Raw genomic sequence first — 57,260 nt, forward strand, 5'->3', positions numbered from 1 at the left:
AAGGCCACGACAAACCTTAGGCTTCGAGACTCCAGCAGATACACTGGCTCGCAGTGTTGCATCGACCGTTTGACTCCGGTAAAGCCGGACCCACAAGTAGAATCCGCACCCCTGCTCCGCTCTCTAGTCTCGCTCACCGCTTCCCAGCTTCTCCCTCGTCTGCCTCGCCAGCGCCGCTCCCTCTCCCTGCGTCGTGACCAGCGCCTGATAGTTCTCGCGCAGCAATGGCATCCCCTCGTCCCTTCGTCCTTCCGCAATGAGCGCATGACCCAGCACAGTCTTCGCCACCACGATGGGTGCGCTGTCGGGCTGCAGTGATTTCTCAGCCATCGCGATGGCGCGGCGAAGCGTTTGCTCAGCGTCTGAAGGGTTGCCCTGACCCAGTTGAGCGCGGCCCAGCGCCGCCAGAGCGGATGCCACGTAGGGGTGATCGGCAGGCAGTGCTTCTCGATAGATCTCCAATGCTGCTCGAATGTCCTGTTCGGCTGCCTTCGCGTTACCGCGGTCCAGTCGCACGTTCGCGAGACTGACGAGATCGTGGCCGACGAACGGATGTGTGGCGCCTCGCGCGAGGCGGTCATTCGCCAGCACATCCGCCAGCACTTGTTCCGCTCGCTCGAGATCGCCGGTCCGACGCAGGTAGCGGCCGTAGTTCGCCATCGCATCGAGCGTGTTGGGATGGGTGGGGCCGAGAATCCGGCGCAGCATCTGCGTCGATTCCGCGTACATGGGCTCGGCCTCGGGCAGCTTTCCCTGCATCTGCAGCGCGACCGCGATGTCGTGAACGTGCATGGCCACCTGCGGATGATCCTGGCCGAGGGCCTGGCGATCGATGTCGAGCGCGGCGCGGTACAGGGTCTCGGCCTTCGCGAAGTCACCGCGATACGTGTAGAGACCGGCCAGCTCATTCATTGCGGACGCGGCAGCAGTGGTGCGCTCCTGGCCGTGTCGGCGATACAGCGCCAGAGACTCGTTGAAGTAGCGTTCGGCCACATCGAGCGTGCCGCGACGCTGTGCGAGCTTTGCCTGTGCCAGCAGCGTCGGTGCGATCTCGATCGACTCCGGGCCTTCGAGCTTGCGCTGCATGTCGATCGCCGCGTTCAGGCGCTTGTCGCACTCGTCCAGCTTGCCCTGTTCGCAGAGGACATTGCCGAGCTCGACCAGTGCGTTCGCGACTTCGGCGTGTTCCGGGCCGTGAATGGCGATGCGGGACGCGAGCGCCTCTTCCAGTAGTCCGACCGAATCCGGGTAGAGGCCGAGGCTGCTGTACACGCGGCCGATCGTGCCGAGCAGTGTCGCTCGTGTTTCCGGCTGATCGGTGAGGCCGACATTGACCCGCCGGGCGCCGATATCGAGCAGCTCACGGGCGGTAACCTGGTTGCCACGGCTGCGCGACGGATCGGAGAGCTCGAACAACTCCACGAGGAACGACGACACCTGTTCGGCGCGGGCGCGCTCGGCGGCGACGACGTCACGTTCTCGGGCTATGTGCCGCGCCTGGATATAAGTGATCGTGGCGAAAATGATCAGCGTGACGATCGCCGCGGCGGACAGGGAAACAGCGACCGTATGCCGCGCCACGAACTTCCGGGTGCGGTAGATCCAGCGATCGCTCGTGGCGATGACCGGTTCGCCGTCCAGATGGCGCTGCAGGTCGGCGGACAGCTGTTCCGCCGAGTTGTAGCGGCGCGAAGGGTTCTTGCGCATCGCCATCATGACGATGTTGTCGAGGTCGCCCCGCAATTCCTTGCGCAACCGGGTCGGCGTCGTCGACCGCGTGGCGACGATGCTCGCCAGGGTCTGCTGCGACTCGGAGGCGGTGCGATCCACCATCGCGCTGGGCAGCGCGGCCTCCTGTTCGCAGATGATGCGTTCCATGTCGGTCAGGCGGCTGCCGACCAGGTGGAACGGCTTGCGGCCGCAAAGCAGCTCGTAAAGGAGCACACCGAGCACGTACACATCGCTCGCGGTCGTGATCGTGTCGCCGCGCACCTGCTCCGGGCTGGCATGCGCCGGCGTCATGACCCGATAGTCGATGTGGGTCATCGCGAGCGTGTGCGCCGAGTGCCGGGTATCGAGAAGCTTGGCGATCCCGAAGTCCAGCAGTTTCACCTCGCCCGATGCGGTGATCAGAATGTTGTTCGGCTTCAGGTCGCGGTGAACGATCAGGTTCTGGTGGGCGTAGTGCACGGCCGAACAGACTGTTCGCACCAGCGCGATCCGCTCGGCGAGGGTGAGGCGGCGCCGGTCGCAGTACGCGTCGATCGGCTCCCCGTCGATGTATTCCATGACGAGGTAGGGCGTACCGTCCGGCGCGCGCCCCCCGTCGAGCAGCCGGGCTATGTTCGGGTGCTGCAGCCTTGCCAGGATCTGGCGCTCGGTGCGCAGCCGGCCCTGGACCTGCGGGGTGAACGCGCCCGCCCGGACGAGCTTGATGGCGACGACCTGGTTGTATTCCTCGTCCGCCCGCTCGGCCAGGTAGACATCGCCCATGCCGCCGGAGCCCAGCTTGCGCACGATCCGGTACGGGCCGAGACGCTGACCTTCGACAGGTTCGACCGCGACACCGGCGGTCTCCTCGGCTTCGATGTCGTGCCAGTCCGCGGAGCCCTCGTCCTGGAGCACCATCATCACTCGCGACAGCAAGGTCTCGTCGGCACCGCATGCCTTGCGCACGAAATCGGCGCGTTCGCGCGGCCCGAGTGCCTGCGCCTGCAGCACGATGCTTTCGAATTTCGGGTCGTTCTCGTTCATTCAAGTTTCGTGTGCGAGCCGACCCGCTTCGATCGGCGCGATGACGCCGCACGCATCATGCACCAGCGGCTTGCGGGCGTGTAATATCGAAAGCGCGGATAACGCCGCAAATTGTGCAACATGGATCGGAATCGGGGACTGACCCGGAGGTGACTCATGGCGACGAAGAAGAAGGCGGGCAAGAAGAAGGCCGCCAAGAAGAAGGGCAAGAAGAAGGTCAAGGCGAGCATCGTTCGCACGCCGCAGAAGAAGGCCAAGACCAAGAAGAAGGCGAAGGTAAAAGCGAAGGCAAAGCCCAAGGCCGCTGCGAAGGTCGTAAAGGCGAAGCCCCGCAAGAAGGCGGCGAGAAGGAAAGCAGCTCCGGTCGCGGTAGCGGCGCCGGCTCCAGCCCCCGCGCCGGAAGCGCCTCCGGCCGAAGACTCGGTGGGAACGCTCGCCAGCATCGTTCGCATTCCAGAGTGATCGGGATACGGGGCGCCATGTCCGCCGTGGCTGGCGCCCTTCCTTTCGTTTCCGATGAGCTACACCGCCCGACGCATTGCGCAACCCGACACCCTCCGGTTGCGCGGGCTCGATTTCCAGCTCTATCGCTGGCCGGGCGAAGATCCGGATCCGATCGTCCTCCTGCATGGCTGGGGCGACAGCGCGGAGACGTGGCAGTTCGTTGTCGATGAGCTGTCGCCACGCCGCACGCTGATCGCTTTCGATGCGCGAGGCTTCGGCCGCACCCAATGGCCGGATGACGGCTATTGGTTTCCTGACTACCTCGCCGATCTCGAGGCGATCCTGAACATCGTCGCTCCCGGCCGTCCGATCGACCTGGTCGGTCACAGCATGGGTGGCAACGTCGCGATGATCTACGCCGGCGTGCGGCCGGACCGGATTCGCCGGTTGATCAACCTCGAGGGCGTCGGACTGACGCCGACGAGCGCCGATCAGGCGCCGGCGCGTTATCGGCAGTGGCTCGATGAAGTTGCCGACGGCAGCCGATTCGCAACGTATGACACTTTCGAACAGTTCGAGTCGGTACTGGCGCGGCGCAATCCGCGTACCTCGCCGGATCACATCGCCTTCATCGCCCGATCGTGGGCGCGCACCCGGGACGACGGCCGGATTGAACTTCGATCGGATCCGCGGCACAAACGAATCAATCCCGTGCTGTATCAGCGCGACCAGGCCGAAGCCTGCTGGAACGCGATCGCCGCGCCCACGCTGCTGGTCATGGGAGCGAAGTCGGAATTTGCAGAGCGTCTGAAGCCGCAGATCGCTGAAGAGAAAATCGGCGCATTGCTACGCCATGTCAGGCTCGCAACGATCGAAGAGGCCGGGCACATGATGCATCACGAGCGGCCGGCGGCCGTGGCGGAACTGATCGAGACGTTTTTTCGTTGAGGGAAGACCTGTCGTAAGTTGACGAGCGTCATTGCGGGTCGAAATCGTGACGACATTCCTGCGCATTACCTACAAGTGGGCGCGACGTTGCGCCATCGCACTGGTGGGCGGGACTGTGGTCCTGATCGGGATCCTGATGATCGTCTTCCCAGGGCCCGCGATCGTGGTCATTCCCGCCGGCCTCGCCATCCTCAGTCTCGAATTCGCGTGGGCGAAGGACTGGTTGCGTCGCGTCAAGGCGGGCGGCAACTACATGATGAACTCGGCGGCGGGGTATTGGTCGCGCAGGAAGAAGACGGACCGCGACGTCTGACGCCCTGTCAGACAGCGATTTCCCGCCTCGTCACTCCCGCGAAAGCGGGAGTCCATGCCCTTCACGACCTGGAGATGGATTCCCGCTTTCGCGGGAATGACGAGCGCTGCGGATCGAGCGCTGCGGATGACGACAACGGCTCACAACCAGTACGACAGCAAACTGCTCGCCGCCTCCTTGATCTTGTCCGACAGCGGCCGCTCGCGCCATTTCTCCAGATCGAGTTCGCGCGTGTCTTTCAGATCGCGTTCGAAAACAGCCTCGAGGCGCTGCGCGAACCCGCTCCCCACGACCACGGCGTTCACTTCGTTGTTGTGCAGAAAGCTGCGCATGTCCAGGTTGGCTGATCCGACCATCGAGAGTGCACTGTCGATCACCGCGGTCTTCGCGTGCAGCAGCGCGTATCGCTGTTCGTAGATGCGCACGCCGCCTTCGAGCAGCTCCTCGAAGGTGCTGCGTGACGCGTGGAGGATCAGGCCGGAGTCGGTGAAGCTCGGGACGATGAGTCTCACGTCGACGCCGCGTTTCGCTGCGGCGATCAGTGCCTGACGGAATTCCTTGTTCGGCGCGAAGTAGGCGTTCGTCAGCCAGAGGCGCTGCGTCGAGTGTTCGACCACCGCCAGGTAGGTTGCATAGATGCGGGTTTCCGTCTTGTCGTCCGCATCGGTGGCGACGGCGGCAACGAGCTCGCCGCCGGCAGGTTCCGGAGCAGGGAAATACAGGGGATTCGCGTTGTCGATCTTGCCGCCCGCGCGCGTCCACGTTGCGAGGAACAATGCCTGGAACTGCGTCGCGACCGGTCCTGCCATCTCGACGTGCGTGTCGCGCCAGGCCTCGTCGCGGCCGGTTTCGGGGCCGGGTCGAGTCGTCGACGAGCTTTCATACGTGCTGCTGATGTTGATGCCGCCGGTGAAGGCGATCCGCCCATCGACGACGACGATCTTGCGGTGATCGCGGTTGTTGATCTTCCAGGGCAGCGGCGTGCGAACGGGATCGAGCGGGCGGAACTCGCGTACTTCGACGCCTGCTTCGCGCATGCGATCGAAGAACGCCCCCGGCGTGGTCACGCTGCCGATCGCGTCGTAGATCACGCGCACTTCGAGGCCCGCACGCCGACGCGCGATCAACAGGTCGCTGAATTCGTGACCGACTTCGTCGTCCGCGAAAATGTACGTTTCGACGTGGACATGATGCTTGGCGGATTCGATGGACTTGCGGATCGCGGCGAGTGTCTGCGGACCGTCGATCAGCAGTGAGACCCGGTTGCCCGCGACCAGCGGCGCGTCCGCTTGCGCGCGAAAGGCGTCGATCAGTTCGCGGACGTGCTCATCGTCCTGTGCGGGCGCGAGACGTCTATCGACGAGTTGCTCGGCTTTCGCTTCGCTGAGCGCACCGCTCGCGGTCACGATGGCGGGCGCCACCGTTTCGCCCGGTACGACCGGGCGCGCCTTGGGTGTCGCGCAGCCGGTGCAAAGCAGCGCGACGATCAGCGTCGCGAATCGAAAGGGAATCCTGGAAGGAGAGAACACGTCGCGCATGGGAAGGCGTTCTCGTGGCGACGTGTTCTGCCCGTACTGCAAGACAGCGTGAGAGTAGGGACTAATCCTTCTTCAGCTCGTCGGCGGCGTCCTTTGCACCTTCGCGAACGTCATCGACGGCATCGTCGAGCTTGTTCGAGGTCGATTCCTGGCCGTTCTTCATCGTGTCGATCGCCTCGTCGATTTCTTCACCGGCCTGTTCGACGGGCCCTTTGTTGTCGCACGCCGCGAGGCCGAGCATCGTTGTGCAGGCAAAGGCGGCGAGAAGTAGGGATCTGCTGCTCATGAATATCCTCCGCTGAGGGGCTGTGAACTCGGTTGTGAACTCAATAGAGCTCAACGGACAGATTGCTGAGCTCACCCGTCGGCGAAACGTCCACGCGCTTACCGAAGTTCCGGCGCGATGCATCGCTGTCGGTGATCTTCAGATCGCTGCTCGAGTTTTCGTCGCTTGACGCCGACCCGGTGCTGGAACCAAGGCGATCTTCGGACGTTCCGTCGCAGAGCGGTTCATTCGCAGTTCATTGCCGGAGGTTGTCATGTTGTCGTGGGCACTTACGTTCTTCATCGTCGCGATCATCGCGGCCGTGCTGGGTTTCAGCAGCATTGCTGGCGCTGCAGCAGGCATAGCGAAGATCCTGTTCTTCATCTTCCTGGTGCTGACTCTGGTCGCACTGGTGGCGGGCGCGATGCGCGGAAGACCACCGGTTTGACGAGAAGGCAGCTAGCTAGAAGTCAGCTAGCCGGCTAGCCATTAGCTGGTAGCCAGATGAAGAGAAGGGGCCGAATGGCCCCTTCTTTTTTTGCGTCCAGTGTTGACGCTGCGTCGGCGCAAAAAAGAGCGGGGCATTTGCCCCGCTCTTAGTTCTGAGCTAGTTGCTAGCCGGCTAGTGGCTAGCTGGCTTTCTACGCGAAGAGCAGCGCCTGGCTAATGGCGACTCTCACCGTCTCCGGCACGAACGGCTTCGTCACCAGGAACGTCGGTTCCGGTCGCTCACCCGTCAGCAGTCGTTCCGGGTAAGCGGTGATGAAGACGATCGGGACGTCGACTTCGCTCAGGATCTGGCGCACCGCGTCGATGCCGGAGCTGCCGTCGGCGAGTTTGATGTCGGCGAGGACGAGCTCAGGGCTCGTGCGGCGGGCTTCGCGCACTGCTTCATCGCGCGTCGTTGCTGTCGCGATCACCTTGTGACCCATCTCTCGCACGATGCTCTGCAGGTCGAGGGAAATGATCGGTTCGTCCTCGATGATGAGGACCTTCATGCTCGGCTGGCTCGAAATTTCTCGCACTGCCTGGCCGGTCATGCTCTTCACGTCGTCTTCGGACACCCCGAGGATCTTCGCGGCGTCGCTCGTGCCGAAGCCTTCCATCGCTGTGAGCAGCAAAGCCTGGCGATGAGCGGGCGTGAGTTCTTTCAGCCGCTTCTCGACGTTATCGGCGGCGACGGGGCCGGACCCGGCGACAGGACGCAGGTCGAGATTCGTGGTGTCCCACAGGCGGTGGAACAGTCGATAGAGCGCAACGCGCGGCGAGGCATCGGCGCCGAGGACCGAGGTGTCAGCCACGATCGCTTCGAGGCACGCTCTCACATAGGCGTCCCCGCTTTGCTGGGTACCGGTGAGCGCCCGGGCATACCGGCGCAGGTAGGGTAGGTGCTCGGCAATCGCATGAGCTAGAGCCATGATTACTCCATCGTTCTTTGTCGCTGAGAAATGCATGTCACTTTACCGTGCGCATGCACCCGCGCCCCGCGGACGTGACGCTAGTATGTATGAGGGGTCGGGAATGTTCCCTGACCGTGGAACTTTTTCCTGGTCGCCGGCGTTGACTGGCGATTCCCACAACTAAGTCAGTGCGTCGTCGGCCGTAAGCCGGCATTTCAGCAGCCATTCCATCCATGAGCGAAAAAATCAGGCCAGATCAGGCGACTCCCGCTTCGGGTGACCCTCCTGCCGAGCAGGTGCCCGATTGGCTGGGCAATCGTCTGCGCCGCATGTTCTCCGACGTGATGGAAGAACCCGTTCCGGACGAGTTCAAGGCATTGCTGAAGCAGCTCGAAGACAAGGAGCGCGGGTCCTGACCGGGCCGGTACGAAACATGGCCGCCCAAGACCCTTTTCTCGACCAAGTCACTGCCTTGCTGCCGGCGCTGCGTGCGTTCGGCCGCTCCTTGTGCGGCGATCCGGCGCGCGCTGACGATCTCGTGCAGGACACTGTGCTCAAGGCATGGACCAACCGCGAACAATTTCAGTCCGGCAGCAACCTGAAGGCCTGGCTGTTCACGATCCTGCGCAATTGTTACTACTCGGAACTGCGCCATCGCAAATTCGAAGTCGAAGACCCTGAGGGTGTCTGCGCGGCGCAGTTGTCCGTCGCTCCCATCCACGATGCCCGGCTGCATCTGCGCGATCTCAACCGGGCGCTGCAGGAGTTGCCGAACGATCAGCGCGAAGCGCTCGTTCTGGTCTGCGCGACGGGACTCTCTTATGAAGAGGCGGCCGACGTCTGCCAGGTGGCGGTCGGTACGATCAAGAGCCGTATCGCGCGGGCGCGCGACCGGCTGATCGAGCTCCTGGGCGAGGATGCGGCCTATGTGACGGATCCCGCTTCGGCCACGGAACTTCGCAACGACGGTGTTACGATTTCTGCAGGTCGCGCCAAGGCATCCTGAACACCGTGCGCTGACTAATATCCTGCGTCAGCCATGAAGTATCAAAAGCCTGATGCCGCGCCGCGCCGCTGGTGGGGGCGCAACGCCGGTCTGCGTCCGCGACTGGTGCTGATCGTCGGTATCGCCATGCTGGCGCCCGGCGTGCTCGCCGTGCTGCAGGCGATCTCCGGCTACAACAGCAGCGTCCGCTACCTGCAGCAGAATCTCGCCCAGGCCGCGCAGCTCGCGGCCAACGAAGAAGAGAACATGATCTCGGCGTCACGCGAGATCCTCACGAGCCTCGCGGCTCATCCCGATGTGCGGGTCGGCCAGGGCGCCGCATGCCGTCGCGCACTGCAGAGAGCCATCGGCGGCCTCGATCAGTACGCCGGCGCGATGGTGCTCAACGCCGATGGCGTGACGACCTGTTCCTCGAGCGCCATGAAGTCGGTCATCACCGTGGCGAATCAATCCTGGTTCAAGGATGTGATGTCGGGTGATGCATTCGTCGTGAGCGACCTCGTGCAAAGCGAATGGCTGGACGAGTGGGGCATGGCGACGGCCGTGCCGCTGGTCGATGACACCGGCGTGATCAGCGGCTCCGTCGCGCTTTTCATCGGCCTGGACTGGGTCACTCGCCGTTACCAGCATGCCGCGTCGGATGGAAATACGGCACTCGCGCTGCTCGACAGCAAGGGTGATCCCATTACGTCGAAGGGCGACAACTCGCCGTTGCTGGAGGGATTGCCCCGTCCCGATCTGATCGACGAGCACCTGCGTGCACGCACGCAGACATTCACCGCTCGCGGGCGCGACGGCACGTGGCGCCTCTATGCAATCAGTCCGCTGCTGGATGGACGCATCTTCGTGATTCTCGGCACGCCGGTACTGGCGGCGATGGGCCCGCTGGCATTGCAGGTGGCGTGGGGCGTGCTCACACCGCTGCTCATGTGGGGGCTCGCTATCGCCGTCGTGTGGTTCGGCATCGAACACTTCGTCGTTCGCTGGATCACCTACCTCGATCGCATCACCTCGGCGTACGCAGCGGGTCGTCATACCGTGCGGCCGGAGCGTGTCGAAGCGGCACCCGCCGAAATCCGCAGTCTCGGCGAAACGTTCGGCCGCATGGCCGATACGATTTCATCGCGCGAAGCGGAGCTGCGCGAGTCGCTCGCCCAGAAGGAAATCCTGGTGCGGGAGATTCATCACCGCGTGAAGAACAACCTGCAGCTCGTCATGAGCCTGCTCAACCTGCATGCGCGCCGGATCCGCGATCCTCGCGCCGAAGCGGCGTTCGCCGAGGCCCGCAGCAGAATCAATGCGCTCGCCACGCTGCACCGGCGTCTCTACGAGTCGGAGAATCTGCAGGAAGTGGATCTGCGCTGGTTCCTCAAGGATCTTTGCGCGGAGCTTCGGCGCGGCGGGCTCGCAGGCACTCAGGATGTCGATCTCACCGTGACGGCAGAGGAGGAAGTGATCGGCCCTGACGTCGCCGTGCCGCTCGGTCTGCTGGTGACCGAAGCGATCACGAATGCGTACAAGCACGCGTTCACAGGCGTCGACCGCGGACTCATCGAAGTGATCGTCAGGCGCGAGTCGGATACGCAGTTGCTGCTGCTCGTCCGCGACAACGGTCGGGGTTACGACCCGGCGAGCGAAACGGAACCGGGCGGACTGGGCCGTTCGCTCATCGATGCCTTCGTGCGTCAGCTTCACGGCGAGCTCGAGATCAACTCGGATCAGGGGGTTGAAATGAGGGTGAGATTCCGGGCACCGCTCGCCCGCGTCAGCCAGCCGCAGAAGGAGGATCAGTTGGTGCAGTGAAGCACATACGGCGGGTGCATTACTGGTTTTATATACAGTATGCTCCTGAGCATGGCCACACCCAACCGACCTGTCCCCCGCACCGGCCGCGGCGCAGTGTCCAATCCCGAAGGCCGCTTCGAGAAGACGACCACGCAGCCCGTGGATGACGGCTGGGGCAGCCTCGATGAGCCCCTGCCGCCGCTCGAAACGATCGTGCGCGCCGATCCGGCGCGGTCGATCATTGCCCGCAATAAATCTCCTGACATCGCGTTCGACCAGTCGATCAATCCCTACCGCGGCTGCGAACACGGATGCATCTATTGTTATGCGAGGCCCTCGCACGGCTACGTGAATCTGTCGGCCGGACTCGATTTCGAGACCAGGCTCTTCTACAAGCAGGATGCCGCGCGGCTGCTGGAAGGTGAGCTCGCCGTACCGGGCTATCGCTGTTCGCCGATCACGATCGGCGCCAATACCGATCCTTACCAGCCGATCGAGCGCGAGTACCGGGTCACGCGCAGCATCATCGAGGTGCTGTCACGATACCGTCATCCGTTCTCGATCATTACGAAGAGCGCGATGATCGAGCGTGACGTCGATCTGCTCGCGCCGATGGCCCGCGACGATCTCGTTCTCGCGCTCGTCAGCGTGACCACACTGAGCGGCGAGCTCAAGCGGACTCTCGAACCGCGGACGGCATCGCCCGCGGCACGATTGCGAGCAATTCGAACGCTCGCTTCGGCGGGCATTCCGGTCGGCGTCATGGTCGCGCCGGTCATTCCCGTGCTGACAGATTCCGAAGTCGAGAAAATCCTGGAGGCTGCCGCGGAGGCAGGAGCACGTTCGGCCGGTTACGTCGTGCTGCGACTGCCGTACGAAGTGAAGGATCTGTTTCGCGAATGGCTGCGGACGCACGAACCGCTCAAGGCGGAACACGTCATGAGCCGGATGCAGGCAATGCATGGCGGTCGCGACTACAACTCCGCCTGGGGCGTGCGGCAGCGGGGGCAGGGCGAGTATGCGGCTTTGCTTCATCAACGCTTCAAGGCAGCCTGCAGGCGCTACGGACTGAGGACAGGCGAACGCTTCATACATAACGTCGGCCTGTTCCAGCGTCCCGTCATCGGACCCGAACAGCTCTCCCTCATCTGAAGCGGCTGCATGCGGCGCCGGGGCGGAAATTTTCGCGCCGGCCGAACGTACAAAGCCGAAACAAAGCTGCGCGTTTTCCCCCGGATGCCTTGTACGAACCTTGGCGTATACTCGAACGCAATCGAGGAAAGTCGACACTCAATTACAGTTGGCTGAAGTCGAGCGGCGAAACTTCAGGGACGACCTTCCGCGTTTCCATCCTGGAGAGTCTTTCAGATGCCACGAGAGTATTCCGGTCGCTCCGCGGACCGTGACGCATCGACGCCCACATCGACAGCGTGTGGGTGTGGCGCGAACGCGCCGCGCACGCAGAGCGATTGCCTCGACAGAAGCGCCGGGTCGTCTGTGTCGCGCAACGGATCGTGGCGTGTGGCGGTGGCGATCCTGTCCATGTCGGGCATGGCCGGTTGCATGACGGCGAAGATCGAGGAAGTCCGCGATGCACCGACGCGCATCACGGCGAACGAGGCAGTCGTGCTGCTCGCGAAGCCGCATCTCGAAGGCACCGGCACCGAAGACAAGTTTCTCGACTGCCTCGAACGCGAGCTCGTCGGCGAATCGTTCTCCGCCGATCACGCCAGCGCGAAGAAAAGCGGCAAGGACCGCGACCCGCGCAGCAACATCAAGGACAAACCTTTCCAGGTCTATGCTGACGATCAGTTCGTGGATGCTTTCTATCCGTGGCTCGAGCCGAGCACGGCGCCGGTGAACCCGCAGGGGTTCTCCACCTTCCTCTCGCGTCCAGGCGTTTCTGAACGGGTCAGCTCGCTGGGCGTTCGTTTCATCGTATGGGTGGACGGCGTGACGCAGAAAACCGACGGCGGTGGAAGCATCGCTTGTGCGGTCGGTCCGGGTGGCGCAGGCTGTCTCGGACTGGGTTGGTGGGAAAAGCAGTCCGACTACGAAGCCACGGTCTGGGATTTGCGTGACGGCGTGAGCGCCGGCACCGTGAGTACGGACGTGAAAGGTACGTCGGTCATGATCGGTGCCGTGGCGCCCATTCCCATCATCTCGCCGGTGCAGAGCACGGCATGTGACCGGCTGGCGAACCAGTTGCGGTCCTTCCTCGTGGGTGCCGACGATGAAGATCCGGTCAACGCGCCGCCCAAACAGACGAAGGCGGCGGAATAGCGGCACCGACGGACAGATCGGCTCATATAAGAAAACAGGTTCAGGGGGTTGTGCGGCGATGCTGGGGACGTGAGCGACATTGGTGAAGTGAGATGGCAGGTCGATCGAGGCGGTGGGCGTCGCAATACTCAGCCCGCGTTCAGCTCAGCGGCAGCACGATAAACGGCGCCGCTGCGACCGTTGCCAATGTGACCCGTCCTCCAACATCCGACCTGACCCGGAGAGTGCGATGAAGAGAAGCCAGGTACTCGATCGGCTACTTATCGCCGCCGCGCAGGTCACAACCGTAGGCACCATCTCCGCCTTCCTCATGGGCGGGTGCGCCGGTCAGCAGTCTTCCTCCAGCATGCCCTCATCGACGATGCCTTCGGGCGGTTCGTCGGGATCGAGCGGCGGTTCTTCCGGTTCTTCAGGCGGTTCCAGCGGCGGCGGCGGCAGCAGCTCCAGCATGCCGAGCGGCGGGTCATCGGGCGGCGGCTCGTCCGGCGGCGGCAGTCAGTCGATGCCCTCGGGCGGATCCTCCGGTGGTGGCGGCGGTGGCGGCAGCAGTTCCAGCATGCCCGGTGGCAGTTCGGGAGGCGGTGCCAGCGGCGGTGCTTCCATGCCGTCGATGCCTTCCATGCCCTCGATGCCGAGCGGCGGCAGCTCCGGCGGATCGAGTGGCGGCAGCCAGGGCGGCTCACAGGGATCGTCCGGTGGTTCACAGGGATCATCCGGCGGTTCACAGGGTGGCTCATCAGGTGCCGACGGCGGTTCATCCGGCTCCATGGGCGGCTCCACCGGTTCATCGGGCGGATCGTCTGGGTCGTCGGGGGGTTCGGCCGGCTCGATGGGTGGCGGTGCTTCGGGAGGTGCTTCCGGAGGCTCGGCCGGTTCGATGGGCGGTGGTTCATCCGGTGGTGCCTCGGGCTCCATGGGTGGCGCCGGCGGCCAGTCGGGCGGTGACGGCGGATCGATCGGCGGTGCGGGTGGACAGGCCGGGGGCGGATCGCAGGGCGGCGCTTCGGGGGCAGGCGGCGGCTCATCCGGCGGCGGCGGTCAGCCCACGCTCGGAATGCCTTCAGGCAGCAGTGGCGGCGGCCAGGCGGGTGGCTTCCCAACGCCGAACATGGATACAGGTGCCTCCGGCGGTGGCGGTCAAAGCGGTGGCGGCAGCCAGGGTCAGAGCGGCGCCGACGCAGCAGGCGGTGCCAGCGGCGGTGCGTCAGCCAACGAAAGTATTTTCCAGGGCTCGAGCGGAGCTTCCGGTGCGCAGAGCACCGCGAGCGGTGGCGCATCGGGCGGCAGCAGCGGTCAGTCGGGAAGTTCAGGCGGATCCGCGGGATCGTCAGGCGGCGCGGCAGGAAGTGCGGGCGGATCCGCGGGTGCATCTGGTGGCGCAGCGGGCGCAATGGGTGGCGCTTCCGGCCAGGCCGGCGGTAGCCAGGGCGCAGCCGGTGGCGCTTCAGGTCAGGCCGGCGGTAGCGGTGGAGCATCAGGAAGTGCTGGTGGTTCTGCCGGTGCTTCGGGTGGCGCCTCGGGTCAGGCCGGCGGTTCAGCGGGTGCCTCGGGCGGCGCGGCCGGCGCGACGGGGGGAGCTTCAGGGCAGGCCGGCGGCGCATCAGGAAGCGCGGGCGGTTCAGCAGGCGCTTCAGGTGGCGGCGCGGCAGGCACGATGGGTCAGGCTGGCGGCGGCGGTGCATCCGGCGGTGCTGGTGCATCGGGTGGAGCAGATGGCGCTGCCGCGGGCAGTGCCGGCGGTTCAGCGGGTGCGTCCGGTGGCGCCGCAGGTGCCATGGGTGGAGCCGCAGGCCAGGCGGGCGGCAGCGCTGGCGCGGCAGGTCAGGCTGGTGGTGCCGGCGGCGGAGCAGGTGACGCGTCCGCGCAGATGGGTGGTGGCGCGGCCGGCGGCGGTGCATCCGGAAGTGCCGGTGGCGGAGCGAACGGCGACGGATCCTCAGGTGCAGCCGGACAAGCCGGCGGCAGTGGAGGAGCCGGTGGAAGTGATGGCAATGGCGCGCAGGGTGCGGCCGGTGGCGCGGGCGAAGCGGGCTCAGCCGACGGCGCGAACGCGAATGGCCAGGGCGGCCAGAACGGCGGCGGCCAGAACGGTGCAAACGGCAGTGCCGGCGGCCAGGGCGGACAGAGCGGAGCCAGCGGCGGCGCTGATGGCCAGGGTGGCCAAAGTGGCGGTGATGGCCAGAGTGGTGGTGGTGGCCAGAGTGGTGGCGCATCCGGATCGACCGGCAATGCCGATGGCACGAGCGGCGGCGGATCGAACGTTTCAGTCTCGGTAGCGCTTCCGGCAATCGTGCCGGTATTTGCGCCGACCGGCGGCTCACCCGGCGGACAGAGCGGCGGCGGCGCCCCAGGTGGCGCGGGATCTCCCGACGGCGCAGGTTCGCGTGGTGGTGCAGGTGGCGGCGGTGGCGCCGGGCCCATGACGACGTCCGAGCGCATGGCGCACATCGACAAGCAGTTCGATATTTCCCTTGGCGTGTTCGACGGACGTATGCGCGACGAGCAGGCCGAGATTGCCGGTCAGCGCAGCGGCCGCGGCGGATCGGGTAACGGCTCAGGCGCCGGCGCGGGCGGCAGCAATGACTCAGGAGCTGCCGGCGGTGATGGCGGTGAGGGATCCGGTGACGGCAAGGGCGGCAGTGGACAAGGCAACAGCCAGGGCAATGGCAAGGGACAAGGTCAGGGCCAAGGCCAGGGCCAGGGTAGCGGCGGTCAGGGGACCGCCGGGGATTCCTCCCAGGGCGGCGGCAGTCGCGGCGGCGGCGGCGGTGTAGGCGGTGGCGGCCCGAAGGGCGGCGGCGGTCCGAGCACGGTGCCGGCCGACATTCCCGACGGCAGCGACGATGATGTGGTGGCGCGCCAGCTGCGCGAGGCCGCGATGGCGGAGACCGATCCCGAGCTGCGCGAAAAGCTGTGGCAGGAATACCGGCTCTACAAGAAGGGAAGCTGATCGAAACCGGACACGAGTTGACGACCATGAACGGCTCCATGCGACAGGTTTCCTCGAAGCTCGCCTCCCCACTGATGGTCCTGGCGCTGCTGGCATCCAGTGGTTGCGTGACGCATGAGACGCGCCCGCAGCCGCGGCTGAATGCGATCCAGGCGGCGGAAGAAATTCCCGAGGCCCAGCTGCTCGATGTCGGCGTACGCCTCTTCGACGAGAACGTGCCCGAAGACGAAAAGAAACGGGAAAAGGAACGCATCTTCCCCGACGTGCGCAAAGCGGAAGCTCGCTACCTGGCGATGCAGGTGCGCAATACGCTCGAGGGCTCGGGTCAGTGGGGCCAGGTGCGCGTGATCCCGGTCGATGACGAAGCGCTCGACGTTCGCGTCTCGGCGAAGATCCTCGAATCGACGGGCATGATGCTGCGTCTCGCCGTCACGGTGGACGATGCCACCGGCCGCGTGTGGTTCCAGAAGGAATACGAGCAGCTCGCCGATACCCGCTCCTACAAGGACACCACCGGCAAGCCGCGCGACCCGTTCCAGAATCTCTACGCAACGCTGGCCAACGACATCCTCGCGCATCGCCAGACGCTGGTGGCGGCGGATCTCGAAACGATCCGCAACGTCTCGGAACTGCGTTTCGCCCGGGATCTGGCGCCCTATGCATTCGAGAGCTATCTGGGCACGGACAAGAAGAAGGGCACGTACCAGGTGCTGCGGCTGCCTTCTTCCGACGATCCGATGCTGGTCCGGATGGATCGCATCCGCGAGCGCGACTACGCGCTGCTCGATACGGTCAACGAACACTACGCCCTGTTCACGGACAACATGTCCGAGTCGTACACGAACTGGCGTCGTTACAGTCACGACGAAATCGAAGCGCATGACGAAGCACAGCGCTCGGCGACGACGCGCAAGCTGCTGGGTGCGGCCGCGATCATCGGCGGCCTCGTCATGGGCACGCAGTCGAATACTTACGTAGGTCAGGCGGCTGCCACAGCCGGCGTGTTCGGCGGTGCGTACGCGGTCAAGAGCGGTTTCGACAAGGGTGCGGAAGTGAAGATGCACTCCGACTCCCTGAAGCAGCTGGGCGAATCCTTCCAGGCCGAGATCCAGCCGATGGTCGTCGAAGTCGAAGGCCGTACGCTGCAATTGCGCGGCACCGCAGAAGAGCAGTACCAGGAGTGGCGGCGGCTGCTCAAGGAACTCTACGAGAACGAGACAGGTCTTCCCGTTGTCACGGCGCCCGTCGCCGACGGGCAGGCTGCAGCCCCCACGGCGAATGCCGGCGGTGGCACACGATAGTTTTCCGTCACTACCTCTCTACAATTCATTCATGCTGGAAAGCGGGCAGGAGCTCTCTGCAAGGTTCGTCTTGGTTCGCGCCCTCGGGTCAGGCGGCAGCGGGAGCGTCTGGCTTGCGCAGGACAAAGAGCTCGGACGCTTCGTCGCGGTCAAGGTGCTGGCCGATGAGTTGATGCAGGACGTGGCTGCGGTCACGGCGTTGCAGCGCGAATGCGACCGGCTGAAGGCGCTGGAGCATCCCAACATCATCCAGGTCGACGGAGTGCATCGCTCCGCCCGGCACACCTGGATCGCAATGGAGTACGTATCGGGCGGCGACCTCACTTCCTGGCGCGGCCGCGGCGCGACTGAGGTCCTGAGAGTCACGTTGCCGATCGCCGAGGCTCTCGCTCACGCCCATCGTGCCGGCGTAGTGCACCGGGACGTCAAGCCGGCCAACGTCCTGCTGACGTCGGATGGCGTGCCCAAGCTGACCGATTTCGGCATCGCGCTGGCACTGAACGAACTGCCTGCCGCCCGCGCGGGCCGCGGTTCCCTGTTCACGATGAGTCCGCAGCAACTCGACGGGGCCGCCGCCGCTGCGAGCGACGATGTTTACGGATTCGGTGCGCTGCTCTACGAACTGCTCTCCGGCTACCCCCCGCTGTATCCGAACGCAACGCCGGAAAGCATTCGCAACGAACGTCCTCGCTCGCTGACGGAAGCTGCATCGGTGCCTGCTCCCCTCGCACAGCTCATCGATCGCTGCCTGGAAAAATCTCCCGCGGATCGGCCGCCGGGCATGGACACGATCGTGCGCGAACTGACCGCGGCGATGGCTGGCATTCCCGCGGTAAACATTATTCAGACCCCAGCGGCGGTTTCGCGTCCTGCCGTGGCGCCGCCATCGATCCGCCCGCCGGTGGCGCAGGGCGAGCCGTTGCGCAGCGAATGGAAGCGGCCGGCAGTCACTGCGCGCAGCGACGACGAATTGCGGCGACAGGGTTTCCGTCGCGGCCTGGGAGTCGCCGTGGCGATTCTCGCTGTCATCGGGATCGGGTTCGTGTTCTTCGCGCTGCCTCGCTGGTTCCCGGAAGCGCCGAAGGCGAAGCCTGCGCAAACCGCAAAGGAAGTCGAGGCGCCGAAGACCGAGCCGCGCAAGGAAACAGACTTCGCCGCGCTGGCACGGGCGAAACAGGAAGCCGAGGAACAACGCACCGCCATCGAAGGACGCTTCGAGAAGCTGCGCGCCCGGGCTGTCGATCTGTGGGGCGGCGCGGAGTTCAAGCAGGCAAGCGACGAACTCGCAGCCGGCGATCGCGACTTCGCGGCTCGCGAATACGTGACGGCACGAGACCACTTCAAGGCTATCGCACCGCTGATCGACGTGTTGGAGAAGCGCGCGACGGAAGTACTCGCGCATCAGCTGGCGGCAGGCAATAAGGCAATCGCCGAGGGCCGGTCGGCCGACGCGAAGACAGCTTTCGAGCTCGCGCTGAAACTGGACGCCGGAAACGCGGTCGCAACGCGCGGTCTGAAGCGATCGGCAACGCTGGATGAAGTGCTCGCGCTCGTCGCAACGGGCGAACGGCTGGAGAAGGAAGGCAACATCACCGCTGCCGCGGAAACCTTCCGCAAGGCGCTGGCGCTCGATGCCGATACTGCTCGTGCCTCGGACGGCCTTGCGCGCGTCGATGCACGAGTGTCGAGCGACGCGTTCGCTAGTTCGATGGCGCGCGGATTCGATGCTCTGACGGCTCGCCGATACGGCGAAGCACGATCCGCTTTCGATGCTGCTGCCCGCGTCCGGCCGGGATCGCCCGAGGTCGCTCAGGCCCTCAGGCAGATCGAACAGGAGGAGCGCACTCGCAGCATCTCCGCCAAACTCGAAGTCGCGAGCGCATTCGAGTCGAAAGAACGCTGGGCGGAGGCGTTGAAAGAGTATCGCGATGTCGTGCAGCTCGATTCGACTGTTGCGGCTGCCAGCGAGGGGGTCTCCCGCACAGCGCCGCGAGCGCAGTTGAACGAAGAGCTCGACCTCTATCTCACTCAGCCCGAGCGGCTCTTCAGTGCGCCGGTGCGCAGCGCCGCACGCCAGACGCTCGGACAAGCGAAGCAAGTCGCGCCGGCAGGTCCGGTGCTTCAAAAGCAGATCGCGACGCTGAGCGACTGGCTCGCCCGCGCCGATGTTCCTGTGCAAGTCGCCCTCAGGTCAGACAACCTTACGCAGATCACGATCCATCGCATCGGTGCACTCGGCAGTTTCGAGCAGCGCTCGGTCGAACTGCCTCCCGGCAACTACACCGTCGTCGGGACGCGGCCGGGATATCGCGATGTGCGGCGTGAAATCCATGTCGTGCCCGGCACTGCGTTGCAGCCCGTCGTCGTTCGCTGCGAGGAAAAGATTTGAACGCATCGGCACTCCAGGAAGAAACCCTGATCGTCCGCGAACCGCAGGGCGAGCGGCGCTTTGGCGCGCCCGATTTTCCTCTCGGCTTCGGCGGCGCGGGCAGCGTCGTGGTGTTGAGCGGCCGGCCCGAAGGCGTCGAAGCGTGGCTCGGCGTGCACGAAGATCAGTTGTTCGTGCAGCCTGCCGAAGGCAAGGATGTGCTCCACAACGGGTTGCGCATCACGCAGTCCGCCTGGCTGAAGGCGGGCGACGTCGTGAACCTCGGCAACGCGCGCCTGCGGGTGGTGGAAGATCGCGGACAGCGAACGATCGAAGTCGATGACGGCAGCGCGGGCAACATCACTGCACCGCCGATCATTCAGCACGATGCGCGGTTGCGAGGCGACAGCGACGCGGAAGCAGAGCCGATCGCGGCAGTGCGCTTCCGCGCGAGCGAAGGTGCGGCGCGCAAGCGCACGGTGACTTTCAATCCCACTCGTGTCTTGTTGACGGTCATTGCACTCATCGCCGGTGGCGTGCTGTGGTTCGTGCTCACCGCGACTTCGATCGGTGTGTCGACAGCGCCGGTGAAGGCCCGGATCGATATCGCGGGAGGATTGCCGGCGGTGCCGGTGGGCGGGCGCTTCCTGCTGCGGCCCGGCGAGTACACGATTCGCGCAAGCTCTCCCGGATACGCGCCGGCTGAGATCAAAGTCAAAGTCACCGAAGCCGCCAACCAGCAGTTCGCGCTCTCGCTGGCGAAGCTGCCCGGCATGCTCAGCATTCAGGTCCCGGTCGAAGCGAAGCTGTCCATCGACGGCCAGGAAGTCGGCTCCGCGCCCGGCGAGTTCGAGTTGCAGCCGGGCACCCACACCGTCGCGATCAACGCGCCGCGATATCAGCCTTTCAGCGGCACCGTCGAGGTCGAAGGGCTCGGCAAGAAGCAGGTCTTCACACCGGCACTCGTGGCCGCCTGGGCGAACGTCACGATCACGTCCGAACCGGCCGGCGCGCAAGTCATCGTGGCAGGTGAACAGCGCGGCGTGACACCACTGACCACCGAAGTGATGGCGGGCAACCAGCCGCTCGAACTCAGGCTCGAAGGCTTCAAGGCCTGGACGACCGACATCCAGGTGAAGGCGAGCGAAGCGATGACGGTCGGTCCAGTGCGGCTCGGATTGCCCGACGGTCGACTGGCACTGCGGTCCGAGCCTTCAGGTGCGAGCGTGACGATCAGCGGCGTGTATCGCGGCGTGACACCGCTCGATGTCGAGGTCCGGCCTGATATGGAGCAGTCGATCGTGTTCTCGCGCCCCGGCTACGAGCCGGCGACGCGACAGGCGACGCTGAAGTCGGGCGAAAGGCAGACGATGAGCGTTGCGCTCACAGGCGTGTACGGTGAAGTCGCCGTTCGCGCGCAGCCCGCCGATGCCCAGGTATTCGTCGACGGCAGACCCGCCGGCAATGTGAACCAGACGCTGCGGCTCGTCGCGACGACCCACGAGATCGAGATCCGCAAGGCCGGGTTCGTCGATTTCAAGACGACGGTTACGCCCCGGCCCGGTTTGCCGCAGGTCGTCGAGACGAAGCTCCTGACGGCGGAACAGACGCGCATCGCCGCGACACCCGCTGTCGTGACGACGAAGGTGTCGCAGCAGCTGAAGCTCATGCCGCTCGGTCGATTCACCATGGGCAGTCCGCGCCGCGAGCCGGGCCGTCGTGCGAACGAGGCGCAGCGCGACGTCGAGTTCAAGCGCGGGTTCTATGTGGGCGTGCGTGAAGTGACGAACGCCGAGTTCAAGCGCTTCAAGTCCGATCACCGCTCCGGAATCGTGCCGCCGAACACGCTGGAGCTCGACAATCAGCCCGTCGTGAACGTGCGCTGGGAGCAGGCGGCCGCGTACTGCAACTGGCTGTCGGAGCAGGAAGGGCTGCAGCCTGCTTACGTGAAGGACGGCGAGTCGCTCGTGCCGGCCAATCCGATGACCAATGGCTACCGATTGCCGACCGATGCGGAGTGGGAATGGGTTGCCCGCTACTCATCCGATGGCAAGGCGCGTCGTTATCCGTGGGGCGATGCGTTGCCGGTGGCGCCTGCGTCGGGCAACTACGCCGACTACACGGCGCGCGTCGTGTTGCAGGACATCGTGCCGGGTTACGACGATGGTTACGCCGTCACCGCGCCCGTCGGGAAATTCCCGCCGAACGTGCTCGGACTCTATGACATCGGCGGCAACGTCGCGGAGTGGGCGCACGACTACTACACTGTCAGCACCGACTCGACCCAGGTCGCGGTCGATACGATGGGCCCGGCGCAGGGCAAGAATCACGTGATCCGCGGATCGAGCTGGAAGCAGTCGAGCGTGACCGACCTGCGTCTGTCCGCGCGCGACTTCGGCGACGTGCAGCGAAACGACGTCGGCTTCCGGGTCGCGCGTTACGTGCAATGAGGACGGGTGACTTATGAGAGCAGCCTCCTACCTGATCATGCTCACCGTCGCTTCGGCGACCGGTCACTTCCTGTTCAACGCCGACACCGAATCGGGATCGGGTGGCGGGCAGGGCGGCGGTACGCGCATGGCGGCCGCTGAAGAATCACCGCCCGCGGAGAAGCCGGTGACACCATCGCAGAGCCCCGCGGCCGAAGAAGAGGCAGCGGCAAAGAAGGCAGCGCCAAGCACGGAAGAGGAAGCCGCCGCCGCGGAGAAGGACGGCAAGACCCCCGCCGACAAGGCGGCGGACAAGGGCAGCGCCGCGAAGGGCTCGCCGCAACGTTTCATTCCATCCGAGCAGGTCCGCGCCGATTTCGACGTGTCCTTCCCGGTGGACATCTGATCACGCTCCGCCACAACGGAACATCGAGAGATTCATGGTCACAGCCACTGCCAATCCGCCGAGCGCACGCCGCCGCTTCCAGTATCCGAGCGAGTTCGCCTGGACGCTGTTCGCGCTCGTCTTCACGCTCATGGCCGTTCACGCCACTTACGTTGCATGGATTCGTCCCCAGGGCGAGGCGATCACGCAGATCGAGCTCGAGCGCATGAAGGAAGACAAGACCTACATTCCGAAGCGTTCGTTCTTCCTGGTCATCAAGGACTTCGAGCAGGAGCTCGAGATCATGCACTTCGTCTGGGCCATGCTGATCATCGGCTACAAGGCCGTGCTGGTACGACGCGAGCGCAAGTTCCTGGAGCGCGAGCTGATCCAGGTGCCCGAAGGCATCAAGGTGCTGCCGGAAGACGCGAAGGACTATGCGCGCCAGCTCGAATCGCTGCCGCAAGAGGACAAGCAGCGTCTCGTCGTTCGCGCCCTGCAGCGCACGCTCGATCGATTCGCCGCGACCCGCAGCATTCGCGACTCTGCCGAGACATCGAGCGCGGTCTGCGATTCGGAGGCCGATCGCCTCGACTCCAGTCTCGCGATGATCCGGTACATCGCCTGGGCCATCCCGGCCATCGGCTTCATCGGCACCGTGCGCCACATCGGCGACGCGCTGCTGCAGGCCAACCAGGCCGTCAGCGGCGACATCACGTCGGTGACGTCGAGCCTCGGTATCGCATTCAACGCCACGTTCGTCGCCCTGTCGCTCACCATCGTGCTCATGTTCTTCCTGCACCAGCTCCAGCAGTCGCAGGAAGATCTCGTCCACGACACGGATCAATGGGTGGATCAGAGACTGATCCGTCACATGCAGGTGAGATGAGAGCGAGTCGACCATGCTCTGCCTCGAACTCATCGATGCCGGCCTCATTCTCACGCAGCAACGCGGCGAGGGAGTGACCGTTCTCTCCGAAGCGCCCGGCGTGGCCGTGCTCGAAGACGCGGCGACTGTGACGGGTGAACCGGCGATGCAACGCATACGCGTCAAGCCGCTGCAGGCGCAGACCAACTACTGGCGTGCACTCAGCACCGAGTCACTGACGCGTCCGTCTCGGCTCGTTCGGACGACAGCGGATGTTGCGTTCGCTCAAGCGAGCGAGCTGCTCGAGCCGCACAAGTCCGATAGCGAAGGGGTGCTGCTCGCGATTCCCGCCGGCTACAGCCGCGAGCAGCTCGGCCTGCTGCTCGGTGTCATCAATGAGACCGGTGTGAGCGTCGCGGGAGTCGTAGACGCGGCGCTGGCAGCGTGCAGTCTGGAGTCGGCACCTGCGCGTGCGCTGCACCTCGATCTCGAACTGCATCAGGCGCTGCTGACGGTGCTCGACTACGCGGGCACGAAGGGCGGCGGCGATCACGGCGGTCTGAAGCGCAACCGCTACGAAATCGCGCCACGACGCGGAATGATGGCGCTGCATCAGACGTGGATGCAGATGATCGCGGAAAACTTCGTGCGCAACACCCGCTTCGATCCTTTGCACGATGCGTCGAGCGAACAGCGATTGCTGAACATGCTGCCGACGTGGCTTGCGGAGCTGGCGGGCAATGAAAAGCTGACACTGTCGATGCAATTCGGCGATCGGCCGCTCGAGGTGGAAGTGGAGCGGTCTCAGTTCATCGCCGCCGCGGAGCCGCACTACGCCGAACTGCTCAGACTCGTCCAGGACGCGCGAGTCGCGGGATTGCCGATCGAGCTGCGGGTATCGCAGCGCGTCGCCTCGTTGCCGGGCCTGACGGATCGACTCTCGACATTGCGCGATTGCGTGCTGAAGGTTCTGCCGCGCGGCGCTGCGGCATTGGGTGCCCTGATGCATCGCGCGACGATCGAGCGCACGCCAGATGCGCTGGCGCTCGTCTATCAGCTGCCGCTGGAACGGGCCGAGGGCAACACTGCGAGCACGGCTCACGAAGCGACTCCGCCGCAGCTGCGCCCGACGCATGTGCTCTACCAGGGGCGTGCATGGAGAATTTCAGACCGGCCGCTGGCAGTCGGCTGGTCGCCGGCGGCGGATCGATCCCTCGTGTTGCCGAGTGCCGCGCCGGGGCTTTCCCGGTCGCATTGCACGCTGGTTCGCCGCAACGGCTCCGTGGTCGTAGAGGATCGCAGTACTTACGGTTCGTTCGTCAACGAAGAACGAGTGGTGGGCGAGACGGTACTCACGGTCGGCGACCGGCTGCGGCTCGGTTCGCCGGGAGTGACGCTCGACATGATTCAACTGGTGCAGGACGATGGCGCGCCGCAAGACTGAAGTCTTCAGCATGTCGTTCCTCGATTGCATCACCTGTGCATTCGGGTCGGTGGTGCTCGTCTACGTGCTCATCAACGCCAAGGGCGGATTGCGCGCGACGACGCAGACCCGGGCAATGCAGGCCGAAGTGCAGCAACTCGAGGAGCAGGTGCTCGAGGGCTACCAGAACCTCGTCGTGCTGCGTAACTCGATGGTCCAGACACAAAGCGAGGAGGTCCGGACCGAGGGCATGGGCGAACGCGTGCTCGCCGAGACCGAACAGCTCAAGGTCCAGCTCGCGGATTCCAACAAAGAAGCGCTCTCGCGCCGTGAAGCGATCGAGCGCCTGAAGGCGGATCTGAAGTCACTCGAAGAAGGCACGCGCCGGCTGGAAGGCGCATCCGAACGTTCGGACACGACCGGCACCCGCGTGCGCGGCTTCACCGGCGATGGTGATCGGCAGTACCTCACGGGCCTGCGCGTCGGCGGCGAGCGAATCCTCATCATGGTGGATGCGTCGGCGAGCATGCTCGACGAGACCGTCGTCAACGTGCTGCGCATGCGGAACATGTCCGATACCCGCAAGATGATGTCGGATAAGTGGCGGCGCACACTGTCGACGATGGACTGGCTCGCGGCCCAGCTCCCCCTCGAAAGCGAGTTCCAGATCTACGCCTTCAACACGCAGCCGTGGCCGTTGAAAGAGGGCACCGAAGGAAAGTGGCTGAAGGTCAATGACGCCACGGCGCTCAACGAGTCGCTGACCAACCTGCGCAAGGCGATCCCGAAGGACGGCACGAGCCTCGAGAATGCCTTCCAGGCGATTGCCGCCCTGAACCCGAAGCCGGACAACGTCATCCTGATCACTGACGGCCTGCCGACCCAGGGGACGAGCGCCCCGCTGATCAAGAAGACCGTCGACGGCGACGACCGTCTCAAGTTCTTCGAACGCGCCATCGCGAAGTATCCGAAGAACGTCCCGCTCAACGTGATTCTCATGCCGATGGAAGGCGATCCTTCCGCCCCGAGCGCCTTCTGGCTCGCCTCACGCCGCACCGGCGGCTCGTTCATCAGCCCGTCGAAGGATTGGCCATGATAGGAAGAAGTGGATGGCGGATAGCGGATAGCGGATGGGTAGAGCCGCAGAGGCCACCCTCCGCGGTTCGCTCGCTTTCGTCATCTGGTCTGCGCGCAAAGAGCATCCTTTCCGGCTATCCGCCATCCGCTGTCCGCTATCTACTTCCTCATGCCTCGCCGTAACGAACGTCGCGAAACGGAGATCTTCAGCATCTCCTTCCTGGACTGCATCACGTGCGGTCTCGGTTCGGTCGTGCTGCTGCTCGTGCTGAGCGACATGAAATCGCCGGAGGCTGAGCGGTCGCAGGAGGATCTGCAGGCGCAGATGGTCAAGCTCCAGGACGAGCTGGTCGATATCGCGGGGCAGGCGGAAATCCTGAATCGTGATCTCACGGCGCGACAGCAGCAGCTCTCCGAGGAGAAAGCGAAGATCGCGCGCTTGCGCGGCGACCTGACCGACATCCGCGGCCAGTTTGCGGCTTCGAAGAAGGAAGCCGACGTTGCGAACGAGATCGAAGGCCGGCTGGTATCGGCGCAGCAGTCCTTGAGCGAAGAGATGAAGCGCGTGCTCGGCCGCGGATTCCATCGCAAGAAGGACGATGCCATCGGCGGTATTCCGGTCGACAGCGAATACATCATCTTCGTCGTGGATACTTCCGGCAGCATGGTGAACTACGCCTGGCCGATGCTCATCCAGAAGGTGGAAGAGACGCTCAACCTGTATCCGCGCGTGAAGGGCTTCCAGGTGATGGACGACGAGGGCGGATACATGTTCTCCGGCTACCGGGGGAAGTGGATTCCCGACACGCCCGCGCAACGCAAGATCGTGATCGACCGCATCCGCAACTGGAATGCGTTCTCGAACTCGAGTCCGATCGAAGGCATCGTCGAGGCGATCCGCACGTACTACTCGAAGGACAAGAAAATCAGCATCTACGTGTTCGGCGACGAATTCACCGGACCGTCGATCGACGCGGTGGTCAAGAGCGTAGATGTGCTGAATCGTGCGGACGACACCGGCGAGCGCAGAGTCCGTATCCATGCGATCGGTTTTCCGGTGCGGCCCGACGCGCCCCAGTACACGAGCATTCGCTTTGCCACGCTGATGCGAATCCTGTGCGCCAAGAACGGCGGTACTTTCGTGGGACTGGATGATCCGAAGCGCGGCGGACCCGCGTTCCGGATTGGCGGCACATCGCAAGAGGACGCGCCGGGCCAGGTCGCATTGCAGGCAGATCCCGCGTCGAATCCTTCCTGACCTTCTTTTCCGACAGGCCGAGGTCGTTTTGAAACCGATAACAACAACAGGCGCGCCACGCATCGCCGGATGGCTTCGGCCGATGGCGCTCGCGGCAGCCACGGCCTCGATGCTCGTCGTTGCCGGCTGCGGCCCGGTCAAGCTCGTGGCGACGACGAACATTCCGACGCCGCTCGTCGTGAAGATTCCCGTGTCCGTCGCCGTGTTCGTGCCGAAAGAGTTTTCCGGCTTCGTGCATGACGAAGAGCGCTCGGGAACGGACTGGCACGTCGAGCTCGGCAGGGCACAGACGGACGGATTGATGCGTCTGCTGAACGCGATGTTCCAGCACGTCGTTGTCGTGGACAGCCTGAATGTGGGACCTCAGGGAGACGTGCGGGCCATCCTCGAGCCCAGCGTCGAAGAGTATGCGTTCGTCACTCCGCGCGATGCCGGTTCGCCGTTCTTCGCGGTCAGCATCAAGTACCGCATCAACGTCTACACGCCCGATGGGAAGCTCGCCGACTCCTGGGGCTTCACAGGCTACGGCACGGCGCCTTCACAGGGAATTTCGAGCGACGCACCGCTCACGCAGGCGACGGCACTGGCGCTGCGTGATGCGGGCGCGAAGCTCGCCGTCGAATTCAGGGAACAGGCGATCGTGCGCGGCTTGTTGCCCGAAGGCGCTGTTCCCGATACGCCGGTCCTGCCGCCGACGGGTTTGCCGGCTCCGGCGCCGAGCCAGCAGCCGCCCGCATCGGCGCCCGCCGAAGCACCGCCGGCACAGAGCGAGCCGGCGGCGACGGAACCGCCTGCTGGAGGCGAGAGTGCGCCGGAGGCGAAGCCCTCCGAGCCGGTCGAGAAAGAAGAAGAGAAGAAGCCAGAGCCGGCGAGGGTCGAGTCGCTGGTTTAGTAGGGATCGGACGGATGGACTCCCGCTTTCGCGGGAGTGACGAAGACCAGATCGCTATCGCGATGACGTCCGGCTGAAGCCGGACCCACAACAGGAAACTCCTGTTTTGCGGACCGGCGCTTACTCCGTTTCTTTCGCTCCGCCGCGCTGCCGGAAGATCTGGCGGAAACCTACTGCAGTGGTCACTATCGGTTTGCCGTCGACGAACTTCGGGCGGTAGCGCGAAGAGCGAATCGCTTCCAGCGACTGCGAAACCTGTCGCTCGGTCGCATCCTGCCCGACCACTCGTTCATCCGAAACGCTGCCGTCTTCGTGCACGGTGAACTCGAGCTGCACGAACCGTTCGACGACCTCGTTGGGCGGACGATTGAGATTGCGCGTGGCCAGCGACGGGATCGGGTAGTACACCTGCGCAGGGAAACTGAGGAGCGACTGCAGGTTGGCGGCGTCCTGGCCCTTGGCTTCGGCGATCAGCTTCGCCGCTTGCTCGTAGTAGGGCATCGATCGCGCCGGCGTCTGCTTGAACATGAACCAGTCGCCCGTCTGCACGAGCGCCCCGGCGTACGTCTGGACCGATCGGTCGGGAGTGGTTTCCAGGATCTTCAACGCCCGCAGCAATGCGCGTTCACCTTCGCCGCTGAGATAGCGCGGATTCATCGGCTCCATGATCATCGTGGTTTCGGGCTGCGGCAGTTTGTCGCTGCGCGTCACGATGCCGAGGTGCGAAAGCACGATCTCTTTTGGAAAGCTCTGCGCAAGCGCGAGCAGCGGCTGCACGACGCCCACATGATCCGCACCGAGTTTGCGTGACGCGAGCGAAACGCCCTGTCGATAGAGCTGGCGCGCGGGTTCAACGAGCCCGACTTCCAGATACCAATCGCCGACGACGCAGAAGAGGGGGACCATGCGAGGGTCATCCTCGCCGTACACGTGTTCGCCCACGCGCAGCACGTACTGCATGTGGCGTTCGGCTTCTGGTGCCGCGCCGACGCGGGTCAGGCTGTCGGCGAGCTGGCGCAGCAGCCCTTGCTGCGACAGGTCGAACAAACCGGCCGAGCGTCGCGAGATGAGCAGCGCGCGATCCATGTAAGGGATGGCCTGTGCGTGCTTGTTCTGGGTTGCCAACGTGTAGCCCAGCCCGCGCAGAGGATCGATGAGTGCGGCGCTGGTCCGGGAGCCGTATTTTTCCGCGAGCTGAACCGCTTCGGTGAATGCCTGCTCGGCGGCAACGAGGTTTCCTTTGTTCAGCTGTGCGCCGCCGAGCAACGACAGTGCTTCTGACAGTCGCAAACCGGTGTCCGCGGTGGCAGGTCTCGAAGCGGCCACGAGCTGTTCAGCTGACGCGATAGCCGCGTCCCAATCCTTGTTGTCGAAACGGGCCCAGTACTCCTGCTGCCAGGAAGGCTGAGCAACGGGCTGCGCCGCGCTCATGCCCGACCAGGTGGCGATGAGGCCGCAGATCACCGCGGCCCCCATCCATCGCCTCAACGACGGTTGCGCGATGCTGGCTGATCGACTACGACGCGGGTGACAACTTTGCAGCATGACGATCGACGCCGTCTCGCTCGAGTGGACTGATGTCGAGGCTACAGGCAAGGCCTGCCGGGCGGAAGTGCGGTCCGCCTCATTTCATCCGGATGCTGAAGACGGAGCCCAGGTCAGTAGGTGACCTGGCAGCGCGATTGCGTTCTCCCGAAATCCCTACAAGCGCGACGAGAACATTCAGCCGGTCGCCGGCTGCTTGTCCTTCGGCACGTAGATCGAGTTCTTCACGTTGGTCAGAACGCGACGGACCATCGGCTCGAAGGCTTCGAGCGGCATGTTCCTGAACTTGGGATCGAACGCGGGACCGTCATACAGGCGACAGAATTCTTCCGTATGGGCGTACCACGGATGCTCGTGGAACTGATCGCGCATGTTCCGGTCGAGCCCGAGGTAGTGGAAGAAGTAGTAGCCCTGGAAGATCGCGTGCTTCTCGACCATCCAGTGATTCTGCTCCGACACGAAAGGCTTGAGGATCGCGGCGGCCACATCGGCGTGATTGCGCGGGCCGAGCGTGTCGCCGATGTCGTGGAGCAGAGCGCAGACGACATATTCCTCATCGCGCCCGTCCTGGTGAGCACGTGTGGCCGTTTGCAGGCAATGCTGGAGCCGGTCGACCGCGAAGCCGCCGCAATCGCCATCGAGCAGGCGCAGATGCGCGAGCACTCGATCGGGCAGATCCTGGATGAAGGGCTTCATCGCCCGATTGATGATCGACCAGTCTTCCCGGGTGCCATCGACCATCGTGTGAAACTGAGCGCGCGGCCCATGATCGCCGTCAGCCATCGCCGTCTCCCAATCGCTGGATGGCTGCAAGGTACGGGCGGGCTCGGAGGCCTGTCAATCAGCCGGACGCTGGTGTCCCGTCAAAGTCGCCGCGCCTCGGGCGCCTTATGCGGCAGAGCGCAGTGACTGCGTTGCACCGGCCTGTGCCGACGGCTGCGATGCAGAACGACGCTGGGTTTCGGCACCGATCGAGAAGTTGGAAACGGCATCCATCAGGTTCTGGACCTGGTCGCGCAGCGAGCCTGCAACGGCAGCTGTCTGCTCGACGCGTGCAGCATTCTGCTGCGTGTCGCCGTCGATTCGTTCGATGGCCTTGTTCAGCGTGCCGATGTCTTCGCTCTGCGAACGGCTCGCACGCGCGATCTCGTTCATGATCTCGGAGACGCGGGTGACCGACTTGAGGATGTCGCTCATGGCCGTGCCGGCGCTGCTGACGAGCGAAGCGCCCTTCTCCACGTCTTCGATGGAAGTGCCGATGAGTTTCTTGATCTCATCCGCGGCAGATGCCGAACGCTGCGCGAGATTGCGCACTTCGCTTGCAACCACGGCGAACCCGCGGCCCTGCTCACCAGCGCGAGCGGCTTCCACCGCGGCGTTCAACGCGAGCAGGTTGGTCTGGAACGCGATGTCGTCGATCACGCCGATGATGTCGCCGATCTTGCGCGAGGAGCCGGTGATCGTGTTCATCGTCGCGACGACCTGGCTCACGACTTCGTTGCCGCGCGACACCGTGCCGCGAGCGTCGTCAACCAGGCGGTTCGCGTTGAGCGCGCTGTCGAGGTTGCGCTGCACGACTGTGGCCACCTGCTGCGCACTGTCCGCCGTCTCGCGAACAGCCGCCGACTGCGACGATTCGCGCTGAGCGAGCTCGTCGTTGGCCTGTGCGATCTGCTGGCCCGCATCGTCGATCGTCTGAGTCGCTTCGCGAATGCGAACGATCAGGGATTGAAGCTCCCGGCGGCTGACGTCGAAGGCTTCGATCAGCATGGCGATCTCGTCGGCACCACGCGCCGAATAGTTCGTCGTGAGGTCGCCGCTCGCAAGCTTGCGCATGCGCAGCAGCAATGCACCGAAGCCGCGAAGGTTCGAGACGTAGAAGCTGGTGATGAGGTACGCCACGATCACCAGGCTGACGAGGGAGATGAACAGCAGGTTGTTGCGATGGCTCTTGAAGCCATCGATTCGCTTCGCGAGCAGTTCATCGAGCACAGAGGCCGTATCCTGCGACGCCGCGAGCGTCTCGACGATCAGTGCGCGGCCTGCATCCGCCCGAACCGAAGCCGCTGCTGCAAGGTCAGTGCTCTGCCGCAACGTCTCGGCGTTCGTGCGGAACTCGCGCCAGGCGCGATCGACGCCGCTCGTGTCGAGCTTCGAAGACAGCGAAGGATTGGCGCCGACAGCGCGGCGGATCGCGGTCGTCAGAGAGTCGTAGTAAGTCGAAACGCGCGCGATGATGAATTGCGCATTGGCGCGGTCTTCGGCCGTCACCGTTCCAGCCGTACGCACGGCAGCGGTGAGCGTGTCGAGCTGCGCTGCGGCGACGGCGAGTTTCGGCGCGTAGTCCATCGTGAGCGCCATGGCGTAATAGGAATCGAGGTCGGGGTCGAGCGTCAGCTTCGAGTTGTCGCTCACCACGGAATAGAGCAGCACGGTCGCGGCGGGTGCATCTTGCGCACTGGCACTGCGAACTTGGTCGAGAGCGGTATCAATTTCGAGCGCGCGGGCCTGCGTCCGGTTCAGATCTCCAAGCGCGGCGATCTCGGCATCCGCGCGCTGCGACTGCAGCTGGGATTCCAGCACGTTGTTCAGCGGCGCGATCCACGCGCTGCCGAGCTGTTCCGCCTCGGCGAAGGCAATGTTGCTGCTCGAATAGCCCACCACGCCGTAGATCGCGATGCCGAGCGGCACCATGAACGCAAGGCTGATCAGGGCGAATTTCGCGGGCAGCCGCAAGTTCTGCATCATGCCGATGCCGGGGCGGATGGCTGCTTCGAATACTGAACTCATCGGACACTCGCGAAAAGTCGCTGCGCGCACCAGCGGACGGTCTGCGCCTGATTCTTGGGCTCACGCCGTCGCAGGCCCCATCGCAACGCGCACGGCCCTGTCGGATAAGGTCATGAAATCGCTGCGAGGCGCTGAACGGCGGATTCGGCGCTTAACCTCCCATCGGCGGTCTCCGGCGTTTCTTGAGAGAGACAAAGCCCGTCTGGACCGGTCGAGTTGTGGACTGCGTCACACGTTTCGGGGGAGGGGTCCGTGCGTCACTCCCGCGATAGCGGGAGTCCATGCCGGGGCATGCAGCGGGAGTCCCGCGGGGCCGAGATGGATCCCGCTTTCGCGGGGATGACCGAGGGCGGACCTTTCGGGCCCCCGCAGGCGTTGTGGACGAATCAGCGTCGTCGGTACGCCGACAAGCCCCCGCGGGCTGGACGCTCCGGCCACATATATAAGCCCTGCAACCGGACCCATGCCTGCACCGACAGACCGTCCGCGCGACCCCTATCCGCTCTGGTACAAGGACGCGATCATCTACCAGATGCACGTCAAGGCGTTCCACGACGCCAATGGCGACGGCATCGGCGACTTCGCGGGACTGATTCAGAAGCTGGACTACATCCAGGACCTGGGCGTCAACACCATCTGGTTGTTGCCGTTCTATCCGTCCCCGCAGCGCGACGACGGTTACGACATCGCCGACTATCGCGATGTCCATCCCGACTACGGCACGCTCGATGACTTCAAAGCCTTCGTGCAGGAAGCGCATCGCCGCGGCTTGCGGGTGATCACCGAGCTCGTCATCAACCACACTTCGGATCAGCATCCCTGGTTCCAGGCCGCACGCCGTGCACCGCCGGGCTCGCCCGAGCACGAGGTCTACGTCTGGAGCGACACCGACAAGAAGTTCTCGGGAACGCGGATCATCTTCACGGACACGGAGAGCTCGAACTGGGCGTGGGACACGATCGCGCGCCGCTACTACTGGCACCGCTTCTTCTCGCACCAGCCCGATCTCAATCACAACAATCCTGCTGTCGTCGACGCAGTCATCGAAGTGATGCGCTTCTGGCTGGACATCGGCGTCGATGGTTTGCGGCTCGATGCGATTCCATACCTGTGCGTCGCGGAAGGCACGAACAACGAAAACCTTCCCGAAACGCATGCGGTGCTGAAGCAGATGCGCGCCGCGGTCGATGCGGGCTACCAGGACCGGATGTTCCTCGCGGAAGCGAATCAGTGGCCGGAAGACGTCAGCGAGTACTTCGGCAACGGCGACGAATGCCACATGGCATTTCATTTTCCACTGATGCCGCGCATCTTCATGGCGGTCGCGCTGGAAGATCGCTATCCCGTCGCGGAGATCCTGCGGCAGACACCGGACATTCCCGAGAACTGCCAGTGGGCCATCTTCCTGCGCAACCACGACGAGCTGACGCTGGAAATGGTGACGGATCGCGAGCGGGACTACATGTACAAGATGTACGCGCAAGAGCCTCGCATGCGCGTCAACGTGGGAATCCGCCGCAGGCTCGCGCCGCTGCTCGGCAACGATGTCGATCGCATCAAGCTCATGTACAGCCTGCTGCTGTCGATGCCCGGCTCGCCGATCATGTACTACGGCGACGAGATCGGCATGGGCGACAACATCTACATCGGCGATCGCAATGGCGTGCGCACTCCGATGCAATGGAGCATCGATCGCAATGCCGGCTTCTCGCGAGCCGATCCGCAGCGCCTGTACTTGCCGATCATCATGGACCCGATCTACGGCTATCAGTCCGTCAACGTCGAAGCACAGGGTCGCGATCCGTCTTCGCTGCTCAACTGGACGCGACGGGTGCTGAGCATCCGGCGCCAGTACCGCTGCTTCGGTCGCGGCACGCTCGAGTTCATCCGGCCGCAGAATCGCAAGATCATCGCGTACGTCCGTTCGTTCGAGAACGAGATCATTCTCTGCGTCGCGAACCTCGCGCAGTCCGCGCAAGCTGTCGAGCTCGATCTGGCGCGATTCAAGGGGCGCGTGCCAGTCGAGCTTTCCGGTCGCAATGCATTTCCGCCGATCGGTGAACTGCCGTACTTTCTCACGCTCCCGGCGCATTCGTTCTTCTGGCTCGAGCTGAGTGCGTCACACCAGGCGCCGTCGTGGCACGTAGAGCGATTGCCGGCTTCCGAGCTGCCCGTGCTGGTGCTGACGGATGGCATCAAGTCGCTGTTGTGGCCCGATCGCCAGCCAGTGTCCCGCTCCGTGACGCGTCGGACGTTGCAGCAGCTCGAAGCGGAAGTTCTTCCGGAGTTCCTGCGCATCCGCGGATGGCTGCGGGAGGCGGCGACCAAGATTCATCTCGGCGAGCGCATCGTGTGGACCGGTGCGCATGGCGAGACGATGCTGACATTCATCTACGCCGAAACGCAGCAGGCGGGTCGCCAGCGCTACGCGTTGCCGCTGACGCTGGTCTGGGATGATGCAGCGGACAGCGACGTCCAGCGGACTGCCGAGTGGACGCTGGCTCGTGTGCGCGAGCATGCGCGGGTCGGCATTCTCATCGATGCATTCGCCGATCCCAATTTCTGCCGGAGCATCGTCAAGGCGGTCGAGGGTGCCGAGCGCGTCGAGTTCACCGGAGGCGCACTGCGCTTCGAGAGAACCGCCGCCTGGAGCGGATTCGATCTGAGCCGCCTCGCGCCGGTCCAGCACATTGGCGCTGAGCCGCTGGAAGCAAATGTCATTCTCGGCGAAAGCGTGTTCATCAAGGCGTACCGCTGCGTCGAGCCCGGTATCAACCCGGACATCGAGATGACGGATTTCCTTACGCGCGTGGGCTTCGGTCGCATCGCGCCGCTCGGCGGCACCGTCACCTGCGAGATTCCGGGGAACGCCCCGATCGCGCTCGCCGCTGTGCATGCGTTCGTTCGCCACCAGGGGGATGTCTGGACCTTCACGCTCGATCATCTCGATCGCCTCGTCACCGAGCTGCGTTCCGGTTCGGCAGCGGGCGGCAAATCACCTCATGCGCTGTTCTATGACCGGCTCCGGACGCTTGGCCGGCGCGTCGGCGAGTTGCATGCCGCATTGAGCGGCACGAGCGAAGACCCTGCGTTCGCGCCAGAACCGGTAACCGCGTCGGACATGGCGGAGATTGCTTCCGAACTCGTGCAGTTGGCGGAGAGCGTCATCGCGGACGCGCGGCAACGCTTCGCACGGTCCGATGCAGCGGCACAGGGCGCGTTGCGGCCGCTGATCGACGCGCACGACCGGATCATCGGCGAGATCCGGTCACTCGCCGCGAAACCGGTGAAGGCCATGAAGGTGCGCCACCACGGCGATCTCGTGCTGCGCAAGATCCTGCTCGTCGCCGATGACTTCGTGATCACCGACTTCGAGGGCATTCTGACGCTGCCGCTGGAGGCACGCCGTCGCAAGTATCCGCCGCTCAGGGACGTCGCAACGCTGCTGTGTTCGCTGGAACGCGCACGCGCTGCGGCGCTCGAGCGAGCCCTCACCAGTCAACCCGACATTCGCGAGCGAATCGAGCCGGCCTTGAACAGCTGGCTGGCGGGCGCGACAGAAACTTTCATGAAGAGCTATCGCGCAAGCGTCGAGGATTCTCCTGTCGCACCCGGGAAGGCTGCCGATGCGGATACGCTGATCCGCTTCTTCCAGATCGAAAGGACATTGCGGGATCTCTCCGTCGATCTCGATCGACGGTTCGCAGCGGTCGAGGCGACGACCGCATCGTTGCTGTCGCTGATCGGCGAGCCCCGTCGGCGGAACGAGGGCGCTTGACTCATCGACGGCGCGGGAGGAGAGATGTTCATGGGTGAGCGTGAAGCCGCGGCGCGTCCGCATCGCGTGCGTTCAGTCGCGTTCCCCAAAGCTTTCGGTCGTGTAGCGATGGATCTGCATGTCCGGTGCCCAGAACGTCGCGGGCCAACCCGCCTTCTGCTTCAGATGGCGCAGGAACTCGGCCGGCTGCGGCACTTGCTCCCATACCGATGGCAGGAACGTCGCCTGCGAAGTACCTCTTCGCAGCAGCAATCCGTCGATGCCGGGCCGCAGGATCGCGAGCAGCTCCGCTTCACTCATCGAAGGCAGAACCTCGAGTCGACTCAGCGCGGAGATGTGGACGTCGATCCGCGGATACTCCGCGGATGTCAGCGGCGGGAAGCGTGGATCGTTGAACGCTGATGCCCATGCGTTTCGCCATACATCGCCCGCAAGCGAGTGCTGCGGCTCCATCGTTCCGCAGCAACCGCGCAATGCGTCCTGGATGCGCAGTGTGACGAACGTTGCGCGAGGCTCCTCGAGCGCGGCATCGTGCGCTGCAGGCGCGTAGGTGCTGCGCTGACCGGTACGCAGACCTGCCTCGATGGACTGTCGCGCCAGGCCGATCAGTCCCCGGCGTTGTGCGGGATCAAGAGAGTGAGGCGGGCTCATGGATGGCAAACGCACCGTAGCCGACGACTCGCTGCCGGTCGCCCGCTGTGTCTCCTGAATTCATGCGAAGGATCTCGCTCACGTCCAGCGGACGATGGCGGGCGAGATGCAGAAGTCCATTGATGCACACTGCACCACAAGCTTGCTCGCCTGTGAGCGTGATCTGCTTCTGGAGGATCGCTTCACTCGTATCACCATCGATCCGCCGGGCGAGATCGTAAGTGTGATAGTGGCTCAGGTCCGAGCTGATCAGGACGAGCGTCTCTTCGTCGCCCCAGGCCGCGTCGAGTACAGCAGCGACGTGAGCCGGTTCCGCGGTGCCGGCAACGAGAGGCAACAACTCGAAGTCACCGAGCAGCATCTGCAGGAACGGCAGCTGTACTTCGAGCGAGTGCTCCTGCGCGTGCGGCGCGTCCGCCGACATCACTTCACCACTTGCTATCAGCTTGTGGCGCCGTTCAGCGTCGACGGGGATTTCCCCGAGCGGTGTGGCGAACGAATCGGATCGGGGGACGGCGACGCCATGCAGGTACACGCGATGACTTGGACCGAGCAGAACAACTCGTCTGATCGTATCGCGTCGCGCCGCGATGGCTGCGTATGCGGCAGCAGCCACGCGACCCGAGTAGATGTAGCCGGCGTGAGGGACGATCAGCGCTTTGGGCGTTCCTTGCGGCGTGCGTAAGGAATCGCTCGACGCACTGTCGAGGTAGCGAGCGACTTCGCTGCGCAGCTCTTGCGGATCGGCGGGATAGAAGAAGCCCGCGACGGCAGCGGGACGTACGCTTGTCTTTTCCGAGGCCGGGCGCATGATCCGTATATACGCCGTTACCCATCGCAAGAGAAGCGAGGGTTTCCGGGCTTCGGAACGCAATGACGGACCTGCATCCCACCCGCTACTGGCACGTTCTCGACGACGGTCGCGTTCAATGCGACGTTTGTCCGCGCGCGTGCAAGATGCACGAAGGCCAGCGCGGGTTGTGTTTCGTGCGCGGCGTGGAACAGGGCGAAGTGAAATTGTTCACCTATGGACGATCGAGTGGATTCTGCGTGGACCCGATCGAGAAGAAGCCTCTCAATCACTTCCTGCCGGGGACTTCAGTGCTGTCGTTCGGTACGGCGGGCTGCAATCTTGCGTGCAAGTTCTGCCAGAACTGGGACATGAGCAAGTCGCGTGAGATGGACACGCTCGCCGATCGCGCGCCGCCGCGGATGCTGGCGGATGCTGCAAAGAAGCTGGGATGCGCGAGCGTGGCGTACACCTACAACGACCCCGTCATCTTCATGGAGTATGCGATGGACGTTGCGGATGCCTGCCGCGAGGCGGGCGTTCGCAGTGTCGCAGTGACGGCTGGATACATCTGCGACGCGCCACGTCGGGAGTTCTACCGTCACATGGATGCCGCCAACGTCGACCTGAAGGCATTCAGTGAGCACTTCTATCGGCGGATCTGCGGCGCCGATCTTGGCAACGTTCTCGAAACGCTCGAATATCTGAAGAACGAAACCAGCGTCTGGTTCGAGATCACGACGCTCCTCATTCCGGGAGAGAACGACTCGGATGCCGAAATCGATGCGATGACGCAATGGGTCATGACGAAGCTCGGGTCTGACGTGCCGCTGCATTTCACGGCGTTCCATCCCGACTGGAAGATGATGGACAAGCCCCGCACACCCGCGTCAACGTTGACGCGGGCGCGATCGATCGCCATGAAGAACGGATTGCGCCATGTCTACACCGGCAACGTTCACGATAGTGAAGGGTCGAGCACCTACTGTTCTGGCTGCGGCACGCGTGTCATCGAGCGTGACTGGTACGAGCTCGGCGAGTGGAAGCTCGATGCCACGGGGCGCTGCATGGCATGCGGTGTCCAGGTCCCCGGAGTCTTCGATGGCAAGCCAGGGGCGTGGGGAGCGCGTCGATTGCCGGTGAGACTGACGGCTGAAGTCTGAGCTCTGTGAATGCGCGCGCTCGCATACCATCGTCCGCTGTCCTGCCTGTGGCCTTCCGATCTTCACAAGGAGCGCACATGAAACTCGGCGCAGCACGCATCTTCGTCAGGAGCTTCACCGAAGCCAAGACTTTCTACGCCGATCGTCTCGGTCTGCGGATCGAGGCTTGCGATGATTCTCACGGGTTCTGCATGTTCGATACGGGCGCCGCGAAGCTGATCGTCGAATCGATCGGTGACCACGACGACGAAGGTGAGCGACTCGTCGGCCGGTTCACCGGGCTGTCTTTTCCCGTCGACGACATTCAGGCGACGCATCGCGAGCTCTCGGCGCTCGGCGTCGAGTTCAGCGGCGTGCCGGAGCAGCAGCCGTGGGGCGGGTGGCTCGCGACATTCAGGGATCCATCGGGCAACGGTCTGCAACTCGCCCAGCAATAGTTCTGCAAGAGGTCATTTTGGCGATCATTCAGCACAACCCGTCCGAGCTGTTCCCGCCGTATCGCGGTTACGTCCACGCGACGGAGATCATAGGCGGGGCACGCCTGCTGTTCATCAGCGGACTCAATGGATTCGAACGCGACGGGGTGACGATGCCCGAGACGTTCGAGGCGCAGGCAGAGCTGATCTGGAAGCACATACGAACGATCCTCGCCTCGGCCAACATGACTATCGAGAACCTGGTCTCGCTGCGGACGTATCTGGCTGATCCGAAATTTGACGAGCCGAACGCGCGCATGCGGGCAGCGCAACTCGGCGGGCATCGGGTTTCATCGACGGTTGTCTGCTGTCAGTTGCTCGAGCCGAACTGGAAGCTGGAGATCGAGGCCGTCGCAGCGGGGTAGGTCCGTAGATCCGTGCCGCGAGCGCGACGTTTCTTCTATGATCTCGCGACAGACGCAGCCCCCTACGGACACGCAATGACCCAACTCGATTCCATTCCGCGCAGGGCGGGCCAGGTTTGCATTCTCGGCAGCGCTGAACCGGGATCGCCGGCCTATGAACTTGCGGGCGCCGCGGGCGAGATGCTCGCGCGAGCCGGCATCACCGTCGTGAGTGGTTGCGGAAGCCCCGCCACGCGAGTTGCGGCTGAGCGGGCTCTTGCCGCGGGCGGACTCGTCGTCAGCATCGTGCCTTCGGATGACATCGGCCTGAAGGACTGGCCCTGCAGCGTGCTGATTCCATGCGGCATGGGAGACGCGAGAAACCTGCTGATGGCGCTGGCGGGCGATGCCTGCATCGTGATCGGCGGACGAGCGGGCACGATTTCAGAGGTCTGCCTCGCCTGGCTGCATCGTCGTCCGCTGCTTCCGCTGACGGGATGCGGCGGCTGGTCGGATCAGTTGGAACGCAATCCTCCCGACGAACGGAAGAACTCGAAGATCCTTTCCTGGGGATCGGTCGACGAGCTGAAGGGAAGGCTTGCCGAACTGGGCTTGTGAACCAGCAGAGGGTGACTCACTCCCGTGAGCCACCCTCTATTCAGGCGCCTGCAGACGTCAGGCGATCAGAACCGCCACGCGCCCGAGAGCCAGATCGCGTCGGCATCATCGACATCGTTGGAGTCGATCTTCTCGTACTCGAGTCGGGCATGCAGGTGCTCGAAGAACGTCGCACCGACGCCGACGCCGTAGAGGAAGTCCTCGCCGCTGTCGCTCGAGCTGAACACGTCGCCGCCCAGATCGTCGAAGTCGGCCGTGACGTCCACGTCATAGAAGTAGTAGCCGGCCTTCGCGAACAATTCGACCGGACCCAGCGGCAGCGTGCCGATGACGTACGGTGCGAAGCCGCTCAGCTCGATCTGGTAGTCGCCGCTCGAACCGTTGGCTTCGAAGGTGTCGGACGGACCGCCGAAGTCGATGTATGCGGCTTCGACCGAGATATAGGGGTTGAAGCGGTAGCCGGCGAAAAGCTTCCAGGAAGTATCGTCGTCATCGAGCCGCTCGATCGCCTCGTCGGTGTCGTCGACGTCGTCGATCTGCACGTTGAATTGACCTACGCCGCCACCGACGTAGAAGCCTTTCTCGTTCTCTGCATGCGCTGCCGCGGTCCATGTGCCCGTCAGTGCGAACAACGTTGCTGTTGCCAGAAGTGGATTCATGCTGGGTCGACTCATGCTCGTCTCCTTTCACATTGATCTGCTTTGCGGGCAGCAACGACGGTGTTGCGAAATCGACCCACATAGCGCGTGCTGTCACAACGCGCGGAGTGCAATGCGGTTCCTGCAGGTGCGCAGAGCATGGTTGTGTCGGCGGGAGACGCGGCGTACGCGCAACAGAATCAGCAGAGAAAAAGCCTACGCGCAATTTTCCCATCGAGAAAAGTTCCCGCGCACGGCGGATTTCACCGGTCTTCTCACTGGCCGAAGACCCAGCGGATCAGTTCGCTCTGAATGATCTCCGCCGAGCCGTTCTGTGCGCCGGGATGATTGACCAGAATGACGACGACGTAAGTCTTGCCGGAAGCCGCATTCACGAAACCCGCGAGCCCGCTGACGTCGTCGATGCGTCCTGTCTTCATGCGCAAGCGGCCCTGCATGCCGGCGGCACGGAATCGATTGCGCAATGTGCCATCGGTTGCCGACAACGGCAGCGACGCTGCGAACTCCGGCATGAAAGGGCTATGCCACGCGATGTCGAGGAGGTCAGCCATTCCTCGCGCGGTCACGCGTTCGTCTCGCGATAGACCGGAGCCGTTGTCGAGCGCGAAGCCAGGCATGCGGATGTCATGTTCCTCCAGCCACAGCCGAATCGCTTCGCGACCGTTCTGAGTCGTCGCCGGAGCGCCGAAGCGTTCCGCGCCGAGCGTGAGCAGCAGATGTCTCGCCATCAGGTTGTTGGAGAACTTGTTGACGAGCCGGATGATCTCCGGCAGCGGCAGCGAATCGTGCTCGTAGTGCAGGACCGCGTCAGCGGGCAGCGGTGCCACGCGCAATCCGCCGTCGATGGCTCCGCCTGACTGCGTCCACATCGTGCGGAACGTTCCGTAGGCGTAGTCGGGCGCGGTCATGATCGCGCGACTGATGGAGAAGCGGCCGCACGAGGCGGGCAGCGTTCCGCTGACTGCAATCGTCGCGGGATCGTTCGGCTCCGGCGTCGTGAAGCTGATGCCGCGGTTGTAGCCGTCGCATTTTCCGGTGCCGACCTGCGCGAGATTCCTGACGACGAGATTCGACGGCAGCGGATTCACGGCGATCTGCGGACGGATGCGCTGCGGATTCACGTTGAGCGTGAAGCGCGACGTCTGGAAGTTCACCATGAGCGCATCGGGCAGCACGTTGTAGCTGCGCCAGGGCTGATCGTCGAAGTCGCCACGCGACGCAACGATCGGCGCGAAGTAGGTGTTGTCGATGATGATGTCGCCGGTGATCTTCGCGATCCCCGTCTCGCGGAGCGCCTGGACGAAGCTCCACCAACGCTCGCTGGTCATGTAGGGATCACCGCCGCCGACCAGGATCAGATCGCCCGTCAGCACGCCATTCGCGAGCCGGCCGCGCCGATAGACGCGGGTCTTCCAGGTATAGGACGGACCGAGCATGTCGAGGGCGACGAAGGTCGTCATCACCTTGATGGTCGATGCGGGGCTGCGCAGCCGATCGCCGTTGAGATCGATCACGGCCTCATCGGTGCCGGCATCCCGAACGTAGATGCTGACGTTCCGATCCGGAATACCGGCCTGTTTCATGGCGCGAACGATGGAAGGCGGCGCCGGCGGCGCTTCCCGCGCGAAGCCGTGCCCGAAGACACAGAGTCCGATGACGACGACCAGCGTCCTGAAATGGGGCGGTACTGTTGCGAAGGAGGGCATCGAGACGATACGGCAGGAAGGATTCAGGTCGGCGCGTCAAGCTCAGCAGGAGGCAAGTGTACTTGACGCACCTCAGTCATTTCCCGCGAAAGCGGGAATCCATCGGATACCAGATGGACTCCCGCGTACGCGGGAGTGACAGCACCGCAGCGTTCGGATTTCTCTTAGCGCACACAGCACCGCATACTTGTTCCAGGTAATCGCGCGCAGCCGCGCAGCGGGGAGATCATGCGGCGACTCTGGAATACGTTTCTGAAAGGCCTGGCAGCAGTGCTGCCGGTCGCTCTGACCATTTACGTGGTCTTCTGGCTGGCCACGACGGCGGAGTCGATCCTGAGCGGGCCGCTGCGGGTCGTTCTGCCGCGCGATCACTATTGGCCCGGCCTCGGTCTGATCGTCGCGTTCGTGCTGATCCTGCTGGTCGGGGTCATAGTCGATGCGTACATCGTTCGTCGGCTGTTCCGGTTCGGCGAGTCGCTGCTCGCCCGCATCCCGATCGTGAAGACGGTCTTCGGCGCGCTGAAGGACTTCACGCGCTTCCTGCCAGCGGGCGGCAAGGGACGCGATCTGAAGCGCGTGGTCCTTTGGCGATTCAATTCCGCGCGGCTGGTCGGTTTCGTCACCGAGGATCATCTCAATCCCCGGCTGTTCGGATCCGACGGCGAGGACATCGTGGCCGTGTACTTTCCGATGAGCTACCAGATCGGCGGTTACACGCTGTACCTGCACAAGTCGGACCTCGAGGAGACGCAGCTGTCCGTCGAGGAAGCGATGCGGATGGTGCTGATCGGCGGAGTCACGGCAGAGGCGAGCAGATAGCGGATAGCGCCTCTTCTTTGTGATGCACTTAACGACCTGCCAATTCTTGTCACCCCCGAAATGTGGCCGGTTTAACAATTCGTAAGGCGCGCGTCCCGTCGGCCGAAGCACTACGCTACGATTTTGCTTATTGCATCGACCTGACTCGCTCATCGTGGCCGAAGGAAACATCCGACCATTGCGAGTGCTGCACGTGGTGAGTACCGCCGGAGTAAGCGGTACGACCCAGCAGGCACTCTTCATGCCCCTGCTGACGCGGATGCCCAAGCATCGCGTCAAGACGCAGGTGGTGTCGCTCGCGCCTGGTTTCACCGCGGGTGCGGTCCTGCGCCAGAACGGTATTCCCGTCCACGACGTTGCGCTCTCCCGCAAGCGATTCTCGCTCGGCGCCTTGGGCGAGCTCATGAAGGTGGCCGAACAATTCCGTCCCGACGTGATCCAGGCATGGGGTCATACGGCCCAGCTCGTTTCGCTCGCCGTGTCTTCGCGATGCGAATGGGAACCGAAAGTGGTCTGGAGCGCCGGCGAGACAGCGCCGCTGCCGAAGGACGCGGGCTTCATCGACAACCAGAAACTCAAGTGGCTCGCGAAGCGCTCGGCGAAGCCCGAGCGCATCGTCTACACATCAGAAGCTTCGGCCGTTCTGCATCGCCGCGCCGGTTTCCCGGATGGCGGGCACGTTGTGGTTCCGCCGGGCGTGGATCCCATCCGTTTCAAGCCGGACTTCGCTGCGCGCAAGAAGGTACGTGAGCAGCTGGGACTCGGCGGCGAAGCTTTCGTCATCGGCATGGCCGCTCCGTTCCTGCCGGTGCACGACCATGCGACGCTCATCAAGGCGGTCGGCGAGTTGGTCAAGACGAATCCGCACATTGCGCTCCTGCTCGCGGGTCACGGCGTTCAGAAGGGCAACGGCGCGCTGATGGCGCTCGTGGGCGGCGGCACGATGGGTACGCGTACCCACCTGCTCGGCGAATGGTCGGACATGTCGTCGTTCTTCAACGCATGCGACGTCGCCTGCTCGAGTTCGCAGACCGACAACGGCCGCATGACCCTCGTGATGGCGATGCTGTGCGGCGTCCCTTGCGTCGGCACCGGCATGGGCGGCCAGGGCGAAGTGATCGGACAGTTCGGCGTAGCCGTCGAACCTGGCAGTCCGGCAGCCTTCATTCGCGGGATCACGCGCATCATGCAGATGCCAGCGGACAAGCGCGCGTTCATGGCGCAGGGTGCTCGCAAACACGCCCTCAACAATTTCGTACCCGTACGTTCGATGCAGAAGTACCTGCAGATGTACTTCGATATCGTCGGACGCAACGCACTCGCGGCGGAAGACGTGCCGACGCAGGAGATCGATGCGGCGATCCCAGCGCCGCCGTCGGACATGCAGATCATCGCGAAGGTGAGCTCGAAGTCCAAGACCGTGGACAACGTGTCGATGACCGACCTGTCCGATCCGGATTCGATCGAGTCGAAGGTCCAGGCCTCGTCGGTGTCGTACAAGAAATACAAGGCCGATCCGGCGCCGGAACCAGAGGTGGTGGCAGCGCCGCCGCCGCGCGAAGGCGACGTTCTCGAGATCTTCGAATCGGATCAGGCGAATTCCAAGGCCAGCACCCAGTCGGCAATGACAGAGCGGGCTCGCGGTGTCGCGGACGACATGGAAGATCTGCTCACGCCTGAGGAGTACCAGACCGGCGACAAGCTCCCCGCGCTTGCGCCCGTGAAGACGCCGGAGATGGCTGCGGCACCGGTGCCAGCGCCGAAGGAATCGAAGCCTGCTGTCGCAGCGACGGTTGCTGCAGTAACAGCAGCGCCTCAGGTTGCGGCTCCGCCAGCGGAAAGCAAACCGGCCAGGATGCCGATCGAAACGAAGAGCGTCGCACCGATCGCCCCTGCGGTCGTGCAGCCTGTCGAGTCGCCAAGGCCCGCTGCAATCGAGAGCAACCCGGTCGAGAGTTCAGTCGCTGCGGACGAGATCGAACTGAAGTTGATGGAGACCGGGATCATCTTCGCGCAGGTCATCGAACCCGCGGCTCCGGTTGTCGAGAGCAAGCCTGTCACCGCGGTTGCCGCGTCTCCGGCGCCAGCTCCGCTGGCAGCGCCGGTACAGTCGCCGGCAGCCGTACCGGCAATGGATTCAGCGCCCACCGAACCCGACACGATGAATCTCGAGTTGAAGTTCGGAGAGGCGCCGCCTGCGGCGCTGCCGCTCGAGGCGCCGTCCACGCCGGCCGCGGAAGAGACGTTCCAGCTGGAACTGCTTGCGGATCCACCGCCGCCCGAAGAACTGAAGAAGGCGGCCAGCCAATAAGGCTCCGCCTGTGGCTATTGCCTCGTCAGCGCCTCCTCATCTCCGCCGCATCCCTCGCCAGCTCCTCGATTCCCTTCCAGTCCCCCGCCCGGACCTTGTCGGCTGGTGCCACCCACGAGCCGCCGATACACGCCACATTGGGCAGGTCGAGAAAATCCGGTGCGGTCGCACGCGTGATGCCGCCGGTCGGACAGAACACGATGTCGGGGAACGGGCCATTCAGCGCTTTCAGCATGTTCACACCGCCCGCCTGCTGAGCCGGGAAGAGCTTGAACGTATCGAAGCCCCAGCCCAGACCGGCGATCAGCTCGCTCGGCGTCATGATTCCAGGAAGCAGCGGAAACGGTGCCTTCTTCGCCGCAGCGGCGAGCTCGGCAGTCAGTCCGGGACTCACGCCGAATTGCGCACCGGCGTTCGCCGACGACACGAAATCTTCCGCGCGTGTGATCGTGCCGACACCCACAACGGCTTCAGGCACTGACTTGCGCATTGCTTCGATCGCCGGCAGGCATGCTGGTGTTCGCAGCGTCACTTCGAGTACCCGCAATCCACCCGCCGCGAGCGCCTTCGCGAGCGGCACGGCGTGTTCCACCTTCTCGATGGTGAGGACGGGAATGACGGGAGCGATGGCGAGGGTGGTTCTGACAGACATAGCGGTTGGCGGTTGGCGGTTGGCGGTTAGCAAGAAAAGACCCGAGATTCAGGCATGGAGAGTAGCACCGGCAGTGCGGCGATGAAGCGAAGTCCCTTCTGAACTAACCGCCAACCGCTCCTCCTACATGCTTGCAATCGCCCCCATCTCCGCGTCGCCGGCGGCGGCGCGGAAGGTGGCGAAGAGTTCCCGGCCGACGCCGTGGTTGTTGCGGCTGAGGTCGGGGGCGGTCGTGGCGCGGCGAGCGAGTACGTCATCAGCGACGTGCACCTGCAGTGCGCCGGAGAAACTGTCGAGCGTGATCACGTCGCCGTTCTGGACGCGCGCGAGTGGGCCGCCCGAGAGGCTTTCGGGTGTGAGGTGAATCGCTGCGGGAACCGCGCCTGACGCGCCGGACATGCGGCCGTCGGTGACGAGGGCCACTTTGAAGCCCTTGCTTTGCAGGGATGTCAGTGCCGGCGTCAATTGATGCAGTTCCGGCATGCCGTTCGCCTTCGGACCCTGGTAGCGGACGACGACGATGCAATCGCGATTGAGGTCGCCGGCCTTGAAGGCTTTCATGACGTCTTCCTGGTCTTCGAACACCGCGGCGGGTGCTTCAACGACGCGATGATGCGCGTGCACGGCGGACGTCTTGATCACTGCGCGGCCGAGATTGCCTTGCAGCAGCTTCAGGCCGCCATCGGTACCGAACGGATCAGTGACCGGGCGAAGCACATCGCGATCGCCCGTTGCTGCAGGCGCATCGCGCCAGGCGAGGCCATTCGGCGAAAGCCAGGGTTCCTGTGTGTAGGCACGCAGTCCTGTACCCATCACCGTCGTCGTGTCGCCGTGGAGCAGGCCGGCCGACAGCAGTTCGCGAATCAGGAATCCCATGCCGCCAGCGGCGTGGAAGTGATTCACGTCGGCGCTGCCGTTCGGATAGATGCGCGCGAGGAGCGGCACCACTTCCGACAGGTCGCTGAAATCATCCCAGTTGATGACGATGCCCGCAGCGCGTGCCATCGCGACGAGATGCAGCGTGTGATTCGTCGACCCGCCCGTTGCGAGCAGACCCACGATGGCGTTGACGATCGCGCGTTCGTCGATCGTGCGGGCAAGCGGCAAGTAATTCTCGCCGAGCGAAGTGATACGTGAAACGCGCTTCGCGGCTTCGCTCGTGAGCGCATCGCGCAGCGGCGTGTTGGGCGATACGAACGCTGCGCCGGGAAGATGCAGGCCCATGACCTCCATCAGCATCTGGTTGCTGTTGGCGGTGCCGTAGAACGTGCAGGTACCCGCCGAGTGATAGCTCTGTGCCTCCGACTCGAGCAAGGCATCGCGGCCGACTTTGCCCTCCGCGAACAATTGCCGGGTGCGCGCCTTCTCCTTGTTGGGAATACCGGAGGGCATCGGTCCGGCCGGCACGAAGATCGTCGGCAGGTGGCCGAACGTCAGCGCACCCATCAAAAGGCCCGGGACGATCTTGTCGCAGACGCCGAGGCACAGCGTCGCATCGAACATGTTGTGCGACAGCGCGATGGCCGTGGACATCGCGATCACATCGCGACTGAACAGCGACAGCTCCATGCCGGGCTGGCCCTGCGTGACGCCATCGCACATTGCGGGCACGCCGCCGGCGAACTGCGCGACTGCTCCAGCTTCGCGCGCGGCGAGCTTGATGAGCTGCGGATAGCGATCGAGCGGTTGATGCGCCGAAAGCATGTCGTTGTAGGAGGACACGATGGCGAGATTCGGCCATCGCATCTGTTTCAGTGCTTCCTTGTCCGCAGGATTCGAAGCAGCGAAGCCGTGCGCCAGGTTGGTACAAGCCAGCGATGCCCGCGTCGTCTCGCGCCGCCGCGCGTCATCCATCCGCTCCAGATAGTCGGAGCGCGTGTCTTTGCTGCGCTCGCGAATTCTCGAGGTGACGATGCGGACGCGGTCGTTCAGGGGCGCGGTCAAAGCGGTACTCCAGGCGAGGGCAACGGGTCGGGGAAGAGGACGCGGGGTATACAGTCGATTGTAGAGAGTCAGGTCCAACCTCGCACTCGCTGCGCCTGCGGCAGTGCGACGCGTCCCGGTACGTAAATTCCGTGATCCGGAATGCGAATCCGCGCACTGAAACCGCTTTCAGCCCCGGGAAAACGGCCGACGCAATGCATACGAATTCATGGAGCCGGAACTGCGGAAATCAGGCCCCCGAACGTCGTCCCGTTTGCGACCGGAAACAGCGGGCTGTACCTTACCGGCGCCTCGAACGACCACAGGTAATGCATGCAACCGCTCCCGAATTTCGATCTGATCCTCTTTGGCGGCACGGGCGACCTCGCCCTGCGCAAACTGCTTCCTGCACTCTATCGGCGCATGGTCGCCGGTCAGCTGTCCGCCGATTCGCGCATCATTGGCGTGGCACGCAGCGAAATCTCGCGGGAGGAATATCTCGCGCAGGTCGAGACGAGCTGCAAGGCACACGTCGGCGGCGAGTTCGATGCGAAGCAGTGGGCCCGCTTCTCGGGGCAGCTGACGTACTTCAAGATCGACGCCAACGTCGAAGGCGATTTCAAAGCGTTCGCCGAGTCGTTCAATGGCCGCGAGAAGTGCGAGCGCGCATTCTTTCTCTCGACGGCTCCGGATCTGTTTGCGCCGATCTGCGAAGGACTGGCCCGTAACAACCTGGTGACGTCGTGCTCCCGCGTCGTGCTGGAGAAGCCGCTCGGCCACGACCGTGCATCCTCCGCTCTGATCAACGAGCGCGTCGGCGCGATCTTCACCGAACAACAGATTTTCCGCATCGATCACTATCTCGGCAAAGAGACGGTGCAAAACCTGCTGGCGCTGCGCTTCGGCAACATGCTGTTCGAGCCGTTGTGGAAGCGGGGCCGCATCCAGCATGTTCAGATCACCGTCGCCGAGAACCTCGGTGTCGAACGTCGCGCCGGGTTCTACGACCAGACCGGTGCGTTGCGCGACATGGTCCAGAACCACCTGCTGCAACTGCTCTGCATCATCGCGATGGAGCCGCCGCAATCCGGCAATCCGGATGCGATGCGCGACGAGAAGCTCAAGGTGCTGCGCGCGCTGCGTCCGATGAGCGGCCGCGAGGTGCTCGCGAAGACGGTTCGCGGTCAGTACAAGTCGGGCGCGGTGAATGGCGCGCCGGTCGTCGGCTATCTCGCCGAGAAAGACGTGCCCGCGGGCAGCTCCACCGAAACATTCGTCGCCTTGAAATGCGAGATCGACTCGTGGCGCTGGGCCGGCGTGCCCTTCTATCTGCGCACGGGCAAGCGCCTGCAGGAGAAGCTGTCCGAAATCGCAATCACGTTCGAAGACATTCCGCTGTCGATCTACGAACGCCCCGACAAACCGCATTCCCTGAACCGGCTCGTGATTCAGCTCCAGCCCGACGAGAGCATCACGCTGAGCGTGCTGGCGAAGAATCCAGGCGAAGGCATGTTCCTCAAGCCGGTCAGCCTCGGCCTGGATTTCAGCGAGACGTTCAAGACCCGGATGCTCGACGCGTACGAGCGCCTGCTGACCGACGTGATCAAGGGCAACCTCACTCTGTTCATGCGCCGTGACGAACTGGACGCCGCCTGGCAGTGGATCGATCCGATCCGCGAAGCCTGGGAACAATATGGTGAGTCACCGAAGTCCTACACCGCCGGCAGCTGGGGACCCGCTGCGGCCAGCGCGTTGATCGGGCGGGATGGGTTTGCGTGGAGCAATGAGCTTTAGGAGCAGCGGTTAGCGGTTAGCGGTTAGCGGTTGGCGGTTGGCGGTTGGTTCAGAATAGGAAACCGGCGGATCTGGCCGGGCACGCTAAGCTTTGCCGCCAGTGATCGCGTAAGCTCTGCCTCTTACTAACCGCCAACCGCTGACCGCCAACCGCTTCTCCGACATGCCTTCCCGCTGGGTTCACGAACACCGCTTTCCTGATTCGACGGCGCTGGCGCATGCGCTGGCGGGGGAATTGCGCGTCGATCTCGAGGAAGCGATCGGTGTGCGCAAGGCGGCGAGTCTCGTCGTGTCGGGTGGGCGCACGCCGCTCAAGCTCTTCGGGCAGTTGCGAACGGAAAAGCTCGAGTGGTCCAAGGTCTGGGTGACGCTGGCGGATGAGCGCTGGGTCGAGACGACCGCGGAAGAAAGCAACGAGCGCATGATGCGTGAGCATCTGGGCAAGGATCTGGCCGCCGATGCGCATTTCGTGGGATTGAAGAATCCGGCGCCGACGCCGGAAGCCGGGGCGGACTGGTCATGGCGCGCACTGAGTCGCGTGCCGCGGCCGTTCGATGTGGTCCTGCTGGGAATGGGAGAGGACGGACACACCGCCTCGCTCTTTCCCGGATCGATGACCCTGGCCCGCGCGTTGGATCCCAGCGCGCCGCCGGGATGTGTCGCGGTGAATGCGCTGAAGGCGCCGCATGCGCGGGTCAGCCTCAATCTCGCGGCTTTGCTGGATGCACGACGGATAATTTTGCACATCGAGGGGGAAGCCAAGTGGCACGTCTATCAGCGGGCACGAATGCCCGGATCAACCGCGGAGTTGCCGGTGCGCGCCGTCCTGCATCAGAAAGAGGTGCCGGTTGATGTCTACTGGTCGCCCTGAAAGTGCGCCGCGGCTGATCGCAGACATCGGCGGAACCAACGCACGCTTCGCCCTGCTCGAGGGTCAGTCGCATCGGGATGAGATCGTCCTCGCCTGCGCCGATTATCCTGATTTCGTTTCCGCCGCCGAACACTACCTGACCCAGGTCGGTGCGGCGCAGAAGGGCAAACGCCCCGTCGAAGCCGCGGTTGCGATTGCCGGCCCGATCACCGGCGACATCATTCGCATGACCAATCACGTGTGGCAGTTCTCCGCCGCCCGCGTGCGGCAGCAGCTTGGTTTTTCGCGGCTCATCTTTCTAAACGATTTCACTGCGCTCGCGATGGCCGTCAGACACCTGCCCGAGAGCGAGCTCGAACCGATCGGTGGCGGTCGTCCGGTACCGAACGCGGCGATCGGATTGATCGGCCCCGGCACGGGGCTCGGCGTTTCGGGACTCATTCCCTCGGGCTCGCACTGGATCGCGCTGCAAGGCGAGGGCGGTCACGCGACGCTGTCAGTGATGAACGAGCGCGAGATGGCCGTGTTGCGGCAACTGCATCAGCGCTTCTCGCATGTCTCCGCCGAACGCGTGATCTCGGGCCCCGGCCTCGTGAACCTGTACGAAGCGATCAGCGTGATCGAACGCAAAGTCCCTGACGCACTGACGCCGAAAGAAATCACGCGCCGCGCGAGCGAAGGCTCCTGCGCCCGCTGCCTCGAAGCCGTGAACATGTTCTGTGCCCTGTTCGGCACGATGGCGGGCAACCTCGTGCTCACCCTCGGTGCAGTCGGCGGCCTCTACATCGGCGGCGGTGTCGTCCCGCACCTGGGCCGATTGTTCAAATCTTCGCCCTTCCGTGATCGTTTCGAGGACAAGGGCCGATACGCGGAGTACCTGAGCGCGGTGCCGGTGTATCTGATTCGGTCGCCGCTGCCCGCGTTTGTGGGGTTGGCGAGATCGTTTATTGATCCGGGTCCACGGCTGGAAGCGGAATAGGAAGCGATGAGCGGCGAGCGGTGAGCTGCGAGCCAGATCAAGAAGCCTCGCCTCTGGCACCACTCGCCGCTCATTGCGTCCCCTCCGATTCTGGCTCGCCGCTCATAGCTCGCCGCTCGTAGCCCCCCTGGCATCCTCCTTGCACCCCTCCGGCTATCCCAACCACTGGATCGCCCATCGTGCGTGTACTGGTCATTGCCGAGTCGTCCGAACGAGCGGACATCGTGCGCCGGGGCTTGTTGCTGGCGGGTCATGAAACGGCGAACGTCGCTGCGCCGGATGGTCCGCTGCCGTCCGCGATGGAGCAGGCGCGTCCCGATGCGATCGTCCTGGAAACCCATTCACCGAAGATCGATCTGCTCGATCGCATCATCGATGCCATGGGCGAGAAGCCATTGCCGCTCGTGATTTTTTCCGAGGATCCTTCAGAACAGACCATCAGCCAGGCGGTTCGCGCCGGTGCGGCGGCATACGTCGTCGATGGGCTGAACGCGGCGCGCGTCCCTGCGATTTTCCAGGTCGCGCTCGCACGCTTCGAACTGATGACCGACCTGCGCAGCGAGCTCTCCGTCGCCCAGCAGAAACTCACCGAACGCAAATTTGTCGAGCGCGCCAAGGGCCTGCTGATGAAGGCCCGCAACCTGAGCGAAGACGAGGCGTATCACACGCTCCGTCGCATGGCGATGGAACGCAACCGCCGTATGGGAGATGTGGCGAAGTCGGTGCTCGAGATGGCGGATTTGTTGAACTAGCACACGGCGGTGCAGGGCGCGGCGAGGGTGCACTAGGAGAGGGCAGGAGGCCATGAGCGGTGAGCTACAAGCTATGAGCCGGAACCGGAAGACGGGTTCCTCCATCTGGCGCACCGCTCGCAGCCCTCTCTCACAGCTTCACCAGACTACTGACCTCCAGCAGTCTGTGCGTCGGCACGCCAAAGTGAATCGCCGCCAGCTGGCTGTTGCGGCCCATGAAGGCGAACAGGCGTTTGCGCCAGAGCGGCATGCCGGAGCCGATTGCGAATACCGGGTTCTCGCGGCCGACGACGTACACCGTCGACTCGGCCTGGTATTCGATCCCCTTCTCCTCGGCGGCGCGCAGAGTGGCGACGACGTTCGGTGTTTCCATGAAGCCGTAGCGTGCAATCACGCGACACAGGTTCGGGGCGAGCGTCTGCACTTCGATACGCTCCTCCGGCGCCACGTACGGCGACTCGGGGCGCACGAACGTCAGCAGGATGTTGCGTTCGTGCAGGACGCGATTGAATCGCAGGTTGTTGAGCAGCGCGCGCGGCATGCCGCCGGCTTCGCTCGCGAGATACACCGCTGTGCCTTCCACGATGTGCGGTGGATCTTTCTGCAGCAGCGCGAGGAAATCGTGGACTGGCATCTGTTCGCGAGCGATCAGCCAGTTCAGAGTGCGGCGACCTTCCTGCCACGTGCTCATCAATATATAGACGACGACTGCCGCCGCGACCGGCAGCCAGCCGCCGTCGTCGAGCTTGAATGTGTTTGCCGCGAAGAACGCGAACTCGATGGCCACGATGAACGCGAGTACCGCGATATAGAACCGATAGTGTGGTTCCTTGCGCACCTTCAGCAACATGATGACGAGGATGCCGTCGATCAGCATCGTGCTCGAAATCGCGATGCCGTATGCGCCAGCGAGCGCGCTCGATGACTGATAGGCGAGCACGAGCGTCATCGTGCCGATGAACAGCACCCAGTTCACCATCGGCACGTACACCTGGCCGATCTCGTGCTCCGACGAATGCTCGATGCGCAGGCGCGGCAGGTACCCCAGGTTCAGCGCTTGCCGGGTGACGGAGAACACACCGGAGATCACGGCCTGTGATGCGATCACAGTAGCCGCGGTTGCGAGCATGATGAGCAACGGCAGCAGCCAGCTGGGCGCAAGCAAGTAGAACGGGTTCGAGATCGCACTCGGATTCTGCAGCAGCAGCGCGCCTTGCCCGAAGTAGTTGAGCACGAGTGCCGGCAGCACGATCCAGAACCAGCCGCGCCGGATCGGCGAGCGGCCGAAGTGACCCATGTCGGCATAAAGTGCTTCGCCGCCGGTGATGGCGAGGAACACGGAAGCGAGGACGAGGAAGCCCGCGACACCGTTGTGAACGAAGAACATCACCGCGTGAACCGGATTGATCGCGAGCAGCACACCCGGCTCGGTGACGATCCAGCGCACCCCGAGCAGCGCGAGGGTCGCAAGCCACACGAGTGTGATCGGGCCGAACAGTCGGCCCATCGCGCCCGTGCCGCGCTTCTGCATCAGGAACAGGAGGAACAGGATCAGCATGGCCCCGGGCACGACGAAATGCTCGAGCTGCGGCGTCGCGACGGTGAGTCCTTCCATGGCGCTGAGCACTGAAATCGCCGGCGTGATGAATCCATCGCCGAAGAAAAGCGCGGCACCGAACAACCCAACGGCGCTGATGGGGCCCCACACGCGCCAGTCGCGACTCGCATTCGACAGCAGCGTACTCAGCGCAAGCACGCCGCCTTCGCCGCGATTGTCCGCACGCAGCACGAGCGTCACGTACTTCACCGAGATCACGAGGATCAGCGACCAGAGAATCAGCGACAGCAGTCCCAGGACGTTCTCGCTGTTGACTCCGATTCCGTGATCGGGACTGAAGCACTCACGCAGTGCGTAGAGCGGGCTGGTGCTGATGTCTCCGAAGACGACGCCGAGCGCGGTGAGGACGAGCTTGCGGTCCGCGGCGGGATGATCGCCCGCGGCCTCTGGAGCAGCACTCGAACGCATGATTTTTCTTGGGTTCGCCAGCCTTGGAGAGCGGCGCGTATCTTAGTCGCCTTGGGCGGCCATGTCCGGTCAGAGGGCGGAGAAGAAGGAAGATTCTCCACGGGGGACACGGGGAGCACTGGGCAGAGAAGAGCTCAGAAGCACGAGTTTCCGAATGATATCCAGGAGGCGGTGACGCTTCCTTGTAGATATGTCTTGCCCCCGTGGAACCCCGTGTTCCCCGTGGAAAATCTTCTCCGGGGTCTCTCCTTCCTCAGTCCGCGACCTTGGCCAGCCACCCCGCCAGCAGGCCGCCGATGCCGGCGCCGATCATGGCGATGAGGGCAGTCTGAATGGTGCTGGCATTGCCGCCGATGCTCGCGCCTTCGGCTGCGATCTTGCCGGCGAGTCCTGACGTATCGAAGTAGCCGGCGAGTGCGAAGGCCAGCACGATGCCGCCCACGACGCCCGGGATGACGAAGGCAAGCGCACGGCGCCAGCTTCGCGACAGGGCACGCAGGTTTTCCTGCAGTTCTTCCTCGACGCGCTGACGCGCAGCGGCGCGCTTCGTTTCGTCGATGGCATCGATCTGCGCGAACAGCTCGTCGTCGAACGCAGCGTTCAATTCGGGTGCGGGCGCGGCGCTGAACAGCGCTTCATCGATCCTTTCGAGTGCGGCCATCTGCTGCTGGCAGATGTCGCAGCCGCCCAGATGCGATTCGACGGCCGCGCGATCGGCGGCATCGATGTCGCCATCGAGCCAGTCCTGCAGACGATCGTTCCAGTCGAGCTGGTGCTCGAGAATCTGTTGCGGCGATGAAGGTTGAGTGGCCATGGAAAACTACGCATCCAACGCGGATTCAGACTGGTCGGTTTCGGACTCGCGCGTCAGTTCGATTAGGCGCTTGCGGGCGCGGTGAAGCAAGGCTTTGACCGTGCCCAGGGGCAGGCCGAGGCTTTCGGCTGTCTGCTCGTAAGATTTGTCTTCCATGTAGAAGAGCGTGACCGCCTGCCGGTAACGCTCGGGCAGCTTGTCGAGCATCTGGGTGACGCTGACGGTCGCTGAGTCGTCCGGGTCGGGGGCAGCCAGGGCGGCAACCTCGGCGTCGTACTCGTCCTCGTCACCGTCCATGGAGACAGTGGGCCGCTTTTTACGCAGCTCGGACAGGCAAGCGTTGCGCGAAATCGCGTAGATCCACGTCGACAGTGAGGACTGTCCCGCGTACCCCGGCAGGGCACGCCAGATCCTCAGGAAAACATCCTGAGTCGTGTCCTCGGCCATGGCGTGATTGCGTAACATACTGAATGTCAAGCGAAAAACCTTGTCCCGGTACCTCGGCAACAGCAGCGAGAAAGCCTCGCGGTACTTTTTGACCTGGAGCAGCGCCTGGACATCGGCGTCGGCTTGGGGGGCGGCTGCCAAAGTCATTGGAGGTTTGTGACGTTGCTCGGGCGGAAAAGGTTGCGCCGGGATCTTTTATGTAAGGCCCCACCAGATGGGTCGGCACTCTAGCAGCCGACCCGGGCTCCCGAGCCTCCGTCTACCGGCCGCTGGCCGCCATCGACCGATGATCCCCTGGCGTCAGGTCCGGGCCCCCGCATCTCTATAGGTCGAGCTCGTGAACGCTTGTCGTGGATGGCCGTGCAACCCTGGGGAAGGACGCTGCGTCTGAAGTCTCACTCGCACATACTCGCGTTCACCCAAGAGGCATTTCAACAATGTTGTCGGATCTGGTCCCCATCGTCGCCATCACGTTCGGCGTCGGCTTCATCCCGGCCATCGTGTGGATCATTCTCAACTACCGCAAGCGCCGTCGCTTCATGGAGCTGCATCACGCAGAGCGCATGGCAGCCATCGAGCGCGGCATGGATATCCCGGCGCTGCCGATCGAGCTGATCGATGGCGGCAGCCCGCGTCGTCGCCGCTCTTCCCTGCAGGCGGGCCTCGTGTGGTTCTTCATCGGCCTGGCCATGGTCGTCGGCATGGCGATGGACGGCGACACCCCCTCGATCGCCGGACTCGTGCCGCTGGGGATTGGCCTCGCGTTCCTGATCTACTATTTTCTCGAAGGCAAGAAGATCGAAGCCCAGCTGCTGGAATTCGATCTGCGCGACCGCAGCGTGAGCGCCAATGGCCGCCAGGTCGTGAGGCAGGATTCGACACTGTAACGCCCGGCTGGGTGCAACCCGATTTGTTGTAACAAAAGCACGCGCACGGGGTTCTCATGGACCTGATGAGAACCCACGTCGCAGGTCGCCATTGATTCCGCTCACAGCAGTCCCGCCGGCTTCGTGCCGGAAATCGCCGAACTGTTCTCTCGGTTCACGCCCCTCGACTGATTCCGTGTTTCCGGCCAGGCTGCCGCAAGGCGGCCTGGCCCGTCATTCCGTCATCGCGCTACCCCGTCACCCCTTCTGACCGGTGTCCCCATGCTTGCGATCCGCAATATCTCCAAGACCTACAGCAACGGTGTCGCTGCGCTGCGCGGCGTGTCGCTCGACATCCCCGCGGGAATGTTTGGTCTGCTCGGCCCGAACGGCGCCGGCAAGTCGTCGCTCATGCGAACGATCGCGACCCTGCAGGATCCGGACTCGGGGACCATTACGTTCGACGGCATCGACGTGGTGAACCAGAAGGATCGCATCCGCCGCACGCTCGGCTATCTGCCGCAGGATTTCGGTGTGTATCCGAAGGTCAGCGCGCAGGACATGCTCGATCACTTCGCCGTGCTCAAGGGCTTCGTGAAACGCGGGGAACGCAAGGATGTCGTCGAAGGGCTGCTGCGCAAGGTGAACCTGTGGGATGTGCGCAAGCGCAAGCTCGGAACGTTCTCCGGCGGCATGCGCCAGCGCTTTGGTATCGCGCAGGCGCTGATCGGCGATCCACGCCTGGTGATCGTCGATGAACCGACGGCGGGTCTCGATCCGGAAGAGCGCAATCGATTCC

At 64.0% G+C, this 57,260-nt stretch carries 50 protein-coding genes (1 of these 50 running past the window's edge); 32 read left to right on the forward strand and 18 right to left on the reverse strand.

All coding sequences use genetic code 11. The features are described from left to right. Positions 1 to 123: 123 nt before the first annotated feature. A complete protein-coding gene (locus tag HNQ60_RS19425; protein ID WP_184334451.1) occupies positions 124 to 2,754 on the reverse strand; it encodes a tetratricopeptide repeat protein in 2,631 nt (876 codons plus the stop codon). 156 nt (positions 2,755 to 2,910) lie between these two features. On the opposite strand from HNQ60_RS19425, the gene HNQ60_RS19430 reads away from it, so the two are divergent. The 3 genes from HNQ60_RS19430 to HNQ60_RS19440 are packed head-to-tail and all read left to right on the forward strand — an operon-like array spanning position 2,911 to position 4,459. Continuing rightward, on the forward strand, positions 2,911 to 3,216 hold the full coding sequence (locus tag HNQ60_RS19430) for a hypothetical protein (protein WP_184334452.1): 306 nt from the start codon (positions 2,911 to 2,913) through the stop codon (positions 3,214 to 3,216). A gap of 54 nt (positions 3,217 to 3,270) precedes the next feature. Next, a complete protein-coding gene (locus HNQ60_RS19435; protein WP_184334453.1) occupies positions 3,271 to 4,146 on the forward strand; it encodes an alpha/beta fold hydrolase in 876 nt (291 codons plus the stop codon). A 31-nt stretch (positions 4,147 to 4,177) separates the two neighbouring features. Then, positions 4,178 to 4,459 (forward strand): PGPGW domain-containing protein, encoded by a 282-nt coding sequence (locus HNQ60_RS19440; protein ID WP_184334454.1) that lies wholly within the window; start codon positions 4,178 to 4,180, stop codon positions 4,457 to 4,459. A 140-nt stretch (positions 4,460 to 4,599) separates the two neighbouring features. Here HNQ60_RS19440 and cls read toward each other — a convergent pair whose 3' ends face one another. Beyond that, positions 4,600 to 5,997 carry a cardiolipin synthase gene (gene cls / locus HNQ60_RS19445; protein ID WP_184334455.1) on the reverse strand — a complete coding sequence of 466 codons (1,398 nt, stop codon included), beginning with the start codon at positions 5,995 to 5,997 and terminating at the stop codon, positions 4,600 to 4,602. Between the two features lie 61 nt (positions 5,998 to 6,058). Then, a complete protein-coding gene (locus HNQ60_RS19450) occupies positions 6,059 to 6,283 on the reverse strand; it encodes a hypothetical protein (RefSeq protein WP_221304314.1) in 225 nt (74 codons plus the stop codon). A 253-nt stretch (positions 6,284 to 6,536) separates the two neighbouring features. On the opposite strand from HNQ60_RS19450, the gene HNQ60_RS19455 reads away from it, so the two are divergent. After that, complete coding sequence (locus HNQ60_RS19455) at positions 6,537 to 6,710, forward strand: DUF1328 domain-containing protein (protein WP_184334456.1); 174 nt, start codon at positions 6,537 to 6,539, stop codon at positions 6,708 to 6,710. 193 nt (positions 6,711 to 6,903) lie between these two features. On the opposite strand, the gene HNQ60_RS19460 is transcribed toward HNQ60_RS19455, so the two are convergent. Further along, positions 6,904 to 7,680 carry a response regulator gene (locus HNQ60_RS19460; RefSeq protein WP_184334457.1) on the reverse strand — a complete coding sequence of 259 codons (777 nt, stop codon included), beginning with the start codon at positions 7,678 to 7,680 and terminating at the stop codon, positions 6,904 to 6,906. A 215-nt stretch (positions 7,681 to 7,895) separates the two neighbouring features. On the opposite strand from HNQ60_RS19460, the gene HNQ60_RS19465 reads away from it, so the two are divergent. The 5 genes from HNQ60_RS19465 (at position 7,896) to HNQ60_RS19485 (ending at position 12,736) form a co-directional block, all read left to right on the forward strand. Then, complete coding sequence (locus HNQ60_RS19465) at positions 7,896 to 8,078, forward strand: NepR family anti-sigma factor (protein WP_184334458.1); 183 nt, start codon at positions 7,896 to 7,898, stop codon at positions 8,076 to 8,078. Between the two features lie 17 nt (positions 8,079 to 8,095). After that, positions 8,096 to 8,668: a sigma-70 family RNA polymerase sigma factor gene (locus HNQ60_RS19470; RefSeq protein ID WP_184334459.1), complete on the forward strand. Its 573-nt coding sequence runs from the start codon at positions 8,096 to 8,098 to the stop codon at positions 8,666 to 8,668. Between the two features lie 33 nt (positions 8,669 to 8,701). Beyond that, positions 8,702 to 10,471: a sensor histidine kinase gene (locus HNQ60_RS19475; protein WP_184334460.1), complete on the forward strand. Its 1,770-nt coding sequence runs from the start codon at positions 8,702 to 8,704 to the stop codon at positions 10,469 to 10,471. 51 nt (positions 10,472 to 10,522) lie between these two features. Further along, the gene (locus tag HNQ60_RS19480) at positions 10,523 to 11,605 is read left to right on the forward strand and encodes a PA0069 family radical SAM protein (RefSeq protein ID WP_184334461.1); all 1,083 of its coding nucleotides are present in this window, start codon (positions 10,523 to 10,525) and stop codon (positions 11,603 to 11,605) included. Positions 11,606 to 11,995: 390 nt separating this feature from the next. Continuing rightward, positions 11,996 to 12,736, forward strand: coding sequence for a hypothetical protein (locus HNQ60_RS19485; protein ID WP_221304315.1), 741 nt, complete (start codon positions 11,996 to 11,998; stop codon positions 12,734 to 12,736). A 327-nt stretch (positions 12,737 to 13,063) separates the two neighbouring features. On the opposite strand, the gene HNQ60_RS27955 is transcribed toward HNQ60_RS19485, so the two are convergent. Continuing rightward, entirely contained in the window at positions 13,064 to 13,186 is a 123-nt protein-coding gene (locus HNQ60_RS27955) for a hypothetical protein (protein ID WP_281382793.1), read from the reverse strand. A 45-nt stretch (positions 13,187 to 13,231) separates the two neighbouring features. Next, positions 13,232 to 13,651: a hypothetical protein gene (locus tag HNQ60_RS19490; protein WP_184334463.1), complete on the reverse strand. Its 420-nt coding sequence runs from the start codon at positions 13,649 to 13,651 to the stop codon at positions 13,232 to 13,234. Here HNQ60_RS19490 and HNQ60_RS27960 point away from each other — a divergent pair. From HNQ60_RS27960 to HNQ60_RS19540, 10 genes are all read left to right on the forward strand, one after another. Next, entirely contained in the window at positions 13,650 to 15,686 is a 2,037-nt protein-coding gene (locus HNQ60_RS27960) for a hypothetical protein (RefSeq protein WP_184334464.1), read from the forward strand. The two genes, HNQ60_RS19490 and HNQ60_RS27960, sit on opposite strands and share 2 nt — an antisense overlap. A gap of 26 nt (positions 15,687 to 15,712) precedes the next feature. Further along, positions 15,713 to 16,987, forward strand: a complete 1,275-nt coding sequence (locus tag HNQ60_RS19500) for a hypothetical protein (RefSeq protein ID WP_184334465.1) — start codon at positions 15,713 to 15,715, stop codon at positions 16,985 to 16,987. Positions 16,988 to 17,057: 70 nt separating this feature from the next. After that, positions 17,058 to 19,376: a serine/threonine-protein kinase gene (locus HNQ60_RS19505; RefSeq protein WP_184334466.1), complete on the forward strand. Its 2,319-nt coding sequence runs from the start codon at positions 17,058 to 17,060 to the stop codon at positions 19,374 to 19,376. Beyond that, complete coding sequence (locus HNQ60_RS19510; protein WP_184334467.1) at positions 19,373 to 21,805, forward strand: PEGA domain-containing protein; 2,433 nt, start codon at positions 19,373 to 19,375, stop codon at positions 21,803 to 21,805. The genes HNQ60_RS19505 and HNQ60_RS19510 overlap by 4 nt, the downstream gene beginning before the upstream one ends. 13 nt (positions 21,806 to 21,818) lie before the next feature. Further along, positions 21,819 to 22,190: a hypothetical protein gene (locus tag HNQ60_RS19515; RefSeq protein WP_184334468.1), complete on the forward strand. Its 372-nt coding sequence runs from the start codon at positions 21,819 to 21,821 to the stop codon at positions 22,188 to 22,190. 34 nt (positions 22,191 to 22,224) lie between these two features. Then, the gene (locus tag HNQ60_RS19520) at positions 22,225 to 23,058 is read left to right on the forward strand and encodes a MotA/TolQ/ExbB proton channel family protein (protein ID WP_184334469.1); all 834 of its coding nucleotides are present in this window, start codon (positions 22,225 to 22,227) and stop codon (positions 23,056 to 23,058) included. Between the two features lie 13 nt (positions 23,059 to 23,071). Next, positions 23,072 to 24,481, forward strand: a complete 1,410-nt coding sequence (locus tag HNQ60_RS19525) for an FHA domain-containing protein (RefSeq protein WP_184334470.1) — start codon at positions 23,072 to 23,074, stop codon at positions 24,479 to 24,481. Beyond that, positions 24,462 to 25,556: a vWA domain-containing protein gene (locus HNQ60_RS19530; RefSeq protein ID WP_184334471.1), complete on the forward strand. Its 1,095-nt coding sequence runs from the start codon at positions 24,462 to 24,464 to the stop codon at positions 25,554 to 25,556. Before HNQ60_RS19525 ends, HNQ60_RS19530 begins: the two co-directional genes overlap by 20 nt. 150 nt (positions 25,557 to 25,706) lie before the next feature. Beyond that, entirely contained in the window at positions 25,707 to 26,795 is a 1,089-nt protein-coding gene (locus tag HNQ60_RS19535; RefSeq protein ID WP_221304316.1) for a hypothetical protein, read from the forward strand. Positions 26,796 to 26,823: 28 nt separating this feature from the next. Beyond that, positions 26,824 to 27,687, forward strand: coding sequence for a hypothetical protein (locus tag HNQ60_RS19540; RefSeq protein WP_184334472.1), 864 nt, complete (start codon positions 26,824 to 26,826; stop codon positions 27,685 to 27,687). A 120-nt stretch (positions 27,688 to 27,807) separates the two neighbouring features. On the opposite strand, the gene HNQ60_RS19545 is transcribed toward HNQ60_RS19540, so the two are convergent. The 3 genes from HNQ60_RS19545 to HNQ60_RS19555 form a co-directional block, all read right to left on the reverse strand. Beyond that, positions 27,808 to 29,163: a tetratricopeptide repeat protein gene (locus tag HNQ60_RS19545; RefSeq protein WP_184334473.1), complete on the reverse strand. Its 1,356-nt coding sequence runs from the start codon at positions 29,161 to 29,163 to the stop codon at positions 27,808 to 27,810. Between the two features lie 246 nt (positions 29,164 to 29,409). Continuing rightward, on the reverse strand, positions 29,410 to 30,015 hold the full coding sequence (locus HNQ60_RS19550) for an HD domain-containing protein (protein WP_184334474.1): 606 nt from the start codon (positions 30,013 to 30,015) through the stop codon (positions 29,410 to 29,412). Positions 30,016 to 30,120: 105 nt separating this feature from the next. Then, entirely contained in the window at positions 30,121 to 32,022 is a 1,902-nt protein-coding gene (locus HNQ60_RS19555; RefSeq protein ID WP_184334475.1) for a methyl-accepting chemotaxis protein, read from the reverse strand. A gap of 463 nt (positions 32,023 to 32,485) precedes the next feature. On the opposite strand from HNQ60_RS19555, the gene treS reads away from it, so the two are divergent. Further along, the gene (gene treS / locus HNQ60_RS19560) at positions 32,486 to 35,800 is read left to right on the forward strand and encodes a maltose alpha-D-glucosyltransferase (protein WP_184334476.1); all 3,315 of its coding nucleotides are present in this window, start codon (positions 32,486 to 32,488) and stop codon (positions 35,798 to 35,800) included. A 72-nt stretch (positions 35,801 to 35,872) separates the two neighbouring features. Here the strand turns inward: treS and amrA are convergent, their stop codons facing one another. Both amrA and amrB read right to left on the reverse strand, forming a co-directional pair. Continuing rightward, on the reverse strand, positions 35,873 to 36,451 hold the full coding sequence (amrA, locus tag HNQ60_RS19565; RefSeq protein WP_184334477.1) for an AmmeMemoRadiSam system protein A: 579 nt from the start codon (positions 36,449 to 36,451) through the stop codon (positions 35,873 to 35,875). Then, positions 36,429 to 37,262, reverse strand: a complete 834-nt coding sequence (amrB, locus tag HNQ60_RS19570; RefSeq protein WP_184334478.1) for an AmmeMemoRadiSam system protein B — start codon at positions 37,260 to 37,262, stop codon at positions 36,429 to 36,431. The genes amrA and amrB overlap by 23 nt, the downstream gene beginning before the upstream one ends. 62 nt (positions 37,263 to 37,324) lie before the next feature. Here amrB and amrS point away from each other — a divergent pair, with 62 nt between their 5' ends. The 4 genes from amrS (at position 37,325) to HNQ60_RS19590 (ending at position 39,842) form a co-directional block, all read left to right on the forward strand. Beyond that, the gene (gene amrS / locus HNQ60_RS19575) at positions 37,325 to 38,404 is read left to right on the forward strand and encodes an AmmeMemoRadiSam system radical SAM enzyme (protein ID WP_184334479.1); all 1,080 of its coding nucleotides are present in this window, start codon (positions 37,325 to 37,327) and stop codon (positions 38,402 to 38,404) included. Positions 38,405 to 38,481: 77 nt separating this feature from the next. Next, positions 38,482 to 38,841, forward strand: coding sequence for a VOC family protein (locus HNQ60_RS19580; RefSeq protein ID WP_184334480.1), 360 nt, complete (start codon positions 38,482 to 38,484; stop codon positions 38,839 to 38,841). Positions 38,842 to 38,858: 17 nt separating this feature from the next. Continuing rightward, positions 38,859 to 39,245: a RidA family protein gene (locus tag HNQ60_RS19585; protein ID WP_184334481.1), complete on the forward strand. Its 387-nt coding sequence runs from the start codon at positions 38,859 to 38,861 to the stop codon at positions 39,243 to 39,245. A gap of 75 nt (positions 39,246 to 39,320) precedes the next feature. Continuing rightward, positions 39,321 to 39,842 carry an SLOG cluster 4 domain-containing protein gene (locus tag HNQ60_RS19590; RefSeq protein WP_184334482.1) on the forward strand — a complete coding sequence of 174 codons (522 nt, stop codon included), beginning with the start codon at positions 39,321 to 39,323 and terminating at the stop codon, positions 39,840 to 39,842. A 65-nt stretch (positions 39,843 to 39,907) separates the two neighbouring features. On the opposite strand, the gene HNQ60_RS19595 is transcribed toward HNQ60_RS19590, so the two are convergent. Together HNQ60_RS19595 and dacB are read right to left on the reverse strand one after the other, a co-directional pair. Beyond that, on the reverse strand, positions 39,908 to 40,516 hold the full coding sequence (locus HNQ60_RS19595) for a porin family protein (RefSeq protein WP_184334483.1): 609 nt from the start codon (positions 40,514 to 40,516) through the stop codon (positions 39,908 to 39,910). Between the two features lie 239 nt (positions 40,517 to 40,755). Beyond that, a complete protein-coding gene (dacB, locus tag HNQ60_RS19600; protein ID WP_184334484.1) occupies positions 40,756 to 42,207 on the reverse strand; it encodes a D-alanyl-D-alanine carboxypeptidase/D-alanyl-D-alanine endopeptidase in 1,452 nt (483 codons plus the stop codon). Between the two features lie 228 nt (positions 42,208 to 42,435). On the opposite strand from dacB, the gene HNQ60_RS19605 reads away from it, so the two are divergent. Further along, on the forward strand, positions 42,436 to 43,026 hold the full coding sequence (locus tag HNQ60_RS19605) for a DUF502 domain-containing protein (RefSeq protein WP_184334485.1): 591 nt from the start codon (positions 42,436 to 42,438) through the stop codon (positions 43,024 to 43,026). A gap of 130 nt (positions 43,027 to 43,156) precedes the next feature. Beyond that, positions 43,157 to 45,337, forward strand: coding sequence for a glycosyltransferase (locus HNQ60_RS19610; protein ID WP_184334486.1), 2,181 nt, complete (start codon positions 43,157 to 43,159; stop codon positions 45,335 to 45,337). A 25-nt stretch (positions 45,338 to 45,362) separates the two neighbouring features. Here the strand turns inward: HNQ60_RS19610 and eda are convergent, their stop codons facing one another. Beyond that, on the reverse strand, positions 45,363 to 45,989 hold the full coding sequence (gene eda, locus HNQ60_RS19615) for a bifunctional 4-hydroxy-2-oxoglutarate aldolase/2-dehydro-3-deoxy-phosphogluconate aldolase (RefSeq protein WP_184334487.1): 627 nt from the start codon (positions 45,987 to 45,989) through the stop codon (positions 45,363 to 45,365). A gap of 123 nt (positions 45,990 to 46,112) precedes the next feature. Continuing rightward, entirely contained in the window at positions 46,113 to 47,933 is a 1,821-nt protein-coding gene (gene edd, locus HNQ60_RS19620; RefSeq protein ID WP_184334488.1) for a phosphogluconate dehydratase, read from the reverse strand. A 312-nt stretch (positions 47,934 to 48,245) separates the two neighbouring features. Between edd and zwf the strand changes: the two genes are divergently transcribed. The 4 genes from zwf to HNQ60_RS19640 all read left to right on the forward strand — a co-directional run bounded on the left by zwf (position 48,246) and on the right by HNQ60_RS19640 (position 52,308). Continuing rightward, positions 48,246 to 49,706 carry a glucose-6-phosphate dehydrogenase gene (zwf, locus tag HNQ60_RS19625; protein WP_184334489.1) on the forward strand — a complete coding sequence of 487 codons (1,461 nt, stop codon included), beginning with the start codon at positions 48,246 to 48,248 and terminating at the stop codon, positions 49,704 to 49,706. A 163-nt stretch (positions 49,707 to 49,869) separates the two neighbouring features. Continuing rightward, positions 49,870 to 50,577: a 6-phosphogluconolactonase gene (pgl, locus tag HNQ60_RS19630; RefSeq protein WP_184334490.1), complete on the forward strand. Its 708-nt coding sequence runs from the start codon at positions 49,870 to 49,872 to the stop codon at positions 50,575 to 50,577. Further along, a complete protein-coding gene (locus HNQ60_RS19635) occupies positions 50,558 to 51,556 on the forward strand; it encodes a glucokinase (protein ID WP_184334491.1) in 999 nt (332 codons plus the stop codon). The genes pgl and HNQ60_RS19635 overlap by 20 nt, the downstream gene beginning before the upstream one ends. Before the next feature lie 179 nt (positions 51,557 to 51,735). Further along, on the forward strand, positions 51,736 to 52,308 hold the full coding sequence (locus HNQ60_RS19640; RefSeq protein ID WP_184334492.1) for an ANTAR domain-containing response regulator: 573 nt from the start codon (positions 51,736 to 51,738) through the stop codon (positions 52,306 to 52,308). Between the two features lie 130 nt (positions 52,309 to 52,438). Here the strand turns inward: HNQ60_RS19640 and HNQ60_RS19645 are convergent, their stop codons facing one another. The 3 genes from HNQ60_RS19645 to HNQ60_RS19655 form a co-directional block, all read right to left on the reverse strand. Beyond that, on the reverse strand, positions 52,439 to 54,334 hold the full coding sequence (locus HNQ60_RS19645) for a potassium transporter Kup (RefSeq protein WP_184334493.1): 1,896 nt from the start codon (positions 54,332 to 54,334) through the stop codon (positions 52,439 to 52,441). Between the two features lie 253 nt (positions 54,335 to 54,587). After that, on the reverse strand, positions 54,588 to 55,148 hold the full coding sequence (locus HNQ60_RS19650) for an anti-sigma factor family protein (RefSeq protein ID WP_184334494.1): 561 nt from the start codon (positions 55,146 to 55,148) through the stop codon (positions 54,588 to 54,590). 6 nt (positions 55,149 to 55,154) lie between these two features. Continuing rightward, the gene (locus tag HNQ60_RS19655; RefSeq protein WP_184334495.1) at positions 55,155 to 55,742 is read right to left on the reverse strand and encodes an RNA polymerase sigma factor; all 588 of its coding nucleotides are present in this window, start codon (positions 55,740 to 55,742) and stop codon (positions 55,155 to 55,157) included. Positions 55,743 to 56,032: 290 nt separating this feature from the next. Between HNQ60_RS19655 and HNQ60_RS19660 the strand changes: the two genes are divergently transcribed. Continuing rightward, positions 56,033 to 56,482 (forward strand): DUF6249 domain-containing protein, encoded by a 450-nt coding sequence (locus HNQ60_RS19660; protein WP_184334496.1) that lies wholly within the window; start codon positions 56,033 to 56,035, stop codon positions 56,480 to 56,482. A gap of 261 nt (positions 56,483 to 56,743) precedes the next feature. Beyond that, positions 56,744 to 57,260 carry the 5' portion of an ABC transporter ATP-binding protein gene (locus HNQ60_RS19665; RefSeq protein ID WP_184334497.1) on the forward strand. 377 nt of this gene lie beyond the right edge of the window, so only the first 517 of its 894 coding nucleotides appear in the window; the start codon lies at positions 56,744 to 56,746; its stop codon lies off the right edge, out of view.

Origin of the sequence: Povalibacter uvarum (assembly GCF_014202975.1) — a bacterium.
Classification (GTDB): Bacteria; Pseudomonadota; Gammaproteobacteria; order Steroidobacterales; family Steroidobacteraceae; genus Steroidobacter; species Steroidobacter uvarum.

Excerpts from the sequence above, each read along its gene's own strand:
- HNQ60_RS19550 (WP_184334474.1), bottom strand. The coding sequence starts at position 30,015 with ATGGCTGACGGCGATCATGGGCCGCGCGCTCAGTTTCACACGATGGTC.
- eda (WP_184334487.1), bottom strand. The coding sequence starts at position 45,989 with ATGTCTGTCAGAACCACCCTCGCCATCGCTCCCGTCATTCCCGTCCTC.
- HNQ60_RS19460 (WP_184334457.1), bottom strand. The coding sequence starts at position 7,680 with ATGGCTCTAGCTCATGCGATTGCCGAGCACCTACCCTACCTGCGCCGG.
- HNQ60_RS27955 (WP_281382793.1), bottom strand. The coding sequence starts at position 13,186 with ATGCTGGAGCTGCTGCCGCCGCCGCCGCTGGAACCGCCTGAAGAACCG.
- HNQ60_RS19515 (WP_184334468.1), top strand. The coding sequence starts at position 21,819 with ATGAGAGCAGCCTCCTACCTGATCATGCTCACCGTCGCTTCGGCGACC.
- zwf (WP_184334489.1), top strand. The coding sequence starts at position 48,246 with ATGCAACCGCTCCCGAATTTCGATCTGATCCTCTTTGGCGGCACGGGC.
- pgl (WP_184334490.1), top strand. The coding sequence starts at position 49,870 with ATGCCTTCCCGCTGGGTTCACGAACACCGCTTTCCTGATTCGACGGCG.
- HNQ60_RS19580 (WP_184334480.1), top strand. The coding sequence starts at position 38,482 with ATGAAACTCGGCGCAGCACGCATCTTCGTCAGGAGCTTCACCGAAGCC.
- HNQ60_RS27960 (WP_184334464.1), top strand. The coding sequence starts at position 13,650 with ATGGGTGGCGCCGGCGGCCAGTCGGGCGGTGACGGCGGATCGATCGGC.
- HNQ60_RS19590 (WP_184334482.1), top strand. The coding sequence starts at position 39,321 with ATGACCCAACTCGATTCCATTCCGCGCAGGGCGGGCCAGGTTTGCATT.
- HNQ60_RS19430 (WP_184334452.1), top strand. The coding sequence starts at position 2,911 with ATGGCGACGAAGAAGAAGGCGGGCAAGAAGAAGGCCGCCAAGAAGAAG.
- treS (WP_184334476.1), top strand. The coding sequence starts at position 32,486 with ATGCCTGCACCGACAGACCGTCCGCGCGACCCCTATCCGCTCTGGTAC.
- HNQ60_RS19525 (WP_184334470.1), top strand. The coding sequence starts at position 23,072 with ATGCTCTGCCTCGAACTCATCGATGCCGGCCTCATTCTCACGCAGCAA.
- HNQ60_RS19490 (WP_184334463.1), bottom strand. The coding sequence starts at position 13,651 with ATGGAGCCCGAGGCACCACCGGATGAACCACCGCCCATCGAACCGGCC.
- amrA (WP_184334477.1), bottom strand. The coding sequence starts at position 36,451 with ATGAGCCCGCCTCACTCTCTTGATCCCGCACAACGCCGGGGACTGATC.
- HNQ60_RS19655 (WP_184334495.1), bottom strand. The coding sequence starts at position 55,742 with ATGACTTTGGCAGCCGCCCCCCAAGCCGACGCCGATGTCCAGGCGCTG.
- HNQ60_RS19545 (WP_184334473.1), bottom strand. The coding sequence starts at position 29,163 with ATGGGGGCCGCGGTGATCTGCGGCCTCATCGCCACCTGGTCGGGCATG.
- amrS (WP_184334479.1), top strand. The coding sequence starts at position 37,325 with ATGACGGACCTGCATCCCACCCGCTACTGGCACGTTCTCGACGACGGT.
- HNQ60_RS19455 (WP_184334456.1), top strand. The coding sequence starts at position 6,537 with ATGTTGTCGTGGGCACTTACGTTCTTCATCGTCGCGATCATCGCGGCC.
- HNQ60_RS19635 (WP_184334491.1), top strand. The coding sequence starts at position 50,558 with ATGTCTACTGGTCGCCCTGAAAGTGCGCCGCGGCTGATCGCAGACATC.
- dacB (WP_184334484.1), bottom strand. The coding sequence starts at position 42,207 with ATGCCCTCCTTCGCAACAGTACCGCCCCATTTCAGGACGCTGGTCGTC.
- amrB (WP_184334478.1), bottom strand. The coding sequence starts at position 37,262 with ATGCGCCCGGCCTCGGAAAAGACAAGCGTACGTCCCGCTGCCGTCGCG.
- HNQ60_RS19595 (WP_184334483.1), bottom strand. The coding sequence starts at position 40,516 with ATGAGTCGACCCAGCATGAATCCACTTCTGGCAACAGCAACGTTGTTC.
- HNQ60_RS19650 (WP_184334494.1), bottom strand. The coding sequence starts at position 55,148 with ATGGCCACTCAACCTTCATCGCCGCAACAGATTCTCGAGCACCAGCTC.
- HNQ60_RS19605 (WP_184334485.1), top strand. The coding sequence starts at position 42,436 with ATGCGGCGACTCTGGAATACGTTTCTGAAAGGCCTGGCAGCAGTGCTG.
- HNQ60_RS19435 (WP_184334453.1), top strand. The coding sequence starts at position 3,271 with ATGAGCTACACCGCCCGACGCATTGCGCAACCCGACACCCTCCGGTTG.
- HNQ60_RS19485 (WP_221304315.1), top strand. The coding sequence starts at position 11,996 with ATGTCGGGCATGGCCGGTTGCATGACGGCGAAGATCGAGGAAGTCCGC.
- HNQ60_RS19660 (WP_184334496.1), top strand. The coding sequence starts at position 56,033 with ATGTTGTCGGATCTGGTCCCCATCGTCGCCATCACGTTCGGCGTCGGC.
- HNQ60_RS19465 (WP_184334458.1), top strand. The coding sequence starts at position 7,896 with ATGAGCGAAAAAATCAGGCCAGATCAGGCGACTCCCGCTTCGGGTGAC.
- HNQ60_RS19555 (WP_184334475.1), bottom strand. The coding sequence starts at position 32,022 with ATGAGTTCAGTATTCGAAGCAGCCATCCGCCCCGGCATCGGCATGATG.
- HNQ60_RS19500 (WP_184334465.1), top strand. The coding sequence starts at position 15,713 with ATGAACGGCTCCATGCGACAGGTTTCCTCGAAGCTCGCCTCCCCACTG.
- HNQ60_RS19475 (WP_184334460.1), top strand. The coding sequence starts at position 8,702 with ATGAAGTATCAAAAGCCTGATGCCGCGCCGCGCCGCTGGTGGGGGCGC.
- HNQ60_RS19520 (WP_184334469.1), top strand. The coding sequence starts at position 22,225 with ATGGTCACAGCCACTGCCAATCCGCCGAGCGCACGCCGCCGCTTCCAG.
- HNQ60_RS19480 (WP_184334461.1), top strand. The coding sequence starts at position 10,523 with ATGGCCACACCCAACCGACCTGTCCCCCGCACCGGCCGCGGCGCAGTG.
- HNQ60_RS19530 (WP_184334471.1), top strand. The coding sequence starts at position 24,462 with ATGGCGCGCCGCAAGACTGAAGTCTTCAGCATGTCGTTCCTCGATTGC.
- HNQ60_RS19535 (WP_221304316.1), top strand. The coding sequence starts at position 25,707 with ATGCCTCGCCGTAACGAACGTCGCGAAACGGAGATCTTCAGCATCTCC.
- HNQ60_RS19425 (WP_184334451.1), bottom strand. The coding sequence starts at position 2,754 with ATGAACGAGAACGACCCGAAATTCGAAAGCATCGTGCTGCAGGCGCAG.
- cls (WP_184334455.1), bottom strand. The coding sequence starts at position 5,997 with ATGCGCGACGTGTTCTCTCCTTCCAGGATTCCCTTTCGATTCGCGACG.
- HNQ60_RS19470 (WP_184334459.1), top strand. The coding sequence starts at position 8,096 with ATGGCCGCCCAAGACCCTTTTCTCGACCAAGTCACTGCCTTGCTGCCG.
- HNQ60_RS19450 (WP_221304314.1), bottom strand. The coding sequence starts at position 6,283 with ATGAGCAGCAGATCCCTACTTCTCGCCGCCTTTGCCTGCACAACGATG.
- HNQ60_RS19645 (WP_184334493.1), bottom strand. The coding sequence starts at position 54,334 with ATGCGTTCGAGTGCTGCTCCAGAGGCCGCGGGCGATCATCCCGCCGCG.